The sequence below is a fragment of the Providencia sp. NPDC089933 genome (assembly GCF_049545585.1).
GTDB lineage: Bacteria > Pseudomonadota > Gammaproteobacteria > Enterobacterales > Enterobacteriaceae > Providencia > Providencia huashanensis.
Map to the genome: position 1 here is coordinate 145,005 of NZ_JBMWDT010000003.1, position 57,671 is coordinate 202,675.

54 protein-coding genes, 1 tRNA gene and 1 other RNA gene are annotated in these 57,671 nt (G+C 39.9%); 27 read left to right on the top strand and 29 right to left on the bottom strand.

The annotated features are described in order from the left end of the window. Window positions 1-486 precede the first annotated feature (486 nt). Window positions 487-942 (bottom strand): homoprotocatechuate degradation operon regulator HpaR, encoded by a 456-nt coding sequence (hpaR, locus tag ACPEH5_RS06135; protein ID WP_042846846.1) that lies wholly within the window; start codon window positions 940-942, stop codon window positions 487-489. 428 nt (window positions 943-1,370) lie between these two features. Between hpaR and ACPEH5_RS06140 the strand changes: the two genes are divergently transcribed. The 17 genes from ACPEH5_RS06140 to ACPEH5_RS06220 all read left to right on the top strand — a co-directional run bounded on the left by ACPEH5_RS06140 (window position 1,371) and on the right by ACPEH5_RS06220 (window position 18,293). Continuing rightward, the gene (locus ACPEH5_RS06140; RefSeq protein WP_042846847.1) at window positions 1,371-2,000 is read left to right on the top strand and encodes a fumarylacetoacetate hydrolase family protein; all 630 of its coding nucleotides are present in this window, start codon (window positions 1,371-1,373) and stop codon (window positions 1,998-2,000) included. Continuing rightward, window positions 2,000-2,779, top strand: coding sequence for a fumarylacetoacetate hydrolase family protein (locus tag ACPEH5_RS06145; RefSeq protein ID WP_042846848.1), 780 nt, complete (start codon window positions 2,000-2,002; stop codon window positions 2,777-2,779). The genes ACPEH5_RS06140 and ACPEH5_RS06145 overlap by 1 nt, the downstream gene beginning before the upstream one ends. Then, window positions 2,779-4,245: a 5-carboxymethyl-2-hydroxymuconate semialdehyde dehydrogenase gene (gene hpaE / locus ACPEH5_RS06150; protein WP_042846849.1), complete on the top strand. Its 1,467-nt coding sequence runs from the start codon at window positions 2,779-2,781 to the stop codon at window positions 4,243-4,245. Before ACPEH5_RS06145 ends, hpaE begins: the two co-directional genes overlap by 1 nt. A 223-nt stretch (window positions 4,246-4,468) precedes the next feature. Continuing rightward, the gene (hpaD, locus tag ACPEH5_RS06155; RefSeq protein ID WP_042846850.1) at window positions 4,469-5,350 is read left to right on the top strand and encodes a 3,4-dihydroxyphenylacetate 2,3-dioxygenase; all 882 of its coding nucleotides are present in this window, start codon (window positions 4,469-4,471) and stop codon (window positions 5,348-5,350) included. A gap of 9 nt (window positions 5,351-5,359) precedes the next feature. Continuing rightward, on the top strand, window positions 5,360-5,743 hold the full coding sequence (locus ACPEH5_RS06160; protein ID WP_042846851.1) for a 5-carboxymethyl-2-hydroxymuconate Delta-isomerase: 384 nt from the start codon (window positions 5,360-5,362) through the stop codon (window positions 5,741-5,743). A 40-nt stretch (window positions 5,744-5,783) separates the two neighbouring features. Next, window positions 5,784-7,010, top strand: coding sequence for a Bcr/CflA family multidrug efflux MFS transporter (locus ACPEH5_RS06165; protein ID WP_080750906.1), 1,227 nt, complete (start codon window positions 5,784-5,786; stop codon window positions 7,008-7,010). Then, window positions 7,007-8,470, top strand: a complete 1,464-nt coding sequence (locus ACPEH5_RS06170; protein ID WP_281110686.1) for an NAD-dependent succinate-semialdehyde dehydrogenase — start codon at window positions 7,007-7,009, stop codon at window positions 8,468-8,470. Before ACPEH5_RS06165 ends, ACPEH5_RS06170 begins: the two co-directional genes overlap by 4 nt. 192 nt (window positions 8,471-8,662) lie before the next feature. Beyond that, window positions 8,663-9,466 (top strand): 2-oxo-hept-4-ene-1,7-dioate hydratase, encoded by an 804-nt coding sequence (hpaH, locus tag ACPEH5_RS06175; RefSeq protein WP_129466846.1) that lies wholly within the window; start codon window positions 8,663-8,665, stop codon window positions 9,464-9,466. A gap of 9 nt (window positions 9,467-9,475) precedes the next feature. Then, entirely contained in the window at window positions 9,476-10,282 is an 807-nt protein-coding gene (hpaI, locus tag ACPEH5_RS06180) for a 4-hydroxy-2-oxoheptanedioate aldolase (protein WP_129466847.1), read from the top strand. Window positions 10,283-10,445: 163 nt separating this feature from the next. Further along, a complete protein-coding gene (gene hpaX / locus ACPEH5_RS06185) occupies window positions 10,446-11,813 on the top strand; it encodes a 4-hydroxyphenylacetate permease (RefSeq protein ID WP_042846855.1) in 1,368 nt (455 codons plus the stop codon). A gap of 180 nt (window positions 11,814-11,993) precedes the next feature. Continuing rightward, window positions 11,994-12,884, top strand: coding sequence for a 4-hydroxyphenylacetate catabolism regulatory protein HpaA (gene hpaA, locus ACPEH5_RS06190; RefSeq protein ID WP_042846856.1), 891 nt, complete (start codon window positions 11,994-11,996; stop codon window positions 12,882-12,884). Window positions 12,885-13,397: 513 nt separating this feature from the next. Further along, entirely contained in the window at window positions 13,398-14,960 is a 1,563-nt protein-coding gene (gene hpaB, locus ACPEH5_RS06195; RefSeq protein WP_042846857.1) for a 4-hydroxyphenylacetate 3-monooxygenase, oxygenase component, read from the top strand. Window positions 14,961-14,979: 19 nt separating this feature from the next. Next, on the top strand, window positions 14,980-15,498 hold the full coding sequence (hpaC, locus tag ACPEH5_RS06200) for a 4-hydroxyphenylacetate 3-monooxygenase, reductase component (RefSeq protein WP_042846858.1): 519 nt from the start codon (window positions 14,980-14,982) through the stop codon (window positions 15,496-15,498). 227 nt (window positions 15,499-15,725) lie between these two features. Continuing rightward, the gene (locus ACPEH5_RS06205; RefSeq protein ID WP_129466848.1) at window positions 15,726-16,283 is read left to right on the top strand and encodes a LemA family protein; all 558 of its coding nucleotides are present in this window, start codon (window positions 15,726-15,728) and stop codon (window positions 16,281-16,283) included. A 30-nt stretch (window positions 16,284-16,313) separates the two neighbouring features. Continuing rightward, complete coding sequence (locus tag ACPEH5_RS06210) at window positions 16,314-17,354, top strand: hypothetical protein (protein ID WP_198861429.1); 1,041 nt, start codon at window positions 16,314-16,316, stop codon at window positions 17,352-17,354. A 1-nt stretch (window position 17,355) separates the two neighbouring features. Further along, a complete protein-coding gene (locus tag ACPEH5_RS06215; protein ID WP_281110687.1) occupies window positions 17,356-17,898 on the top strand; it encodes a LemA family protein in 543 nt (180 codons plus the stop codon). Then, window positions 17,895-18,293, top strand: coding sequence for a hypothetical protein (locus tag ACPEH5_RS06220; protein WP_281110688.1), 399 nt, complete (start codon window positions 17,895-17,897; stop codon window positions 18,291-18,293). The genes ACPEH5_RS06215 and ACPEH5_RS06220 overlap by 4 nt, the downstream gene beginning before the upstream one ends. 20 nt (window positions 18,294-18,313) lie before the next feature. Here ACPEH5_RS06220 and ACPEH5_RS06225 read toward each other — a convergent pair whose 3' ends face one another. Genes ACPEH5_RS06225 through ACPEH5_RS06235 form a run of 3 tightly spaced genes read right to left on the bottom strand, consistent with a single transcriptional unit; the run spans window position 18,314 to window position 20,648 of the window. Continuing rightward, window positions 18,314-19,498 (bottom strand): cyanate transporter, encoded by a 1,185-nt coding sequence (locus ACPEH5_RS06225; protein ID WP_042846865.1) that lies wholly within the window; start codon window positions 19,496-19,498, stop codon window positions 18,314-18,316. Next, the gene (locus ACPEH5_RS06230; protein ID WP_048608315.1) at window positions 19,498-19,962 is read right to left on the bottom strand and encodes a nucleoside deaminase; all 465 of its coding nucleotides are present in this window, start codon (window positions 19,960-19,962) and stop codon (window positions 19,498-19,500) included. Before ACPEH5_RS06230 ends, ACPEH5_RS06225 begins: the two co-directional genes overlap by 1 nt. Further along, on the bottom strand, window positions 19,962-20,648 hold the full coding sequence (locus ACPEH5_RS06235) for an ankyrin repeat domain-containing protein (RefSeq protein WP_131680455.1): 687 nt from the start codon (window positions 20,646-20,648) through the stop codon (window positions 19,962-19,964). Before ACPEH5_RS06235 ends, ACPEH5_RS06230 begins: the two co-directional genes overlap by 1 nt. 83 nt (window positions 20,649-20,731) lie before the next feature. Here ACPEH5_RS06235 and ACPEH5_RS06240 point away from each other — a divergent pair, with 83 nt between their 5' ends. Next, the gene (locus ACPEH5_RS06240) at window positions 20,732-21,586 is read left to right on the top strand and encodes a LysR family transcriptional regulator (RefSeq protein ID WP_048608316.1); all 855 of its coding nucleotides are present in this window, start codon (window positions 20,732-20,734) and stop codon (window positions 21,584-21,586) included. 2 nt (window positions 21,587-21,588) lie between these two features. Beyond that, window positions 21,589-21,957 (top strand): DUF4440 domain-containing protein, encoded by a 369-nt coding sequence (locus ACPEH5_RS06245; protein ID WP_131680454.1) that lies wholly within the window; start codon window positions 21,589-21,591, stop codon window positions 21,955-21,957. 51 nt (window positions 21,958-22,008) lie between these two features. On the opposite strand, the gene ACPEH5_RS06250 is transcribed toward ACPEH5_RS06245, so the two are convergent. Together ACPEH5_RS06250 and ACPEH5_RS06255 are read right to left on the bottom strand one after the other, a co-directional pair. After that, complete coding sequence (locus tag ACPEH5_RS06250) at window positions 22,009-22,974, bottom strand: agmatinase (RefSeq protein ID WP_048608319.1); 966 nt, start codon at window positions 22,972-22,974, stop codon at window positions 22,009-22,011. 38 nt (window positions 22,975-23,012) lie between these two features. Next, on the bottom strand, window positions 23,013-24,233 hold the full coding sequence (locus ACPEH5_RS06255) for a sodium/glutamate symporter (protein ID WP_048608321.1): 1,221 nt from the start codon (window positions 24,231-24,233) through the stop codon (window positions 23,013-23,015). Between the two features lie 281 nt (window positions 24,234-24,514). Between ACPEH5_RS06255 and ACPEH5_RS06260 the strand changes: the two genes are divergently transcribed. Continuing rightward, entirely contained in the window at window positions 24,515-25,390 is an 876-nt protein-coding gene (locus tag ACPEH5_RS06260; RefSeq protein ID WP_129466851.1) for a LysR family transcriptional regulator, read from the top strand. 64 nt (window positions 25,391-25,454) lie between these two features. On the opposite strand, the gene fbaA is transcribed toward ACPEH5_RS06260, so the two are convergent. From fbaA to dnaQ, 12 genes are all read right to left on the bottom strand, one after another. Continuing rightward, the gene (fbaA, locus tag ACPEH5_RS06265) at window positions 25,455-26,531 is read right to left on the bottom strand and encodes a class II fructose-bisphosphate aldolase (protein ID WP_042846877.1); all 1,077 of its coding nucleotides are present in this window, start codon (window positions 26,529-26,531) and stop codon (window positions 25,455-25,457) included. Window positions 26,532-26,591: 60 nt separating this feature from the next. Beyond that, window positions 26,592-27,755, bottom strand: a complete 1,164-nt coding sequence (gene pgk / locus ACPEH5_RS06270; protein ID WP_048608323.1) for a phosphoglycerate kinase — start codon at window positions 27,753-27,755, stop codon at window positions 26,592-26,594. A 96-nt stretch (window positions 27,756-27,851) separates the two neighbouring features. Further along, complete coding sequence (gene epd, locus ACPEH5_RS06275) at window positions 27,852-28,880, bottom strand: erythrose-4-phosphate dehydrogenase (protein ID WP_042846879.1); 1,029 nt, start codon at window positions 28,878-28,880, stop codon at window positions 27,852-27,854. A gap of 491 nt (window positions 28,881-29,371) precedes the next feature. Then, window positions 29,372-31,366 (bottom strand): transketolase, encoded by a 1,995-nt coding sequence (tkt, locus tag ACPEH5_RS06280; protein ID WP_042846880.1) that lies wholly within the window; start codon window positions 31,364-31,366, stop codon window positions 29,372-29,374. Window positions 31,367-31,969: 603 nt separating this feature from the next. Beyond that, window positions 31,970-32,659: a fimbrial protein gene (locus tag ACPEH5_RS06285; RefSeq protein WP_131680453.1), complete on the bottom strand. Its 690-nt coding sequence runs from the start codon at window positions 32,657-32,659 to the stop codon at window positions 31,970-31,972. A gap of 34 nt (window positions 32,660-32,693) precedes the next feature. Beyond that, window positions 32,694-34,310, bottom strand: coding sequence for a fimbrial protein (locus ACPEH5_RS06290; protein ID WP_226619090.1), 1,617 nt, complete (start codon window positions 34,308-34,310; stop codon window positions 32,694-32,696). A gap of 7 nt (window positions 34,311-34,317) precedes the next feature. Next, window positions 34,318-36,816, bottom strand: coding sequence for a TcfC E-set like domain-containing protein (locus ACPEH5_RS06295; protein ID WP_166685883.1), 2,499 nt, complete (start codon window positions 36,814-36,816; stop codon window positions 34,318-34,320). Window positions 36,817-36,834: 18 nt separating this feature from the next. Further along, window positions 36,835-37,518, bottom strand: a complete 684-nt coding sequence (locus tag ACPEH5_RS06300) for a hypothetical protein (protein ID WP_048608337.1) — start codon at window positions 37,516-37,518, stop codon at window positions 36,835-36,837. A gap of 91 nt (window positions 37,519-37,609) precedes the next feature. Next, window positions 37,610-38,215, bottom strand: a complete 606-nt coding sequence (ecpA, locus tag ACPEH5_RS06305; protein ID WP_042846883.1) for a common pilus major fimbrillin subunit EcpA — start codon at window positions 38,213-38,215, stop codon at window positions 37,610-37,612. A gap of 131 nt (window positions 38,216-38,346) precedes the next feature. Continuing rightward, window positions 38,347-38,667 (bottom strand): helix-turn-helix domain-containing protein, encoded by a 321-nt coding sequence (locus ACPEH5_RS06310; protein WP_042846884.1) that lies wholly within the window; start codon window positions 38,665-38,667, stop codon window positions 38,347-38,349. A 1,017-nt stretch (window positions 38,668-39,684) separates the two neighbouring features. Then, window positions 39,685-39,761: transfer RNA gene (locus ACPEH5_RS06315), tRNA-Asp, on the bottom strand. 152 nt (window positions 39,762-39,913) lie between these two features. After that, entirely contained in the window at window positions 39,914-40,675 is a 762-nt protein-coding gene (gene dnaQ, locus ACPEH5_RS06320) for a DNA polymerase III subunit epsilon (protein ID WP_042846885.1), read from the bottom strand. A 54-nt stretch (window positions 40,676-40,729) separates the two neighbouring features. Here dnaQ and rnhA point away from each other — a divergent pair, with 54 nt between their 5' ends. Further along, the gene (rnhA, locus tag ACPEH5_RS06325; RefSeq protein ID WP_042846886.1) at window positions 40,730-41,200 is read left to right on the top strand and encodes a ribonuclease HI; all 471 of its coding nucleotides are present in this window, start codon (window positions 40,730-40,732) and stop codon (window positions 41,198-41,200) included. Here the strand turns inward: rnhA and ACPEH5_RS06330 are convergent. Continuing rightward, window positions 41,197-41,931, bottom strand: coding sequence for a class I SAM-dependent methyltransferase (locus ACPEH5_RS06330; protein WP_042846887.1), 735 nt, complete (start codon window positions 41,929-41,931; stop codon window positions 41,197-41,199). The genes rnhA and ACPEH5_RS06330 overlap by 4 nt on opposite strands. 33 nt (window positions 41,932-41,964) lie before the next feature. Here ACPEH5_RS06330 and gloB point away from each other — a divergent pair, with 33 nt between their 5' ends. From gloB to ACPEH5_RS06350, 4 genes are all read left to right on the top strand, one after another. Next, the gene (gene gloB / locus ACPEH5_RS06335) at window positions 41,965-42,717 is read left to right on the top strand and encodes a hydroxyacylglutathione hydrolase (RefSeq protein ID WP_042846888.1); all 753 of its coding nucleotides are present in this window, start codon (window positions 41,965-41,967) and stop codon (window positions 42,715-42,717) included. An 81-nt stretch (window positions 42,718-42,798) separates the two neighbouring features. Next, the gene (gene mltD / locus ACPEH5_RS06340; RefSeq protein ID WP_166685881.1) at window positions 42,799-44,169 is read left to right on the top strand and encodes a murein transglycosylase D; all 1,371 of its coding nucleotides are present in this window, start codon (window positions 42,799-42,801) and stop codon (window positions 44,167-44,169) included. Window positions 44,170-44,698: 529 nt separating this feature from the next. Beyond that, entirely contained in the window at window positions 44,699-45,067 is a 369-nt protein-coding gene (gene tomB / locus ACPEH5_RS06345) for an Hha toxicity modulator TomB (RefSeq protein WP_042846890.1), read from the top strand. A gap of 74 nt (window positions 45,068-45,141) precedes the next feature. After that, window positions 45,142-45,345 carry an HHA domain-containing protein gene (locus tag ACPEH5_RS06350; RefSeq protein ID WP_042846891.1) on the top strand — a complete coding sequence of 68 codons (204 nt, stop codon included), beginning with the start codon at window positions 45,142-45,144 and terminating at the stop codon, window positions 45,343-45,345. A gap of 343 nt (window positions 45,346-45,688) precedes the next feature. Here the strand turns inward: ACPEH5_RS06350 and ffs are convergent. Together ffs and ACPEH5_RS06360 are read right to left on the bottom strand one after the other, a co-directional pair. After that, window positions 45,689-45,785: signal recognition particle sRNA small type (gene ffs, locus ACPEH5_RS06355), an RNA gene on the bottom strand. 143 nt (window positions 45,786-45,928) lie between these two features. Beyond that, on the bottom strand, window positions 45,929-46,387 hold the full coding sequence (locus ACPEH5_RS06360) for a YbaY family lipoprotein (RefSeq protein WP_042846892.1): 459 nt from the start codon (window positions 46,385-46,387) through the stop codon (window positions 45,929-45,931). A gap of 239 nt (window positions 46,388-46,626) precedes the next feature. On the opposite strand from ACPEH5_RS06360, the gene tesB reads away from it, so the two are divergent. After that, a complete protein-coding gene (tesB, locus tag ACPEH5_RS06365) occupies window positions 46,627-47,493 on the top strand; it encodes an acyl-CoA thioesterase II (protein ID WP_129466854.1) in 867 nt (288 codons plus the stop codon). Window positions 47,494-47,633: 140 nt separating this feature from the next. Here tesB and amtB read toward each other — a convergent pair whose 3' ends face one another. From amtB to ACPEH5_RS06390, 5 genes are all read right to left on the bottom strand, one after another. Further along, window positions 47,634-48,941, bottom strand: coding sequence for an ammonium transporter AmtB (amtB, locus tag ACPEH5_RS06370; RefSeq protein WP_306804624.1), 1,308 nt, complete (start codon window positions 48,939-48,941; stop codon window positions 47,634-47,636). Further along, window positions 48,928-49,266, bottom strand: coding sequence for a P-II family nitrogen regulator (locus ACPEH5_RS06375; RefSeq protein ID WP_042846895.1), 339 nt, complete (start codon window positions 49,264-49,266; stop codon window positions 48,928-48,930). The genes amtB and ACPEH5_RS06375 overlap by 14 nt, the downstream gene beginning before the upstream one ends. Before the next feature lie 172 nt (window positions 49,267-49,438). Further along, window positions 49,439-51,223 carry a SmdB family multidrug efflux ABC transporter permease/ATP-binding protein gene (locus ACPEH5_RS06380; RefSeq protein WP_042846896.1) on the bottom strand — a complete coding sequence of 595 codons (1,785 nt, stop codon included), beginning with the start codon at window positions 51,221-51,223 and terminating at the stop codon, window positions 49,439-49,441. Further along, a complete protein-coding gene (locus ACPEH5_RS06385) occupies window positions 51,220-52,965 on the bottom strand; it encodes a SmdA family multidrug ABC transporter permease/ATP-binding protein (RefSeq protein WP_071547717.1) in 1,746 nt (581 codons plus the stop codon). Before ACPEH5_RS06385 ends, ACPEH5_RS06380 begins: the two co-directional genes overlap by 4 nt. A gap of 75 nt (window positions 52,966-53,040) precedes the next feature. Continuing rightward, complete coding sequence (locus ACPEH5_RS06390) at window positions 53,041-53,502, bottom strand: Lrp/AsnC family transcriptional regulator (protein ID WP_042846899.1); 462 nt, start codon at window positions 53,500-53,502, stop codon at window positions 53,041-53,043. A gap of 278 nt (window positions 53,503-53,780) precedes the next feature. On the opposite strand from ACPEH5_RS06390, the gene queC reads away from it, so the two are divergent. After that, complete coding sequence (gene queC / locus ACPEH5_RS06395; protein WP_042846900.1) at window positions 53,781-54,482, top strand: 7-cyano-7-deazaguanine synthase QueC; 702 nt, start codon at window positions 53,781-53,783, stop codon at window positions 54,480-54,482. Window positions 54,483-54,523: 41 nt separating this feature from the next. On the opposite strand, the gene ACPEH5_RS06400 is transcribed toward queC, so the two are convergent. From ACPEH5_RS06400 to ppiD, 3 genes are all read right to left on the bottom strand, one after another. Then, window positions 54,524-54,952 carry an acyl-CoA thioesterase gene (locus tag ACPEH5_RS06400; RefSeq protein ID WP_129466855.1) on the bottom strand — a complete coding sequence of 143 codons (429 nt, stop codon included), beginning with the start codon at window positions 54,950-54,952 and terminating at the stop codon, window positions 54,524-54,526. A 195-nt stretch (window positions 54,953-55,147) separates the two neighbouring features. Further along, the gene (locus ACPEH5_RS06405; protein WP_042846902.1) at window positions 55,148-55,519 is read right to left on the bottom strand and encodes a ComEA family DNA-binding protein; all 372 of its coding nucleotides are present in this window, start codon (window positions 55,517-55,519) and stop codon (window positions 55,148-55,150) included. 144 nt (window positions 55,520-55,663) lie between these two features. After that, the gene (gene ppiD, locus ACPEH5_RS06410) at window positions 55,664-57,535 is read right to left on the bottom strand and encodes a peptidylprolyl isomerase (RefSeq protein WP_042846904.1); all 1,872 of its coding nucleotides are present in this window, start codon (window positions 57,533-57,535) and stop codon (window positions 55,664-55,666) included. Window positions 57,536-57,671 lie beyond the last annotated feature (136 nt).

Consider the following 57,671-nt stretch of genomic DNA (forward strand, 5'->3'; position numbering starts at 1 on the left):
ACAATTGAGGATAGTTTGGGGAGAATATATCAGTATGTGACCCAAATAGCCGAAAGAAGCCAACACAGCTAGAGCTCAAAATATAACGAATACAAATTAATTTTCTAAATAGTTCGAACTCTAGCAAGGCGGCAATTGAGGATAGTTTGGGGAGCATACATTAGTATGTGACCCAAATAGCCGAAAGAAGCCAACACAGCTAGAGCTCGAAATATAACGAATACAAATTAATTTTCTAAATAGTTCGAACTCTAGCAAGGCGGCGATTGAGGATAGTTTGGGGAGAATATATCAGTATGTGACCCAAATAGCCGAAAGAAGCCAACACAGCTAGAGCTCGAAATATAACGAGTACAAATTAATTTTCTAAATAGTTCGAACTCTAGCAAGGCGGCGATTGAGGATAGTTTGGGGAGCATACATTAGTATGTGACCCAAATAGCCGAAAGAAGCCAACACAGCTAGAGCTCGAAATATGACGAAAATTTAGGCGCTCTTTCTCTTATCAGCAGAAATATTACTATAATCTGGGCTCTCTAATGCAATTAGCTCATCTAATAGCTCGGTTAAACGTTGCATTTTTTCCTGAGAAAAGGCCTGCTCTATTTTTTGATAACCCTCTTCCACTTCTTGACGCGCTTTGTCATATAACTCTTGCCCTGCGGGCGTCAAAGAGACATACAATTTACGTTGGTCATTCAACGGTTTTAAGCGGAAAATTAAGCCCTCACGTTCCATACGGGTTAAGATCCCCGTTAAACTTGGACGAAGAATACAGGTTTGGACTGATAATTCATGAAAATCAATTGAACGTTTATCAGCTAAAACCCGAATGATACGCCATTGCTGTTCAGTCAAATTATACGACTTCAATATTGGCCGAAAGAACCCCATTGCGGTTTCCCTTGCCTGCAACAATGCAATTGTCAATGATTCATGCATAAGCTTAAAACTCACCACTCAATTAAAGTTATTTAATCCAATTTAGGTGCTTCACGGTGACTACCATTTTGCTGTATTGGACGTTATTTTGTTCAATCGCACACTGTCTATACTGACTTTTACACGACCAATTTACTTATTACCAAGAGTAGCACGGTCAAATAACAATCTCAAAGAAAAACCCTAAAATATTAATGAGTAAATAATTTAAAAAACAACATACAAGTTAAATATTTGTAAACCATAAAAAATAGCAAAAATAATAAACCATACAATAACAATGGGTTGCATCATTGCCATCTGATTATGTTAATACGATCACAATTAAAATTAACATTTCCATAAACCTATTGCTAATTTTAAAATTATACTTTATTAATATATTAATAATTACTCGAAAGTTAAATTCTTTTCATAAGGAGTTGTCAATGAAAGGCACTGTTTTTGCCGTTGCCCTCAACCACCAAAGCCAGCTTAATCACTGGCTAGAGGCATTCCAGCAAGCCCCTTATAAAACCCCACCTAAAACACCAGTGTGGTTTATTAAGCCGCGTAATACGCGTATTAACTCAGGTGAGCCAATCATCCATCCTATTGGAGAAGAAGTTCAAAGTGGTGCAACGCTAGCGCTAGTCATTGGTAAAGAAGCACGTAAAGTGAGTAAAACCGATGCACATCAGTTTATTGCAGGGTTTGCACTAGCAAACGAAGTGAGCTTGCCAGAAGACACCTTCTATCGTCCTGCCATTAAAGCTAAGTGTCGCGACACCTTTTGCCCAATAGGTGAAATGGCGACAACTTCGCTAAATGCTCCTGTCGATATCATCACTCAAGTAAATGGTAAGGAAGTGGATCGTTGGTCAACAAAAGATCTGATCCGCGATGCTAGCGAGTTAGTGGCAGCACTAAGCGACTTTGCCACCCTAAAACAAGGGGACGTGATCCTAATAGGCACACCACAACAACGTGTCACTATCAAACCGGGTGACGAAGTGGTCATCCTAGCAGAAGGCTTCCCTAGCCTGAAAAACACCGTTGTGGCAGCAGGAGGAAAATAATGTCTACTATCACTAAACGCGCAAAAGTTCTGTTTAAAGGCACTGAATATTCCGTCACTGTTGGCGACAACGAAGAAATAACCTTACCAAACGGGGATGTTATTGCTGGTGATTCTTCCGATATCGTGTGGTTACCTCCTGCACAAGGGACTTTATTTGCCCTAGGCTTGAATTATGCGGATCACGCAACAGAATTAGAGTTTAAGCCACCTGAAGAGCCGCTAATTTTTATTAAAGCTGAAAATAGCTTAACGGGCCACCGCCAAGTCTCAGTCCGTCCAGATAATGTTGAATATATGCATTATGAGTCTGAATTAGTGGTCGTAATTGGTAAAGCTGCCCATAAAGTATCGAAAGAAGACGCGATGGATTATGTCGCAGGTTACACCGTGTGTAATGACTATGCGATCCGCGACTATCTTGAAAACTATTATCGTCCAAATTTACGTGTTAAAAGCCGCGATACCTTAACACCAATTGGTCCTTGGATCGTCGATAAAAGCGCAGTTAAAGACCCTCACAACCTAGCTTTATATACCTATGTTAATGGTGAACTTCGCCAAAAAGGGACAACTGCTGACCTAATTTTCGATATTCCATTTTTAATTGCTTACCTCAGTGACTTTATGACACTGCAACCGGGGGACATGATTGCCACAGGGACACCAAAAGGGCTGTCTGATGTGGTACCGGGCGACGAAGTCATTGTTGAAGTTGAAGGTGTTGGCAGACTAGTCAATACCATTATCAGCGAAAAAGAATATGAGGAACGAGTGTAATGACTAAGATTAACCATTGGATCAACGGAAAAAACGTTGCTAGCAAAGACTATTTTCAAACCACCAACCCAGCAACTGGCGAAGTATTGGCTGAAGTCGCGGCTGGTGGGCAAGATGAAATCAATCAAGCCGTTGCTGCTGCAAAAGATGCCTTTCCTAAATGGGCCAATACCCCGATGAAAGAGCGCGCTCGCTTAATGCGTCGCCTTGGTGAACTCATTGATGAAAACGTCCCTCAAATAGCGGAAATGGAAACCCAAGATACTGGTTTACCTATTCATCAAACTAAAAATGTGTTGATCCCTCGTGCCTCACATAACTTTGAATTCTTTGCCGAAATTTGCCAGCAAATGAATGGTCGTACCTACCCAGTTGACGACAAAATGATGAACTATACCTTAGTTCAACCTGTTGGTGTTTGCGCACTGATTTCCCCATGGAACGTCCCATTTATGACGGCAACATGGAAAACAGCCCCTTGTTTAGCGCTGGGTAATACCGCTGTGTTGAAAATGTCTGAATTATCACCATTGTCCGCTAACCGCCTTGGGGAGCTGGCACTTGAAGCAGGTATCCCTGCGGGTGTTCTTAACGTGGTTCAAGGTTACGGTAGTACTGCCGGTGACGCGTTAGTTAAACACCATGATGTACGCGCGGTTTCCTTCACAGGGGGTACCGCCACTGGCCGCACCATCATGCAAAATGCAGGCTTGAAAAAATACTCAATGGAATTAGGCGGAAAATCCCCGGTTCTGATTTTTGAAGATGCAGACATTGAACGCGCATTAGATGCCGCACTGTTCACTATTTTCTCAATAAATGGCGAACGTTGTACCGCAGGTTCTCGGATCTTCATTCAAGAAAGCATTTACCCTGAGTTTGTAAAACGCTTTGCTGAACGTGCAAACCGCCTCATCGTCGGCGACCCGAACGATCCAAAAACACAAGTCGGTGCATTAATCAGCGAACAACATTGGAACAAAGTATCTGGTTACATTCGCTTAGGTATGGAAGAAGGTGCAACCCTATTAGCTGGTGGCCCAGATAAACCAACTGACTTACCTGCACACCTAAGAAACGGTAACTTCTTACGCCCAACTGTTCTGGCCGATGTTGATAACAGCATGCGTGTCGCACAGGAAGAAATTTTTGGTCCAGTTGCTTGCTTAATTCCGTTTAAGTCAGAAGAAGACGGTTTACGCATGGCAAATGATATCGAATACGGTTTAGCTTCCTATATTTGGACACAAGATGTGAGCAAAATCTTACGTTTATCTCGTAATATCGAAGCCGGTATGGTGTTTGTTAATACCCAAAACGTACGTGACCTACGTCAGCCATTTGGTGGTGTTAAAGCATCCGGTGTTGGCCGTGAAGGTGGCGAGTATAGCTTCGAAGTCTTCGCGGAAATGAAGAACGTCTGTATCTCCTACGGAGACCATAACATCCCTCGCTGGGGTGTGTAATAAAAAGCAAAATTATTCAGTAGCAAGCTACACCATTCTTTATTCTAAGTAATTTTGAATCAATGATAATTAATTTGGCTACTTATCCTAAATAATTCGTATTGTAGCTAGGCGGCAAGTGAAGTTATCCCTAGGAGCATACTGAAGTATGTGACTAGGGTAACTTTATGAAGCCAACAACGCTACGGCGCGAAGTATGACGGATAAGCGAAGGAGGAAGGAAATGGGTAAGTTGGCACTCGCCGCAAAAATAACACACGTCCCATCCATGTACCTATCAGAACTACCGGGTAAAAATCATGGATGCCGCCAAGCCGCTATCGATGGTCATAAAGAAATTAGCCGTCGTTGTCGCGAATTAGGCGTTGATACCATCATTGTTTTTGACACGCACTGGCTGGTCAATAGTGCTTACCACATCAACTGCGCCGATCATTTTAAAGGTATATATACCAGTAATGAACTCCCTCATTTTATTCGTGATATGGAATATGAATATGATGGAAACTCAGTCCTAGGCCAAATGATCGGCGAAGAAGCGCGCAAATTAGGTGTTCGAGCTCAAGCTCATGAAATTCCAAGCTTAACTCTCGAATATGCGACTTTAGTTCCTATGCGCTATATGAATAGCGACCGCCACTTTAAAGTGATTTCTATCTCCGCATTCTGTACTTCTCACAGCTTTGAAGACAGCCGGAAATTAGGCGAAGCCGTACTGACCGCGATCGAAAAATACGATGGCACCGTGGCTGTATTGGCTAGTGGTTCTTTATCACACCGTTTTATTGATGACCAAAAAGCCGAAGATGGTATGAATAGTTACACCCGCGAATTTGATGAGCAAATGGACAAACGTGTTGTGAAACTATGGCGTGAAGGTCGTTTCCAAGAGTTTTGCAAAATGCTGCCTGAATATGCTGATTATTGCTATGGTGAAGGGCATATGCACGATACGGTAATGCTATTAGGCATGCTGGGTTGGGATAAATACGCGGAAAAAGTGGAAGTGTTAACGGATTTATTCGCCAGCTCGGGGACAGGGCAAATTAACGCCGTATTCCCTCTTCCAAGTTATATTACTGAAAAACAAACCGCTACTGTATAAGGAATTGTTATGCCTCATTTTTATGCAGAATGCACAGAAAACATTCGTGATGAAGCCGAGCTCCCAGCGTTATTCGCTAAAGTGAATGATGCCCTTGCTGAGACGGGGATTTTCCCACTAGCTGGAATTCGTAGTCGCGCTATTTGGCTAGATACTTGGCAGATGGCCGATGGTAAGCACGACTATGCGTTTGTCCATATGACGTTAAAAATTGGTGCTGGTCGTTCCCTTGAAGATAAGCAAAAAACAGGGGAAATGATTTTCGACCTCATCAAAAACCATTTTGCTGATTTAATGGCAAAACGCTACTTAGCACTATCTTTCACCATGGAAGAGCTAGACCCTGTATTAAATTACAAACAAAACAATGTGCACGCCCTATTTAAAGGGTGAGGGTTTAGGCAGTAACTAATCGTTGTATTGAGAGGGCAAGATGGTTAAAAGTTTCGATAAACACATACCGCACTACCTAATCCCATTATTGGGGTCATTAGTGGCATTCGGCCCATTGTCTATCGATATGTATCTTCCTGCCCTACCTCAGATGGGGGTTGCTCTTCAAGCCTCTCAGGGGCAAATGCAGTACACACTAGGCGCTTTTTTTGCTGGCTTTTGTGTCGGGATGCTGTTTTACGGGCCACTGAGCGATTTGCTGGGCCGCCGTAAAATGTTGTTAAGTGGCTTGGCAATCTTTACCGTAGCAAGCTTATTATGTGCTCAAGCCTCTGATGCCAATACGTTAATTATTTTCAGGGCGCTACAAGCTTTTGGCAGCGGTGCTGCAATCGTGATGGCGAGGGCAATTGCTAGGGATGTGTATCCCGCAAATGAATTACCTAAAGTGTTGTCATTAATGACACTCGTCACCATGATTGCTCCATTACTTGCCCCATTACTAGGTGGTTTTCTACTTATCCACTTTCAGTGGCAAGCTATTTTTTATTTGTTGGCGCTGATTGGCCTATCTTCCGTGGCGGCAATTTTTTTCTTGCTCCCTGAAACATTACGCCACCAGCGGGGCACTGAGAATATTATTTGCGTTGCTTTTAAAAACTACGCTCAGGTGCTCAGCGACAAAGAAGCACTGAGTATTATCGGTACCATGGCGTTCTCTTTCGCAGGGATGTTCGCCTTTATTAGTGGCTCACCATTTGTTTACATCAGCTATTTTGGTGTTTCTGAACAGCATTATGGCCTGTTATTCGGCTGCAACATCTTGGGGATGATTGTCATGCTGTTACTCAATGTTAAGTTGCTAAAAACCTATAGTTTGACGCGTATATTGACCATGCAAAGCGGTTTTCAACTTGCGTTTGGCTTATTGTTGTTACTTTTTTATCAACAAAGCCTCTCCATAATTGTTATTCTGGTGGTACTGTTCCTATCGATGGTAAATGCTATCGGCACTAACAGTTTGTCACTGTTACTGCAACATCGCGGAAAAATTGCAGGTAGCGCCAGTGCACTCGCAATTTCAATTCAATTTGCATTGGCTGCTCTGGCTAGTGTTGCAGTTTCTGTATTACAGGATGAATCCCCATTTGCTATGACACTCGTTATGGCTATCTGTGCTGGGTTAAGTTTCACAAGCCAATATTTATCGGCTAAAAATCCCCACTCACAGGTGCAATCAGTGTCTTCGGAGAAAAACGAAAAATGAGCATAAATACCAATTCTACATTATTCCGCCAACAGGCTTATATCAACGGTCAATGGGTTGACGCACAAAACAACAACGTGTTTGAAGTGACAAACCCTGCGAATAACCACGTTATCGCCAAAGTGAGTAATGTAGGGGCGTTAGAAACCCAGCAAGCTATTGAAGCCGCTGAAAAAGCCCTCCCAGCATGGAGAGCTAAAACAGCGAAAGAACGTAGCCAGATTTTAAATAAATGGTTCCATTTGATGATGGAAAACCAAACAGAATTAGCGAAATTGCTCAGTGCAGAACAAGGCAAGTCGATAACCGAATCGATGGGAGAAATTGCCTACGGAGCCAGTTTTATTGAATGGTTTGCTGAAGAAGGTAAACGCATTTACGGTGAAACTATTCCGTCACCACTCCCAGGTCGCCGCCTTGTAACAATAAAACAACCTGTCGGTGTGGTTGCGGCAATTACGCCTTGGAACTTCCCTAATGCGATGATCACCCGCAAAGTCGGTCCAGCTCTAGCAGCCGGTTGTACTATGGTACTAAAACCCGCCGCAGAAACACCACTCTCTGCGCTTGCACTCGCGGCATTAGGTGAACAAGCAGGTATCCCTGCTGGCGTATTTAACATCGTCCCAGGCACAGATGCCCAAGCCATTGGCGGGGTAATGACCTCCAGCCCTATTGTCCGTAAATTGACTTTCACAGGTTCTACCCGTGTTGGCAAATTATTGATGGAACAATGCGCTAATACTGTGAAAAAAATGTCCCTTGAGTTAGGTGGTAATGCGCCATTTATTGTCTTTGATGATGCGGATTTAGACGCAGCAGTACAAGGGGCTTTAGCCGCAAAATTCCGTAACAGCGGGCAAACCTGTGTATGCGCTAACCGCATCTTAGTTCAAGAAGGTGTCTATGATGAATTCGCCGCTCGCTTAGCAAAAGCTGTAAATGAACTAAAAATTGGCCCATCAACCCAAGCAGATTCACAGCAAGGCCCGCTGATTAACCAAGCCGCTGTCGATAAAGTGACAGAGCACATTGCTGATGCTGTTTCTCATGGTGCGAAAGTGATTGCAGGTGGTAAACCAGCGTCGTTGGGTGGTTTGTTCTTTGAACCTACAGTGATCACCGGTGTAACCGAATCCATGAAAGTCGCTAAAGAGGAAACATTCGGTCCACTCGCGCCTTTATTCAAATTCCGTGATGAGCAAGAAGCCATTGCACTAGCGAATGACACTGAGTTCGGCTTGGCATCCTATTTCTATTCAAAAGATATCGGTCGAATCTACCGTGTTGCTGAGGCTTTAGAAAGCGGAATGGTCGGTATTAATGAAGGCATTATTTCAAATGAAGTGGCCCCATTTGGTGGCATTAAGCAGTCTGGTCTGGGGCGTGAAGGCTCACGCTACGGAATTGAAGATTATCTGGAAGTGAAATACCTCTGTTTCGGTGGTCTTTCTAATTAGAAAGACACATTAGCTGGCGGTATTCGCTTTTAAAATCTTAGCTCTAAATAATTCGAGTTAGAACAAGGCGGCAAATGAGACTAATCCCTTAGGAGCATACCCGTGTGACTAGGGGATAGGCGCAAGCCTATCGTGAAGCTAACGCAGTTATAGCTCGAAGTATGACGAGCTGAGGTGCAAAAGGAGAATAAGATGTTACAAAAAGATGTCATATTGCAAATAGCCCAACGCCTTAATCAGGCTGAAAAATCACGTGAGCAGATCCGCCAGATTTCGTTGGATCACCCAGAGATGACGATTGACGATGCTTATGCCATCCAAAAAGAATGGGTTGGTTTGAAAATTGCTGAAGGACGTATACTCAAAGGCCATAAAATTGGGCTAACCTCCAAAGCAATGCAAGCAAGCTCACAAATAGATGAACCTGATTATGGCGCGCTACTTGACGATATGTTTTTTGATGACGGTTGTGATATTCCCACTGACCGCTTTATTGTCCCTCGTATTGAAGTAGAGCTTGCTTTTGTTCTCGCAAAACCCTTACACGGCCCCAACTGCACCATCTTTGATGTCTATAACGCAACTGATTATGTGATCCCTGCTCTTGAGCTAATTGACGCACGTTGCCATAACATAGACCCAGACACTAACCGTCCCCGTAAAGTATTCGACACAATTTCGGATAATGCGGCTAATGGTGCAGTGATTTTAGGCGGCAGACCTATCAAACCACGCGACTTAGATATGCGTTGGATTAGCGCACTGTTATATCGCAATGGCGTGATTGAAGAGTCTGGTGTCGCTGCCGCAGTTCTCAATCATCCCGCTAACGGTGTTGCTTGGTTAGCCAATAAATTAGCGCCGCATAATGTCCAACTTGAACCGGGCCAAATCATTCTTGGTGGTTCATTTACCCGACCTGTTCCTGCACGTAAAGGCGATGTGTTCCACGTCGACTACGGCAATATGGGTTCTATTAGCTGCCGTTTTGTATAAGGAAATACTATGGATCTGTTAGAAAATAAATTTAAAAAAGCCTTAAAAAGTGGTCAACCGCAAATTGGGTTATGGCTTGGGTTATGTAGCCCATACAGTGCTGAACTTGTTGCTGGTGCTGGCTTCGATTGGCTATTGATTGACGGTGAACATGCACCGAATAATGTACAAACTATATTATCTCAATTACAAGCAATAGCCCCTTATCCATCACAGCCAGTCGTCCGCCCACCGTGGAATGACCCGGTGATCATCAAACAATTGCTGGATATTGGTGCTCAGACACTTTTATTACCTATGGTGCAAAATGCTGAACAAGCAAAACAAGCCGTCCGTGCGACTCGCTATCCACCAGCGGGAATACGCGGTGTTGGTAGTGCATTAGCGCGTGCGTCACGCTGGAACCGTATCCCCGATTATTTAACTCGTGCAAATGATGAAATGTGCGTAATCGTGCAAGTAGAAACTCGTGAAGCAATGAATAACCTGCCTGAAATTTTAAACGTTGAAGGAGTGGATGGCGTATTTATTGGCCCAGCAGATCTCAGTGCCGATATGGGTTTTTCTGGTAACCCTAATCACCCAGAAGTTAAAGCCGCAATAGAAAAAGCTATTGTACAAATTCGTGAAGCCGGTATCGCCCCTGGGATCTTAATGGCGGCACCAGACGTTGCCGAACACTACCTGAAACTCGGTGCCCTGTTTGTGGCAGTAGGTGTGGATACCACATTACTTGCTCGTACCGCTGAAGCGCTGGCAGCTAAATTTGGCAAAACCGTCTCAGAGGTCACTCCAAGTACACCAAGCGTTTATTAACAATAAGTATCGCTAAATAGGTCAATTTTAACCCTACAGACAATTACCCTATTTAGCTAAATAAAAAAGCAATATCACAATATAGGGCAGACAGCACCATGACTGCCTACTAGTCCCTTGTACCTATAAAATCTTCAAAAGAAAGAATTGAGGGCCCTACAATATGAGTAATCAACAACTTGCAAGCACTAACCCTGCTGAGCAACATAAAAATTTAACTGAGCCACAGCAACGGGTAATTAATAAACTATTCAAACGGCTGATAGTATTCTTATTCGTACTATTTGTGTTTTCATTCTTAGACCGGATTAATATCGGCTTTGCCGGCCTAACTATGGGAAAAGATATCGGCCTCACTTCCACCATGTTTGGCTTAGCGGCAACCTTATTTTATGTCACTTATGTTATTTTTGGTATTCCAAGCAATATCATGCTCAGTATTGTGGGGGCTCGCCGTTGGATAGCCACCATCATGGTGCTTTGGGGAATTGCCTCAACCGCAACCATGTTTGCGACCGGGCCAACCAGTTTATACATCTTACGGATGTTAGTGGGGATAGCAGAAGCAGGTTTCCTACCGGGCATTTTAGTGTATTTAACCTACTGGTTCCCCGCTTATTTCCGCGCTCGTGCTAATGCCTTATTTATGATAGCCATGCCAGTTACCATGGCATTTGGTTCACTCGCATCTGGCTATATCCTTGGTTTAGATGGCGTTTTAAACTTAAAAGGCTGGCAGTGGTTGTTCCTACTAGAAGGTTTCCCATCAGTGATCCTTGGGGTACTCGTTTGGTTCTATCTGGATGATTCTCCGAAAAAAGCCAAATGGCTGACCCAAGAAGATAAAGACACGCTTCAAGAAATGATGGACCAAGACCAACTGGAATTAGTGCAACCCCATGGCTCAAAAAGCCATACAGCAATGCAAAATACCAGTTTATGGAAAGAAATATTCACCCCTGTTGTCTTGATGTATACCGTCGCTTATTTCTGTTTAACCAATACATTAAGCGCAATTAACATCTGGACACCTCAGATCATGCAAAGCTTCAATGAAGGCAGTAGTAATGCCATGATCGGCCTGTTAACTGCAATCCCACAATTTTGTACCATCTTAGGGATGATCTACTGGAGTCGGCGGTCAGACCGTTTGCAAGAACGGAAAATGCATACTGCCTTACCGTATTTATTCGCCGCCGCAGGCTGGGTACTTGCTGCCATGACGAGTCACCCAATTATCCAATTGATTGGTATTATCATGGCCTCAACAGGTTCTTTCACTGCCATGGCCGTATTCTGGACGACCCCTGATCAATCCATTAGTTTACGTGCTCGAGCTATCGGTATTGCGGTTATCAATGCAACGGGTAATATAGGCTCAGCCGTCAGTCCACTATTGATAGGTTGGCTAAAAGACCAAACAGGTAGCTTTAATTCAGGCCTCTATTTTGTGGCAGGTTTGCTGGTCGTCGGTGCACTATTAGTTATCGCTATCCCAATGAAGAACTCAAGACCAAGAGCAACACCTTAATATTTTGATGATTTGAATGATTTGAATGTTTTAATAATTTATGCTGCAAATAATTATTAAAGGGTGTTACCCAAAATAATTTGGTTTGCAGCTAGGCGGCAAGCAAGTTAACCCTTAAGAACATACTGCGGTATGTGACTAGGGTTGGCTTGTGAGGCCAACAACGCTGCGAGCCGAAGAATGAAGGGTAACTCAACTTTAATTACGAATATCGACATCAGTACAGACTACGACGAAACCCAAGGTAACGATGACGTTCACTACCAAACCTTTGGTAACATGGCGGCTTTCTTTGGCCGTGATATGCAAGCCCATCGCCATGACGGTTTTTTCCAATTACACTATTTGGTTACTGGTCATATCACCCTACAACTTGATGAATCTCGTTATTCGGTTCAGGCACCTTTATTTATTCTAACGCCCCCATCTGTCGCCCATGCCTTCTTTACCCAAGAAGACACTGATGGGCACGTACTAACTGTACGGCAAGATTTAATTAGCCCACTATTGGGTTCGCTTTACCCTGCTAACCCTGACTTAGTCAATATTCCAGCAATTTGTTTATCTGTTGCAGACAAACCCGAAGATATTGACACCTTCAATCATTATTGGGCGCTAATGGCTCGTGAATCGGCAAATAACGCTGTAGGGAAAGATCAGGTTTTATCCTCTTTAGCACAGGCTTTTTTTGCTTTTCTACTAAGGTCAATCCCTCTTGATGAGCACCCGACCACAGGTGTTCGAGGGGAGCATCGTTTATTCCAACGCTTTAATCAACTCATTGACTTACATTATCATGAGCACCTAGCAGTACCTGAGTATGCAAAAAAACTCGGGGTCACTGAATCTCGATTGAAAGATATGTGCCGCCGTTTCGCGAATAGGCCGCCTAAACGGCTCATTTTTGATAGGATATTAAGGGAAGCAAAACGTATGCTGCTATTTTCTGATAGCCCAGTCTCTGAAATTGCCTACCAGCTTGGTTTTAAAGACCCCGCTTATTTTGCCCGCTTTTTTAACCGATTAGTGGGTTGTTCCCCAAGTTTATGGCGCGAACAAAATATCCACTAGTACGGGTAGTTTTATCACAAAAATAACACATGTATTGCATATTAAGAATGCAATACATTTTCATGCTTCCTGATAGCCTATCTTTTCCCACCACCACACTTTTATTTTACATTTTAAAAACATTTTGATGTTTTATTGATTTTGTTTCAACATTATCAACAATGTCAAACTGATTAACAAAAAGTGAATGTCAAGATTAAAAAACAACCACCAAAAACCAAAATAACAAATATATATTAATATATAAATAAAGTATATTTGATTGATACACATTGTTTTTATATTTAATCTGATAATTACATTAACATCAAAACATCGAAGTGATCACAATTCTTTCATAAAAAACCATTTCCAACGAAAAGTACCCGTTAACCTTTAAAAAGTCTCTTTAAAACTTACTCAGAAAGCGATTCAATTAATAAACACAAAAGAAACATAAAATTAACATAATTTAGCTTGCAACCTTTGTACCCCTATCATTGCAAGCCCTCATTGTGAGATAACGAGGTAGACATGAAACCAGAAGATTTTCGTTCAGATGCTAAACGCCCTTTTAATAGCCAGGAATATCTAAAAAGCCTACAAGATGGCCGTGAAATCTATATTTATGGCGAGCGTGTGAAAGATGTCACCACTCACCCTGCTTTTCGTAACTCCGCCGCTTCTATAGGACAATTATATGATGCGCTTCATGATAAAACGACTCATGACCAACTTTGCTGGAACACCGACACCGGTAATGGGGGATACACACATAAGTTCTTTCGTTTCGCCACAAGCGCAGATGAATTGCGCCAACAGCGCGATGCAATCGCAGATTGGTCACGCCAGAGCTATGGATGGATGGGACGCACTCCAGACTATAAGGCGGCATTCGCCAGTTGTTTAGGTGCTAACCCAGAATATTACGGCCAATTTGCTGATAACGCCCGTAACTGGTATAAACGCATTCAAGAAAGTGGGCTTTACTTTAACCATGCTATTGTTAATCCACCTATCGACCGCCATAAACCCGCAGATGAAGTAAAAGATGTTTATATAAAACTAGAAAAAGAAACTGATGCAGGTATTATCGTCAGCGGTGCAAAAGTCGTTGCAACTAACTCTGCGTTAACGCACTACAATTTTATTGGTTTTGGCTCTGCGCAAGTCATGGGTGACAACCCTGATTTCGCACTGATGTTTGTCGCCCCTATGGATGCTGATGGCGTGAAACTGATTTCACGTGCATCTTATGAATTAGTCGCAGGAGCTACTGGCGCACCATTTGATTACCCATTATCAAGCCGTTTCGATGAAAATGACGCAATCCTCGTGATGGATCATGTGTTAATTCCATGGGAAAACGTGTTGATCTACCGCGACTTTGATCGCGCTCGTAACTGGGCAGTACAAGGTGGTTTCGCTCGCCTGTTCCCGTTACAAGCTTGTGTACGTTTAGCGGTGAAACTCGATTTCATCACCGGTCTTCTGCAAAAAAGCTTGGAGTGTACTGGTGTTATCGACTTCCGTGGTGTACAAGCAGACTTAGGTGAAGTGGTTGCATGGCGCAATTTGTTCTGGTCATTAACTGATGCAATGACCTCTGAAGCAAAAGCTTGGGAAGGCGGTGCATTCTTACCTGATACTCAAGCAATTCAAACGTATCGTGTTATGGCACCAATGGCCTACACCAAAATCAAAAATATAATAGAAAGTAACGTCACCAGCGGCCTGATTTATCTACCATCTAGCGTTCGTGACATGAATAACCCAGAGATTGATAAGTATTTAGCAAAATATGTTCGTGGCTCCAACGGTATGGATCATGTTGAACGTATTAAGATCTTAAAACTTATGTGGGATGCAATCGGCAGTGAATTTGGTGGCCGTCATGAGCTGTATGAAATTAACTATGCTGGTAGCCAAGATGAAATTCGCCTGCAATGTCTGCGTCATTCATACGGTTCTGGCAATATGAAAGCCATGACAGATATGGTTGATCGTTGTTTATCCGATTACGATCAGCACGGATGGAAACGTCCACACCTGCATAACAACAATGATATTAATCAGTTAGATTCGCTGCTAAAATAATCGGCAGCAGGAGGTCAAAATGTCTTTAGAAAATGAACATCGCCTGCGTTTCAGAGATGCGATGGCAAGTCTTGGTGCAGCAGTTAACATAGTCACCACGGATGGTACTGAAGGTCGCTGTGGGATCACCGCAACCGCAGTCTGTTCAGTTACAGATACGCCACCAACTTTGATGGTATGTGTCAACCGCAATAGCGCCATGAATGCGGTATTTCAAAAGAATGGCCGCCTGTGTGTAAACGTACTAAGCCATGATCAAGAAGAACTCGCCTGCCACTTCGCAGGTATGAAAGGTTCAACCATGGAAGAGCGTTTTAGTTGGAATGTGTGGGACAACGGTATTTTACAACAACCTTTACTGAAAAATGCCCTTGCCAACCTCGAAGGTGAAATTACGCAAGTCCAAGATATTGGTACTCACTCAGTGTATATGGTTGAAATGAAACAAATCATTGTCAATGACACAGGGCATGGTCTGGTTTACTTTAAACGCAAGTTCCACCCTGTTATGCACCAAATACTTGAACCAACAGCGTAAGTAGCGATACAACTTGAAATATAACGAGTATATCTGACTGAAATAGCCTCTAATTTAAGAGGCTATTTTGTTATATATACTAAACTGTTACAGAAATACTTTACGATATTCCTTTTCTTTTTATATTACATTCCCTTTCACTCTTTTCTGATTGCATAATTAATAAGACTCTTATACGTTTAGCTAAAATCAAATTAAATAAAAACCGCTGACTAAAAGGCATTAATATGACCATCACTCTTATCATTGTAGCTGTTTTATTATTATTGGCTGTTGGCTGGGGGATATCTATTTATAACCGCTTAATCAATGCGCGTAACCAAGTGAATAACCAATTTGCTAATATCGACGTGGTTTTAAAGCAGCGTGCCGATCAAATTCCACAACTGGTCACTATTACAGAAAAAGCAATGGAACATGAAAAAAGCCTTTTTATCTCATTAAGTGACGCACGCCAAAGCTACTTTAGTGCCCAAAATATGGCGGACAAGATCACCGCTTCAAATGAAATGAACCGCGCACTGGGTAACCTTATAGCTATCGCAGAAAATTACCCTACCCTCATTTCTGGTGAGCAATTCACACAATTACAATTAGCCCTAAGCGATGTTGAAAATAAAATAGCCCAACGCCGTGAAAGTTTTAACGATGCAACAACAGAGTATAATACTGCAATACAAATGTTCCCTGACAACCTGATTGCTAATGCCTTTCGTTTTACACAATTACCATTACTTGATATTTCTGAAGATGATAAAAAATATCATGGTATCCAGTTTAAATAATATCAACGTAAAGGGTATTAGTCTGTGAATATGTATTTTTTACTCGGGGCAGCGATTGGTGCTTTAATTTTATTTATCGATAATAAGTTTTCGATAAATAAAAGAGTAAATTGGGGGATCATCCCTTTTATCAGCATTGCCTGCGGTATGTGGTACTCGCTATCACCTACTCAAGGGGATTACGGCAGTATCATTTATTATATTGTGATATTGACCATTTCCTTTTTTATTATTCGTCATATCGTCAAAGCCAGTAAAGCCGGCTTTCAGCGGTATCAGCGATTACAAAATGAAGGTTCATCAAAGTTTAGCGCTTTTCTTAAAGTACTCGTGGGGACTTTACTAGCAAGTTGCTTATTTGTAGGCTTTTTTATCGACATGCGAGTGTTTTTCATCGCATTTGTCTTAGCCTTCGTATTTAAGTTTATTGAAAATACACCAACCAAGCGCTTCTTAAAATTTCAAAAAAACCTCGCGACATCCAAAATACGCTCAATAGCTATAGGGCTTGTCGAAGTTGAAGGTGAAATAACCACAGGTACTGAAATTAAAAGCCAGTTAGGTAATAAAACCTGCTATGGCTCCTTTTATTTTGAGTATTCCATATCGAAAGATAAAGATGGTAAAAAAAGTTATACATTACAAAATAGTAAAAGCCGTATGGAGAGTTTTATCCTGACCGATGATACAGGGTCAGTAAAGGTAGAATGTGACCCCGATTACTTTGTTTATCCAGGGCTACAAGCGCATATGGATATTGAGCAAGGCAACCGTCGTTATACTGAATATTTGCTTGAACCAAAAACCCGTTATTTACTGATTGGCACCGCTGACGCGAATGAAAAAGGTGAGCCCGTTATTATCCGCAAAGCTCCTCATATGCTATTAGGTGTTTCTCCAGCTGACTATGTTGTACGTTGGAATAAAACCGGGCCATTACGTCGGAATTTATCCATTACCGCCATTATTGCACTGTTATTGATTGGGGTTATTTTGGTTACCCCGATAAATTACCGTAATGGGCAATTAAATCTGTATTTTGACAAAATATCATTATTCGGTGATAACTAGCATGGAAACGCTTATTTTCTTCATTATTATTGTTATCATTGGCTATATAATCATTCGCTATCTAATTAATATTTATAACAATATTGTCTTTTTGAAAAATAATTGCCTCAAAGCATTTGCCAATATTGATGTGCTATTAATGAAACAAATTGAGTTAATACCAGCGCTGACTCAAGTGGCAGATAAAGCTATCGCGTATGAAAAACAGCTTATTAATGAAATAGTTGAAAGCCGACAGCGCTATTTATCCAATACGGCCATTGAAATCAAAATTGATACTGCAAACCAACTATCGCCAAAAATAAAGCCATTAATTGCTACCGCAGAAAACTATCCCGCGCTTATCAGTAAGGCGGTACTATTGGAATTACAAACACAAGCAAAGCATATTGAAGAGCAAATTGCCGACAGACGTGAATTTTTCAACCAAACGGTCACACTCTACAATACCGATATTCACATCTTTCCAAACCTAATTTTTGCAGCGTTATTTCGCTTTAAAGCTATTCCTCTGCTATACGGTAAACAGGAGCCTTCACAATGATCAGCATTCCTTTTTCTTGGTTTGGTTTTACTGATTGGCTTCTTGAGCAAGAAGCTGGGTTAGTCATTATGTTTGCCACGTTCGGCACATTGTTTTTATCTATTGCCACCCTTGTCGTACTAAATATACTCAGGTTAAAAAAACTCTCACTCTATATTTCAGGGGCTTTATTTTGCTCAGTTTTTATTAGCATGATTGTGATGATCCCACTATTACTGCTTTTCAGTATTGAAGACTCAATCAAGTTACAACTTATCTGGGTCATTATTGTTGCCAGTTGCCTAATTTCATTTTTAAGTAACCGACATTATTTGGAGATCTATTTTAATTCCATTGAAAATAAAATTGAAAAAGAAACCAAAAAACAAAAATCCAAACGGAAAAACAAAAAATAGAGGACAAATAAAAGTCCTTTTTATGGTTTCAATGCAAAAATCTTACTGTAATTTTTAGGGTTTAAACGTAAATAAAGCAACAATGTCACTAATACAAATGCAATATGCATTGCCCACACCCATGTAAAATTATGGCTGACTTGGTGTAACCAAGCTGCACATAGCGGGCCAAATGCGGCAATAATAAAGCCCCCCGCTTGCATTAAAGACGTAAGAGCTCCAGCACTAACAGGGTGCGATATATGGTCTAATGCAGTGATAATACTCAGTGCAAAACACCCACCAAGCCCTAGGCCGAGCAAAGCAACCCATAACAACGGGAAAGCATTCGCGAATAACATTAACCCTAAAAATCCAATTGCTTGGCTACTAAGCGTTACCATTAGCCAAAATCGCCGATCAATATTATGTGAAGCCAGTACAGGGATCATCAATGCAGATAACGCTTGAAACACCGTTAATATGGCAACAAAAGAACCGCTTTGTGCAGCACTGATCCCTTGTTGTTGGAAAAATGGCGCCAACCAAGTCACCACAGTGCCATAGCCTGCGTTGATAAGCCCAAACCCAGCCATTAACAACCAAGCTCTGGGTTTACGTAAAAAGCGCCATAAAGAAACCTGCTCGGCTTTTGGCGTACGAGCCGTACGAATGTTCAGAAAAACAGCAACCAAAGCCAACAGCGCAGGGAATGCAAGCCAAGCTAAAGCCGTTTGCCAATGCCCCGTTGCATTTTCTAATAGTGGCGTTAATTGCGCCCCGATCGCACCACCAGCCATTAAGGTTGCAGAATACAGCCCTGTCATCATCGCCATTTTTTGTGGGAAGTTAGCTTTGATAAGCCCCGGAAATACCGACTGAATGTACGCCGCCCCTACACCACATAAAAAGGCCGTGAACAGTAAAGAGGTGCCATCCTCTACAAAATAGCGCCCTAATGAGCCAACGAGCAGCAATAACATCGCTGCACTAATCCCTAACCGTTCTCCTAACTGTTGATTTAAGATAGGTACAATTAATGCGCCAATGCCCATCAACAACATAGGTAATAAAGTGAGCAAAGAAATACTTTGATAGCTCATCCCTGTCGTTTGCATAATACTATCAATAACGGGCCCTGGGCCGGTCATGAATGGCCGTAAATTGACCCCCACTAACACAATAGTGAGTATCAAGGCAAAAGAGGATGAGGCTGTTTTACCCATTATTTCTGTTGTTCCGACCATAACTGATACAGTGAAGAACAAGCGTCATTATCAGGTTTCAACTGTTCAAAACGCAAACCGGATTGGTGTTCAGGTTCAACCCGCAAAGCCTTGGCAATCCCTTCTGTTGAAAGCCCAAAGGGCTCTGCATCTTGGTTTGAATAAGCGTACACAACCCGGCTAACCCCTGCCATTCGCATAGCGGCAAGGCACATAGGACAAGGTTGCCCACTGGCATAGACCACACAATCTTCCAGTTTAACGCGGTTCAATGTTTTCCCTGCTTGTCGCAAAGCCATCAATTCAGCGTGTGCTGTTGGGTCACTTAATTCAAGCATTTGGTTCACACCAGTCGCCACCACTTGCCCGTCACACACCACGACAGCACCAAATGGGCGACCACCAGCCCGTACATTTTCTGCCGCTAAAGTGATAGCTTGCTGTAAAAATTGCCTATCTGACATTATTTAGCTCCTGATTTTTCAAGAATTTCAATAAGGTTACGATACCCTTTACTTTTTGCCAGCGTCAACGGCGATGCACCCGTACTATCCGCTAAATTGACATCCGCGCCACCGTTAATCAATAGTGTCACAATCTGCGCGTACTTATCACTACCATCACCCAAAATAATAGCTTCAATTAGAGCAGTCCATCCTAGGCGATTAACATGGTTAACATCCACACCAGCGTCAATCAACGTCTTAACTGTCTGCACATGCCCCCGCTCTGCCGCTGGGATCAGCGCCGTACCACCATAACGGTTGGTACTCGTTAAATCAGCCCCATTTTGTAAGGTTAATAACAAAATCTCCTGCAAGCCGCGGGCACCTGCATATAAATAAGGGGAATCTTGCATTGCATCCCGTGCATTCACATTTGCACCTTGTTCAATCAGGTAACGAGCAACTGCAATTTGGTTTTTATGTGTTGCTGCCATCAATGGTGTACGCTGACGCAGATCTCGCTGTTCAATATCAGCCCCCTGTTCGACCAAAGATTGCAACTGATGAAGGTCGCCTTGCTCCGCAAGTGCGACAAGTGGACTCTGTTGTGGATTTGCCATCCCTTTCACCATAAATATCAAAGAAATAGCCAAAATACCCAGTAAAGAAACCAACCACTTAATAGATAAAAAAGTTATTTTCATGATTTATCTCCTATAAGCCCTTTAATCTACTCAAAAAATATGCTATTTAAAAATTAAATAACTTAATGATAGGTATTAAAAAAATGAATCCACTACTCAACTTTGTATTATTAAAAACCTTTGTAACGGTTGCTGAAACAGGGAATTTTACTGTTGCTTCACAGCACCTAAATTCGACTCAGTCAACATTAAGTCAACAAATACAACGTTTAGAGGCACTTGTGGAGCACCCTTTATTTATACGTGGGCATCGAATACTCACACTCACAGAAACAGGGGAGATCCTACTTAGCTACGCTAAAAATATTTTAGCCCTAAATGATACTTTCTTTATGAAAATAACAGGTAATGCCGTCATCCAAACTATTCGGCTAGGTTTCCCTGAAGATTTAGCATCAGGGCAAGTCACTCCCACTTTAGCTGCTTTTATGCAGGCAAACCCGAATGTGCGCTTAGAAGTCACTAGTGGATTAAGCCGCCAATTACACCAACGTTACCAACATGGTGAACTGGATTTGATCATTGTTAAGCAAAAAAAAGGCGAGTTTAAAAGCGACTATCACTGGCCAGAGCCTTTATGTTGGTTAACCAGCAGCCAAGCAAAACGGTTAAATATTGACTCCGTGCCACTGGTGGTTTTCCCTGAAAATGGCCTATACCGCAATGATATGTTTAAACTATTGGATAGTGAACAACGCCCTTGGCACATTACCTATACCTGTTCCAGCCTTGCTGGTATCCAGAGCGCTATTGCTGATGGGTTAGGCGTTAGTTTATTACCTCTACGTGCGAAACTCCCGCAACATCGGGTTTTAACAGAAGAAGAAGGTTTTCCTGTTGCTCAAGAAATGGAAATCGCCATGCATTTTCACACTAATACCTCCGATATAATTAATCAATTAGCCGAAAAACTGGCTCAACAATTAGGGGAGCGCTAGCTATGGATGCATTATTTAATAAATTAATTGATGTAGAAAAAAAGCTACATCTTTCAGCTAACCGGCAGAATATTAATTTCCTTCGTGAGGTGCTACATGAGGATTTTTTTGAATTTGGACGCTCAGGGGGGACGACAAATAAGACCAATACTTTATCCGTACTTGTTGATGAACAGCCTAAAACAATTTATTCAGAAGATTATCATTGCACGTTATTGAGTGATAATACGCTGCTAATGACCTATACCAGTTTTGAGCGACAACAAAATATTAAAATAAAGTTAACCCATCGCTCATCTATTTGGCTGAAAAACTCAAAAAACCAATGGCAATTAAGGTTTCATCAAGGGACGCCGACGGGCGGTCAATAAAGTGGGAAAATATCTCCCACTTTATGATGAGTACGATATTAGTTCGTTGAGTTATTTCTTATCAAAATACCCTGCTCGAATCGATGCGCCAATTAAATTCACGACAAAACGCCCCGCGGTCACCCCTGTTAATTTCGAGGGTATATCCTTAGCTGGGGTGATTTCGACGATATCCATCCCCACAACTCGGCCTTTTTTCACTAAGCCGTGAATTAAGCTACGCGCTTGTAAGTAAGTCACTCCGCCCGGTGCAGGGCCATCAACCCCCGGCATAATGCTTGGGTCGATACCATCAGCATCAATACTGATATAGTAATTTGAGTTATCTGGAATACGGTCTAAAATTGCCTGCATCCCTACTTCATGCAATTCGTAGGCAGGAATAACATGGGCTCCATGGTCTTTGGCAGCTTGGTAATCTGCGGGACGACCACTTCCTTGAGCACGCAAACCAATTTGGAATATTTCACCAATATGTTTCATTTCAGATGCGCGACGAATAGGGCTCGACAGGCCAGTATCTACCCCATTAACCTCTTCGCGCCAATCTAAATGAGCATCAATATGAACCAAAGTAACAGGGCCTACCTCGTCAAAACCTTGCAAAATAGGCGTGGTAATTCCATGGTCTCCACCTAAAACAATCGGTAGTGCATTTGCTCTTAATAATTGCCGAATAGCTTGTGCTGCTCGTTGGTGATGCTCTCCCAATGGTTTTGATAAGTCAGGGATGACATCACCGCAGTCGACAAATTTGATGTCTTCCCGCCCTTGTAATAATGGCCCGTCAATATCAAAATCATAATGATCTGGGTGTCTCACAATCCTATCACTCATATCACGTAGATATTGTGGAGCCCTCGACTGATCATTGGTAAAAGCATGGGCACTGTAAGCTGAGCTAAATGGCATCCCTAGTATGGCAATATCCGCTTCAATATTGGTCAAGTCAGTCACAAGCTCTGAATATAAAAATGTTTTATGACCAACATGAGGAGGTGTCGTTAATTTTTTCATATAACATAATCCTTATTAAATTTATTTTTATTTCTTAATTAGCTGCCAAATGTATTGGCTAAAAAGACAAATAATGGAACTCCGACAATATCTGTTAATACCGTTCCGGCAATAGGGATAATGATGAAGGCTTTTCGCGAAAACAGCCCATATTTATTACAAATTGCATCCATTACGACTAACCCATTTGGTGTCGCACCTAACCCATGACCAATAAACCCTGCAGACATGACAGCAGCATCATAATTTCGCCCTAATGCACGATAAACAATAAATATAGCAACGAGCACTGTTGCAATAACCTGAGTGATTAATATTATGGTTAATGGCAATGCTAATTCGTAAAGTTCCCAAAGCTTTAATTTCATCATCGCCATAACTAAAAACATTTCTAACGATATTGTTGAAATTAATACCACTGTACTACGCGATATTTTGATAATTGGTTTTCTTTCATTAAATGAATGGAAAATAACACCAACAAATAAACTAAAAATATGTCCTGGAATAGTAAACCCTGTAGCTTCACTGATCCATTTAGCTGTTGGCATACCAATAGCAAGTATTGATAAAATAACGGCCCCTGTGACGATACACTGCTGAGGCGTGACCTTATCTTCCTTACTTTCCTTTTCAGTTAAGTCATCCAAATCAATATGATCGGTTTCAATTTTTAAGTTATTTCTTTTTATCAACCAGTTTCCTACTGGCCCACCTAATATTGAGCCGGCGATCAGCCCAAATGTTGAAGCGGCGAGTCCGACATTCAGTGCTTGGTCGTAACCAAAAGATTCGATAAGAGGAGCCAGAGAAGCCGCCATACCGTGGCCACCTTGCATGGAGGCTTGGCCCGCCATCATCGCAATTAATGGTTCGATATCTAAAACATAAGATAAGCCAAGGCTAACACCATTTTGGGCGAACGCTAGCCCCCAACAAATAACCATATACAATAATAATATCTTACCGCCACTAACAAGTAATTTAACCCCCGTCATCAAACCGATAGTGACGAAAAACACATACATAGATAAATCATATAATGTATTATCAAAACTTAGTTCTACAATATTAAATTGGTATGCTAACCACATAATGACGGAAAATATAAACCCGCCAATAACAGGGCTAGGAATCGAATACTTCATAAAAAATGGAAACTTTTTTATAATTACATTGCTCGCAATTAATAATAAGGCCCCTAATGCTGTAAATGTAATCATATCCAGTTTTATTGTTAACATTTCATCTGTGACCATAAATTAGAATCCTTTTGTATTTATATATATTTGGATTAATTATTATTTTGTGGCGCCACTTTGGTAATAATTTATTAACAACTACAACTTTAAGATATACATATCTGCTAAGAATAAAAGTGATATTTTTGATCCTATGGTTTCATAAAATGAAACCTTTTCTGAAATAAAAAATAATTTTAAAAATTAAAATAAAAACATATCAATTATGTTATTTGTGTCTCAATAGAAAGTAAGTTAAATTAACAATTAGTGATTGATTTCACGTAATAGGTATAAATATGCATAATAAAAAATTAACTGAAAAAGATTTAAAATCATTGCGGGTTTTTATTTCCGTTGCTGAGGCAGGGGGCTTTTCTATCGCAGAGAAAAAACTCAGTATGTCTAAAGCCTCAATAAGCCGTCACATCCGTGAAATTGAAGATAAATTAGGAGTACAGCTCTGTGAAAGGGGCCCCGCAGGCTTTAAACTCACAGAATCGGGTTTGTTAGTGATTGAAAAAGCTAACATGGCCTTGACAGCTTTGGATAATATTAAGACAGAAGTAGATGAGTTACATGGAGTTTTATCTGGGACACTTGTGATTGGTGTTATCGAACATATCTTGATTGACCCACTTTGCCACCTTTCATCCACCATTTCTCAATTCACCCAAGCGGCTCCCAACGTTAAATTAGAGCTGATTATACTCAACCATAACCAATTAAACCGAGCACTTAGTGATAGAACTATTCATATTGGTATTAGGGGGCAATATCATGAAAATAGCCGTTTTAATTACCAATTTTTATTTATTGAAAAACATAAGCTGTATATTTCGGCTAAAAGCGCTCCAAATAAGCACAATCTAGCATTAGTCTACCGCCCTCACCCATTCACAGAAAGTATTCTAGCTTCAGGTGAATTTAATAAAGGCCCTGAAGCTGCGGGGCTTGAAGCTGTCGCAACCTTTATTGCATCAGGTCACTATGTCGGAATATTGCCTGAAAATTACGCATCTCAAATTAATTTTCGCCATTCCCTTATAGAAGTGGAACACTCTCCCGTTTTTCATAACCGAATTTGTGCTATCACTGAAGCCAGCAAACCCCTCACACAAAGTGAGTCATTATTTTTAAAATTACTCTCACATTCAGGTGAACAACTTGATTAAACAAATAAAAAACCCCCAATAAGTCACCTTACCGGGGGTTTATTAAAAATTAAATCAGTATTAATTATAGAACATCAATACAGTTTAATTCTTTAAATGCCTGCTCTAAACGAACAACCATTGAATCTTGTGCTTTACGCAGCCATACACGTGGGTCATAGTATTTTTTGTTAGGTTTATCAGCACCCTCAGGGTTACCTAACTGACCTTGTAAATAGCCTTCGTTCTTTTTGTAGTACTGTAAGATACCATCCCAAGTAGCCCATTGGGTATCAGTATCGATGTTCATTTTGATCACACCGTAGCCTACAGCTTCTTTGATTTCTTCAGCGCTTGAACCTGAACCGCCATGGAATACGAAATCTAAACTGTTGTGTGGCAGGTTATATTTCTCAGAAACATAGTCTTGTGAATTACGCAGAATTTTTGGCGTTAACTGTACGTTACCTGGTTTATAAACACCATGGACGTTACCAAATGAAGCCGCAATAGTGAAACGAGGGCTAATTGCGCTCAGTTTCTCATAGGCGTATGCAACATCTTCTGGTTGAGTATACAGTTCTGAGCTATCCATACCAGTGTTATCAACACCGTCTTCTTCACCGCCAGTACAGCCTAATTCGATTTCCAGAGTCATATCGATTTTAGCCATACGCGCTAAGTATTTAGAACAGATTTCAATGTTTTCTTCTAAAGATTCTTCTGATAAGTCAATCATATGGGAAGAAAACAGTGGTTTTCCTGTTTTCGCATAGTGTTTTTCACCTGCATCCAGTAAACCGTCAATCCATGGCAGTAATTTACGTGCGCAGTGGTCAGTATGCAGAATAACTGGGACACCGTAATGTTCTGCCATTTGATGTACGTGATAAGCACCTGAGATTGCACCTAAAATTGCTGCTTGTTGCCCTTCTGCTTTCAGGCCTTTACCTGCGATAAATGCAGCACCACCATTTGAAAACTGAACGATAACTGGTGCACGTACTTTTGCTGCTGCTTCAAGTACCGCATTAATTGAATCAGTACCAACACAGTTCACTGCTGGCAATGCAAAGTTATTTTCTTTGGCAACTGCGAAAACTTTCTGTACATCATCACCCGTGATAACACCCGGTTTAACAAAATCAAAAATTTTAGACATGTGAAAAGGTCCTGTGGTGAACAGGCAGCCTACGCTGCCTGTTGTGTATGAAAAAATTAATTACGATTTAGCTCGTTCTTCTAGCATCACAACGGCAGGGAGTTTCTTACCTTCAACGAACTCAAGGAAAGCACCACCGCCCGTAGAGATATATGAAATTTTGTCAGCGATACCGAATAAATCGATAGCTGCTAAGGTGTCACCACCTCCTGCGATAGAGAATGCGTCGCTATCTGCGATTGCTCTCGCCACAATTTCAGTTCCTTTGCGGAAATTAGGGAACTCAAACACGCCAACAGGGCCATTCCATAAAATGGTTTTTGCATTTTTGAGGATTTCGGCCAAACGCTCTGCTGACTTATCACCTAAATCCAGAATTTGCTCGTCATCTTTAATTTCAGTGCTTGATTTTAATGTTGCTTCTGCGGTTTCTGAAAACTCGGTTGCAACACGGACATCAGTCGGCACTGGAATTTGGCAGTTAGCCAGTAATTTTTTCGCTTCTGGGATTAAATCATCTTCATACAAAGAGCGACCAACATTGTTCCCTTCAGCTGCGATGAAGGTATTTGCAATCCCCCCACCTACAATCAGTTGGTCAGCAATTTTAGACAGAGAATCTAATACTGTCAGTTTAGTGGATACTTTAGAGCCACCCACAATCGCCACCATTGGACGTGCAGGGTTATCCAACGCTTTACCCAGCGCTTCCAGTTCATTGCTTAACAGTGGACCCGCACAAGCAACTGGAGAGAATTTTGCAACGCCATGAGTTGACGCTTGCGCACGGTGAGCCGTACCAAATGCATCCATGACATATACATCACATAGTGCTGCATATTGTTTTGATAGCGTTTCATCGTCTTTTTTCTCGCCTTTATTAAAGCGAACGTTTTCCAGAACAACTAATTCGCCATCTGCGATTTCGACGCCGTTTAAGTAGTCTTTAACTAAACGAACAGGGTAATCAATTTTGTCGGCCAGATAGTCAACAACAGGTTGCAGTGAAAACTCTTCGTTGTACTCGCCTTCGGTCGGGCGACCAAGGTGAGAAGTGACCATGACTTTAGCGCCTTGTTTAAGAGCAGCTTCAATGGTTGGTAATGAAGCACGAATACGTGCATCAGAAGTAACTTTGCCATCTTTTACAGGGACGTTTAAGTCAGAACGGATGAAAACACGTTTACCCGCTAAGTCTAAATCGGTCATCTTAATTACAGACATGGTGAATCCTCTTGTTGATTCTCTATAAAGTTGCTATTAACTACTGCGCGGAAGCTATCTAGGATAGTGTCCGTTGTCTGTCAGTAGCCAATTAGTTTAAACCTGTTCGCCGAAACCGACGGCTGCCATCGCTAGTGTAGTATCTAGCATCCGGTTAGCAAACCCCCATTCGTTATCACACCAAACCAGGGTTTTAATTAAATGTTTTCCGCTAACTCGCGTTTGCGTACCATCAATGATAGCACTGTGCGGGTCATGATTAAAATCCATCGACACGAGCGGTAATTCTGTGTAGTCCACTATACCACGAAAATGCCCTTGTGCAGCGCTTCGCAATAGTTGGTTCACTTTTTCGACGCAAACATCGTCATGTACGGTAACACTCAAATCAATCGCTGTCACATTGGTCGTGGGTACACGGACGGAAATCGCTTCAAAGTGATCTTTAAATTTAGGGAAAATACGGGTAATCCCCGCAGCTAATTTGGTGTCAACTGGAATAATCGACTGGCTTGCCGCACGTGTTCTGCGTAAATCTTTATGATAAGCATCGATAACGGGTTGGTCATTCATGGAGGCGTGGATAGTGGTCACAGTGCCCGATTCAATGCCAAAGCTGTCATCCAGTAATTTGATAATCGGGATAATGCAATTTGTCGTACAAGACGCGTTAGAAACAATGTTATCGCTTGCCGTTAAGCTTTCATGATTAACCCCATACACGATCGTGGCATCAAGGTCATCCGTACCGGGGTGTGAAAATAATACTTTTTTTGCCCCTGCGGTTAAATGTTGCAAGCCATCATCCCGCGAGCCATAAACCCCACTACAATCAAGAACGATATCAATGCCTAATTCTTTCCAAGGTAGCTCACCAATATCGGCTTGGTGAAATAAGCGAATGTTGTCATCACCAACCTGTAAAAGTTCACCGCTAAGCCTTACATCCCACGCAAACCGCCCATGACTAGAGTCATACTTTAGCAAGTGCGCAACCCCTTCCGGTTCAGCGAGTTCATTAATTGCGATAACTTGAACTTCGGCTCGGCGGCTAGTTTCATATAACGCCCGTAATACACTGCGACCGATTCGGCCAAAGCCATTAATTGCTACCCTGATAGCCATTGCGTACCTTGTATATAAGCAAAATCATACGGTTGCTAAAGACTGCTGACGCATGTGAGTTTATTTTCAACTTACCCCGTAAACAGACTTTAGTCATGATATTTAAACCTGTGATTTGAAGTCATTAGCTGCTAACTATTTAGTATAAAACATAAGCACTTACTACATTCAAACCTGAAGTGAGTCACTAAAATAACCAGAGAACTTCAGCAGGCCATAAGGATAACTGACTCACATTAACTCTACTGCTCATTTTAACAGTCAAACATCAAAAATGTGCTACAACCGACATTTTTTGAAAAAATTTTCATTCTACGCCACTCAACTGAAACGCTTCAGCTTATCTAGAGTTAGATTAAGGGATATATTTACAGAACGCAATAGAAAAGCAGATATTCATGCACAAAAAAACAACGCCCAACTCATCGTCAGGCGTTGTTAAGTCACATAACCGGAATTAGCCGTAAACCCCTGCTAATTCCTTAACATTTTTATTTCAATAAAGACTTAGCCGCTTCAACCGCTTTTTCTACGGTAATGCCAAACTCTTTGAATAGCTCTTCAGCCGGTGCAGACTCACCAAAAGAATGCATACCGATGATGGCGCCATTTAAGCCTGTATATTTGAACCAGTAATCGGCAATACCAGCTTCAATAGCAACACGTGCGCTAACATTTGCAGGTAATACCGCTTCACGGTAAGCCGCATCTTGTTTATCGAATGCATCGGTAGAAGGCATGGATACAACACGAACTTTACGGCCTTCTGCTGACAGTTGTTCTGCCGCTTTAACCGCTAATTCCACTTCAGAACCTGTCGCAATAAAGATTAGCTCAGGAGTGCCCGCGCAATCTTTCAGGATGTAAGCACCTTTCTCGATATTCGCTAGTTGCTCAGCAGTACGTGGCTGTTGCTCTAAATTCTGACGAGAGAAAATCAGTGCGCTTGGGCCATCTTTACGCTCAATGGCATATTTCCATGCAACCGCAGATTCAACTTGGTCACAAGGACGCCATGTGCTGAGGTTTGGAGTAACGCGCAGGCTAGCTAACTGTTCAACTGGTTGGTGAGTTGGACCGTCTTCCCCCAGACCAATAGAATCATGTGTATAAACGAAGATGCTGCGAATTTTCATTAACGCGGCCATACGAACAGCATTACGTGCGTATTCAACAAACATCAGGAATGTTGCACCGTAAGGGATGAAACCACCATGTAATGCAATACCATTCATGATAGCTGACATACCAAATTCGCGTACACCGTAATGAATGTAGTTACCTGCAAGGTCAACATTCAATGCTTTCGAACCTGACCACATGGTCAAGTTACTTGGCGCTAAGTCCGCAGACCCACCCATAAATTCAGGTAATACTTTACCAAACGCTTCTAAAGCATTTTGTGATGCTTTACGGCTTGCAATGTTCGCTGGGTTTTGTTGTAGGTTTTCAACAAACTGTTTCGCTTCAACATCAAAGTTTGCTGGTAATTCACCGTTCATACGACGAGTAAACTCAGCCGCTAACTCAGGGAACTGAGCGGTATACGCTGCGAATTTTTTATCCCATGCGCTTTGTTTTTCTTTACCTGCAACACGCGCGTCCCAAGCTTCATAAATATCTTTAGGGATTTCGAATGGGCCGTAGTTCCAACCTAATGCTTCACGTGTTGCTGCAATTTCTGCATCACCCAAAGGTGCACCATGGACAGACTCAGAACCCGCTTTATTTGGCGAACCAAAACCAATAATGGTTTTGCACATAATCAGCGTTGGTTTGTCTGTTTGGTTTTTCGCTTCATTAACAGCCGCATTGATTTGCGCTGCATCGTGACCATCAATATCACGGATCACATGCCAGCCATAAGATTCGAAACGTGCTGCTGTATCATCAGTAAACCAACCTTCAACTTCACCATCAATCGAGATGCCGTTGTCGTCATAAAAAGCGATCAGTTTATTTAATTTGAGAGTACCCGCTAAAGAACAGGCTTCATGAGAGATACCTTCCATCATACAGCCATCACCCATGAAAACATAAGTATGGTGATCAACAATATCATGGCTAGGACGGTTGAATTGCGCTGCTAATGTGCGCTCTGCGATAGCAAAACCGACTGCATTTGCAATGCCTTGCCCTAAAGGACCTGTCGTAGTTTCAACACCTGGAGTATAACCATATTCAGGGTGACCCGGTGTTTTAGAATGTAATTGGCGGAAGTTTTTTAACTCTTCAATAGGTAAATCATAACCTGCAAGATGCAACAAGCTATAAATTAACATAGAGCCATGACCATTGGATAATACAAAGCGGTCACGGTTCGCCCAGTGTGGGTCTGCTGGGTTATGATTCATATGGTCACGCCACAGCACTTCAGCAATATCAGCCATGCCCATTGGCGCGCCAGGATGCCCTGATTTTGCTTTTTGAACCGCATCCATACTTAGAAAGCGGATAGCATTAGCAAGGGTTTTACGAGTCGTCATCAGTATACTCCAGGTAGGATAAAAACGTACTTAAACCAATTTTTACAACGCGATATAAATACTTCTACTTCTATTAACACCTACACACCAACCATTCAGTTTATCAATGCATAACAACTTTTTCAGTCTTTTAACTGATACCATTAGCCACAAGAGCTTACACATGACAACTTGAATATTATGAGCAGAGTGATTGAAAGTAACGTAATTCCATTCATACCGCAATATTTGCTATGTTCATGGCAGCAGATCGAAAAAAATTAAACTGCTGCAAAGCTGAATCCATTCCATTGCGCAAAATATCCCTTAGGGCTTACATTTTTGCGCAATTGACTAGTCTTATTAAACCTGAGTTCACGGTCTGGGATCAAGGTGATTTATCCATCTTAAGCATTTAGCTGCCACAATAGTGATAATAGGCAAAGTTTTAGGCAAAAAAAGTATGAAAAACTACCGACTGCTTCCGAGTGTAAACCTAAGCAAGGTTGGCTCCAAAAGGGGTTATATTTCAAATCATAAGAAAAAAGCCAGAGACTGGCTAATCTCTGGCTTATCATTGGCCCATACTGAAAAATAGCCCGCTTGATGAGTGGCTTTCTTACTCTACTTAGCCCCTTCGCAGTTACCAATTGAATAATATTTATTAAAAATAACGATATACTTACGGCTTTTCTTTTTCATACTACTATCACGAAACTCTTGCTGAGGTAGTAGATACAGCATTAATGGCACCTCATTTTCATCAACCTCACAGCTTTGATGAATCAATACACGAAAATAAGTATTTCCTGTATTTTTCAATACGCCGCTATCACTATTTATTTCATATTTAAAATCAATATTTTTAGGCCTTACCACAAAGTAAGTTTCCAAACTGACTGTTGGATAAAATAAAGATTGTCGGTTTTGCCTGTTATCACTTTGAACATCAAGGGCTGTTTCACTAATCACAATCTTATAATAACGTTCTTTATTATCTTCTTGACCACGATAAAAAATTTTAAAATATTCCTGTTCTCCTGGTAGTAGGACTTTTTTCAATGGAGTGAAAATAATTTCCCCATCCTTAATCGCGTTTCCTTGTTCTTTTTCGTTTGGTTTATCAATTTGATAAGCACTAAAAGTATATAAATTTACCTTTTTCGTATCATTAACATACGGTTTTGAAAAAAAACTATTATTAGGTTCTAATGAAGAAATATCCGAACTCAAATAAAGCGCATATGCCTTTCCACAAAATAAAAGCAATAGTAACAACAAGCTACTGAATAATTGTTTTCTACGTACTTTCATTATTATATTAGCGGACAGGAGCATCGACTTAATATTACAAATGTACATCTGGTCCAGTCCAAGTTGCTTTTACAACCACAGTTCCACTTGCCGATACCGTTCCTAGCCAATCAATACCATCTAACGTAAACAAAGAGTTTGAATCATTCATTGGGAACCGTAAATCTAAGTTGGTACGATAAAAAGAGCCTAAATCTTGATTGGGAATATCCCATGGAGTTTCCGTCCATAATGCATTATCCATAGAGACTTCCGTGCCATCGCAACTTGAACGATAAGACTCCTCAACTCCCGATGCGTTCTTAAACGAAAGGTAAGCTGGAAAAGGGACATGGAACTTATCATCATCCGAACTAAATAAGCAGTAAGCTTGCCCACTCACATTAACCGTAGGCCCCTCTACTCTAGCGGTAATTGAGTCGGCCTGCCTTGGACCACTTGTTGTTACAATATAATTAAACTCAATTGCAGGTTCATTGGCTCCAACTTTACCTGTTTTTGACGGATTTGGAATAAAATCAGAAGGAACAATACTGATACTATAGTCACGAGGCTTAATCACTAACTGATTTGAGGGGGTAAATTCATAATATCCCGATTGTGGCGCTGCAGCTGGGTTAGTAAATGAAAAAGTAAAGAAATCCTGGCTATTAGTAAAATCGACGTTGTTCGTAATTAACTGCTTAAAAAACGTATTGGAAAAAAAGATAGATACGGAATCATTCGAAGTTTTGAAATAAGTGCTTGCTGCGTAAGTAGAATTATAATTCCGCCAAATATTTGACCCATCATCAGGACCAATTTTTATTGATGCACCCGCTGGCGTAAATGGAATTAACGTTGAGTTAACTTTTAAACTCAATAAGATATTTGCAAAAATATCCCCTGATGTCTCATGCTTAACAACTTGGCATATCAAGCCATTCACATTAGCAACAATGCCAATCCGGCAAAATTGAGCCCCTGGCCCCAAACTTGGATTACCATTGCTATCAATATAAACCTCTTGCATCGCACCTGTTGAGCTCAACTTTATATGCCCTGACTTCGTCATCGTAAATTCATGGGAAGCAATAATCTTTCCACCGACTCCTTGGCAAGTCTCGCCCTTAGAAGGGTCATAATCAATATTTGTCATGCAGGCACGATAACTATATGTCTCAACCGCACCAACAGGGAGTTTCTGAAAATATTGGTAAGTCGACTCACTAAATATACCACGAGCATAAATGCCTTCACCTAAGGTGTCAGATTGCACTATCTTATATGCACCGTTTTTTCCAATATATTGAGCTGGCCAATAACCGCTATCACGATGACAGTAATTACGCATACAGCGGTTACCAATAAACGGGCTGTCGATGGGGGAGTTTTCAAACCAAATATCTACATTTTGGTTTGCTCTAATGGCAGTATTGGTATACCCCATATAACCTAAGCTCTCCTGTGATTTAGCTGAATAACGGGAAAACTTATTCGCTCCTGTAAATCGAGGGTCTAATGATCTGGGAGTAACGAAGTATTCATCATCTACTCCATTTTCAATAAAAACATAAGAGTTACTGAGAGCTACCGCTATGACTGAGGAACTATAAAAGCCACTAAGCAATGCTAACACCGGAAGTAATGTATACATTATTTTATTTATCATAAAATTCTCATTGTCTTAATGCGACGGTTTTCTGTGGATCACAGGTTACATCACCTAACCATAACGCCCCTCTGGCTCCCTCTAAATTCAAATCAGCTTCGCAAATTGTTTGCTCATCTTCTTGTAAAAGAGAAATAACGGGGTAACGAATATCGACATCCATCGAAAATTCGCCATTATGATCTGTTTTTGTTCGGCCAATATGATTGCGGATTGATGCATATTTTATAAACTCACCATCAGGGGATTTAAGGCGACCAAATACCGTGACTAATTGCCTGACCTCTGGTTTATAAAAAGCGATATTTCCAGGGTATAAAGTGACAGATTTATTTCGTCCAGAAACAATATCAAAACTATCTTTAGACTTAGCGTCATTCATTAATTGAATGTCATAATCAGAATAAGGTGATAATGGGATAAATGTGTTCGTACCACTAATTGGATAACTTTGCCCATTAACACGAGCTGTCATACTCCCCGCGCCATGTATATCCGAATGGATAATAACACCCGACTTCCCTTGTTGACCGCTCGGCATAACTGTTCCATTGCTATATGCAACAGCACCTCTTGAGGTAAAATTACCATTTATTCTATTGCTGTCAGGTCGGTTAATAGTCACCATGCCCGAGTTATATTTAGTTTCATAAGAGGCGTAACCCATGGTTGAGAAATCAGACTCCCCATTATTTTTATCTCTAACCAACTTAGAAACTGAGCCGCCTATATTCGTAATTGCCGAATTTTCAAAATTTTTATTAGCATAAATATTTGCTTTCATGTTGCCATTACTTGATGAAAGCCCAGTGCTTAACCATGTTGATAAAGGTAATGAAAAATCAAGGCTAATAAATTTTTCATTCATACTTTTTTGGTCATCATAGTGGTAACGCTGTACGCCTGTTCTTAAGCCAACCGTACCATAGCGGCCTGAAAATAGCGTATTTGCATACTCATAGTTGATAGAATCACCGCCAATACGTTTATCTGTTGTACGACTAATGGTAAATGACCCTGCTCGCTCAAAGACTTTATCAATATTTAATGTTGCACCGTAAGAGTAGCTATTTGAGTCATAGATAGGTAATTCGCCTTTTACTACCGCTTTTTCTTTTGATGCCCAAATAGAACCGTAACCATCAGGAATACTTGACGATAGGGTAGCAATATTCCGATGACTACCATGATTCTCAAACATCCCCTGCCAAGACAATGAGATATACTGATTTAAAGAAAGGTTAATGCTACTTTCATTAATCAAAAAATCATCATAGCCGTAATTAGACATCTGAATGTTAACCCCAGATAAGACAGGGAAACTTTTTGCTGCAGAAACCCCGAATAAATAACTTTGCTTGAGCGGCTCACGTTGAGTGTATTTCCCTCTCACATAACGCTTCTTATCAAAATCAACATATCCCCCGTAAATCTCCCAGTTGAGTTTGTCAAAATTGACACCTCTTCCCCCGAAAGATTTATTAATAGTTTGATGTTGAGTTGTCACAATCTTGCCATCCACAACCGTTTCAATAGTAACGTCATAGATACCAAATGGTAGAATACTGGTGTCTACTTCAAAGCTTCCCATTGGGAAATTTTGAATGTTTAATAATTTTCCATCGCGATATATACGAGCTTCACCAGGACTATTCAAAAAGACGTAAATAGGGGTTAACGAATATTTTGAATTGACCACGACACTCGAAGCATTATTACCAACTGAAACCGCATAAATTTTGCTGCTATTTAACGTTGTTAAACTAGCGATAGACTGTAAGTTCCATGTACTCATTAACCCAAGAGCGAAGCGTAACCCATTAAAATCACGCTCATACATTGCTCGATAGAGCTCAGTATTAGAGTTTGACTTTCCAATACTGTACGCCGAAGCATTAATATTGATATGATGCTCTGCGATCGCAAATAGGGTATCTAAATTAAAATAACTACTAGATGAATTTTTACCTTTTTTTATCTGACTCTGAAAAATACCGAAGTCATAATTAACAACGGAAGAGAAAGCATCAACAGACGAATTTCCAAGAGAAAATTGGCGTATTTTTTCCTGAGGAGCAAATGCATCACTATCCACATCTAAAGATAGATTAAATGAGGATACATCGAGTTGTAACCATGCATTTTTATCAACTTCAATATTATTTGTCTCATTGAAGAATGACTCTTTCTTACTTTCTAATTTTTCAATTAATAATTGGTTTAATTTTGGTCCTTGACTAGCATCAACTAAATGAATGTTCGCAAGCTTAATCTTTCCTTGTTCTACAACTATAATAGCATCTGCTATCTTATCTTCACTTTGATTCTTCTCTATATCGCTATTTAGACGTAAAAATACAGGGACAGACATACCTTCTTCCAACGCAATAACAAAAGCAGGAGGAATAATATACCCTCCAACTTTAATACGCTTTATGTCCCTAGCATAAATAGCATTTGAAAAAATAAAGCTTATTATTGATAACGTAATAATACTTTTATGCATAATTAAGCCCTAACCCTGCTATTTGACAACAATGAAATTCCCTTTGTGCCAAATACCAATACTTGTTTTTTTATTATTTACATTGACTAATTGAAGTTTCACTGCCAAGTTTGGCATCAAGTAATAACGCTCTCGACATATACCTTCAATTCCAAAAGTTATTTTTTCTGTTAAGCAAGGGCCAGATGCAACAACACGGAAAGAAGTATTTCCTAAATTAGCAACTTGGTACTTTTCATATTGATATCGAAAGTTTTCCACCCTAGGAGCGACAACAAGTATCGTGCTTATCGTCGCTGATGTTGTTGCAGAGGCTGATTTTGAACTTTTCGTTATTCCGCTTTCACTTATTGGGTCATCTTTCCAATTTAATCGGTAGTAACGTTCTTGATCATCTTTAGGACCATTATAAATAATTTTAAATATGTCTCTTGCTTTGCCCGGAAGAATAATATTCGCTGGTGTTGACAATATCTCATTAGGGTCATTAACGGGAATAACTTTTCCATTCTCTAAAGGAGAATCTATTTTTTCAATGCTTAAATTTACCAACCTTGCTGCATCGACCGTATTTTCAATTTCCTTTGACAAGGTGTTTTCTTCAGAAGAAATAATTTCTGTTATATTCCCAACATTAACAGCCAAACTATTTTTCAGTGGAATAATTGATAATAAAATGAGCGCAAGAATTGTTTTTTTCATAATAAAACTCAAATAAAAGACGATAAAGATACTATTTCCTTATATTATCTTTATCGTAATAAAGGATTTGTTATTTAATTAATGAAATAACTTATGGTGTAACAAAAGTTCCTTCCCAATTTGCAGTAAATTGAACTTTTACATCACCATCCCAAACGCCATCAGCAAGATCTTTAAATTCAGCTGCCGCACCTGCAGATTCTGCACTTGCAATAACGAATGTAAATTCACCACGGTCTGTTGCGCGGTCAGAACCATTATAAACACCATCAGCAGCTAAATTATCTAAACCAGACGTTAAACCACCAGCAACATCAATTAAAGTTGTCTCCGTTGCCGTATCTAAGTCAGTTCCATTCCATTTAACACCCACTTTTAATGTGGAGTTATCAGTAGTTCTTGATAATGTATTAGCAATCACTTTTGAGGTTAATTTAAAATCTGTAGCACCTGACTGCCCTTGAATAGCAACATCAAATGCCCCATTTTGCTGATTAAAACTTTGTTGGCCTTCGGCATAATTAAATGTCAGGCTTTTTAACGGAGTAACAACTAACATACTTGTTGTATCTTTAATTGCGGTTGCTTGCCATGTTGCGGTCGCTTGTGCAGTGCGCGTATCCGCATTCGCAACAGTAGCAAAAGAAGCAGCAATAATCCCAGATAATAGTACAGACGATATTCTTTTATTAAACATTGTTATTCTCTCTAATTAAAATTAAATACATACCAAATAAAAATTACATAGTATAAAAAACACTTTTAGTTGTGTTTTTTATAAAATATAATCTTGACCACTAAAAATGTAATTAAAAAATATTTTTATTATTATTTTTTATTTAAAAAATTATCCATTAAGTAATTACTTAACAAGTAATTTTTTTTATTAGATTCTTCCTTAGCCATTTTTATATCAAAGTCATGTTCATTTTGAACAAACATTATTAGTTCAACCCAATTTTTATCGAGTATATTCAAAAGTTGACTTAGTTGATCTATGGTCAAAGATGTTTTTCCAGTTTCATAGCGTGAAATTTGTTGCTGGCTGACATGCATTAACTTTGCTAGTTGCTTTCCCGTTAGATTTTTTTCTTTTCTGGACTTTCGTAAAAAAACCCCCGCATAATAACTTAAGTTATTTACTTCCATAAGCATTTCCAAAATTTTCCCGATGACAAAATTCAAGTAAAATCATTCAATAAATGATAATCATTAATATATTTATATTTAATAGGATAAATTATTTGATAATAATTCTCTGACTATTAATTTATGCTTAATAATATAAATTGATTAAAAAACGTGTAAAAATGTTTAAACCTATCAATGTTAGTAAATCAATAGATTAACTCTATTTAGGTGTTTTTTATGAACCACATTTCAGTTTTATCACCAGATAAAACACGTAGTCAGAGTAGAAAAATGATAAGTAACTATGTGATAAGTAAATTATTTTTTGATGTGAAAATATTGTTTTTTATATTAGTAAAATAAGTTGCAAAAATTATTTTAATTAAAACATAATATATTTAATGGACATTTAAATTAATACTATTTTTCATTTTGTTACAATTTGGCATGTAATGTATAAATAAATTATTACAATAACACATAATATGAGTATTAAGGATTTATCTCTACGAAGAGATCATTATTTAGCGTTAAGATCGAGTATGATATATTTATTGATGTAAATCAAAAATGTATTCAGTTAATTTTACTCTTTTGAAGAATTTAAAAAATAAAATAATAACTAGAATAACAATCGTAACCGAAACAATTCATCAATGATATAAAAAGTACACCCCCTCAATTCGCCAAATACAGCATAAAAATCGACCTATTTTAGCCCATTAAATTAATAACCAAATAAAATAGTTTCAGTAAAAAAATTGATTAACCTACCACAAAATAGGTAACCATTTGCTAAAAAACAGCTCTTATTAATAAACTGATTGTTATCTATTTAGTCATTCAGCCTTTCAATGATACAGCGCAGTTCATAGTGACAGCTCTCCATCCGATTGAACAAAGGTCTAAAATTAAACTTTTTTAGTCTAATATACAGATGGTTAAGCAACTGATAATGAAATAAAACTATTTTGACAAGATGAGATGATGAGACAAAAAAAAAGCCCCGAGTTAAAAACTCAGGGCTTTAATATTTGGCGGAACGGACGGGACTCGAACCCGCGACCCCCTGCGTGACAGGCAGGTATTCTAACCAACTGAACTACCGCTCCGGATGTTCCCTTCTGGGAACGCCAAGCATATTACGAATACTTTGCAGCCCCGTCAATACTTTTTCTTGGGAAATCGCGCAGTTGAGCAGTTTTTAGCCTTAAATAGCACACTTAATTTGCATGCCATCATTTGTACCAATACATTCTATATATCAATGTAAATTTTCAGCCTCATCAGAAGACTGCCGCCAAAGACAAGGTTTTCCCCCTTTCTTATCGACAATGTCTAATCGCGCTTCGTGGGCAATGACCTCTTCATCGGAAGCATAGAGTACTTTCAAGCCTGTTGTCGGTCGTTCAATTCTTTGTATTTCATTGGCTTGCTCATTATCGGCAGACTCAGACTCCATCGAAAATGACAACGATGTTTGCCCACCCGTCATTGCTAAATAGACGTCAGATAAAATCTCCGCATCGAGCAATGCCCCGTGTAAAGTACGCTTAGTGTTATCAATTAGATAACGATCGCACAATGCATCTAAGTTGTTTCTCTTTCCGGGGAAAAGGCGACGAGCTAAAACCAAGCTGTCCGTGATCGTACAAAAGTCAGCCGTTGGTGGAATACCTTTATTGAGCTTACGAAATTCATGATCCATAAACCCGATATCGAAGGGGGCATTATGAATGACTAATTCAGCGCCACGAATAAATTCAATAAATTCATCCGCAATATCTGCAAAAACGGGCTTATCTTGCAAAAACTCATCGCTGATCCCATGCACTTCAAATGCTTCAGGGTCCACTAAGCGATCGGGTTTAATGTACACATGAAAATTACGCCCTGTGAGTCGGCGGTTAATCACTTCAACTGCACCAATCTCAATTATATTGTGCCCTTCATAATGAACACCGAGTTTATTCATACCGGTTGTTTCAGTATCAAGAACAATTTGTCTGGTTATCACCGTGCTCATAATGTTTTTTTGTGTCAAACTAGAAAGGAACGAATAATATAGAGTGTAACAGAAATGACAAAGCAGGTAGAAATTTTCACGGACGGTTCCTGTTTGGGTAACCCTGGCCCGGGGGGATATGGTGTTGTTCTACGTTATCAACAGCATGAAAAAACGTTGAGTGATGGGTATTTTTTAACCACAAATAACCGGATGGAACTACTTGCGGCTATTGTCGCCCTAGAATCACTGAAACGGCCTTGTGATATCATATTAACCACTGACAGCCAGTACGTCCGCCAAGGGATCACCCAATGGATCCACGGTTGGAAACGCAGACAATGGCGTAAAGCGGATAAGTCTCCCGTTGTCAATGTAGACTTATGGAAGCGCCTCGATGAAGCTATCCAACGTCACACTATCGACTGGCGCTGGGTTAAAGGACACGCAGGTCACCCAGAAAACGAAAAATGCGATGAGCTTGCTCGCGCGGCGGCGTCATCTCCAACCAAAGAAGATACCGGCTACCAACCTGCACAAGATTAACGATTATGGTTAACTTTAGTGCGTTCACTCAGCTCTTTTGCCGCACCTAAAGCCGTGCCTATTTTAACTTTCGGCTGCTTAAATTTTAACGGCGTTGGCGTGAGCGGATAAGTCCGTTTTCGCGCCACAATAACACTTAGTACCCCTATACCACCGCCATGTTTATTAATCCGTCTGTGTGAATTCATCCAAGGGATAACATGACAATTACGATGATATAAAACTTCATAGTTTAATAAACTTAGCCAATCAAATACCCTTAAAGCAGGAAAAAACCGGCTACAATAAGGTTGCCGTTTACGTAGAACAGGTACTAACTTTGCTAACCCTGCTAAGCTAAAGGGGTTAAACCCTGAAATAACTAGCCACCCATCATCAATTAATACACGGTCGACCTCCCTTAGAAGCCAATGTGGGTCGCTATCATAGGCTAAACAATGAGCCATTAAGCATGCATCAATTGATTTCTCAGTAAAGGGCAACGCCCCCGGTTGAGCAATAAGATTAAACCGCGGGTCATTATTCCCAACATTGAACTGATGAGAAATTAGGCACTCTTGGGTCTGGATTTCAGTACTTAAATGGCCTAACTTAAGGAGATGAAAACCAAATATCTTTGGCCACCAAGGCCTTAATTGGTTTTCTATAGACTGCCGATATTGCTCTCCAAAAGGAATATCACACCAACTAACGGGCATTTGGAGCTTTTTATCAATACGTGCAGGCTTCATGAAATTCCCCTATTAACAAGTATCGAGGTCGTTATGGAGTTAATTCGAGTCCCAGCTTTAAATGATAACTACATTTGGGTTTTAGCTGATAACCAGCAGTGTATCATTGTTGACCCTGCGGAGGCAGAGCCTGTGCTCGAAATAATTACCGCACAACATTTAACGCCAGTCGCTATCCTCTTAACTCACCACCATAATGACCATACCGGTGGTGTAAAAGGCATTTTAAACAAATTTACATCGCTACCTGTTTTTGGACCTAAAGAAACTGAAAATAAAGGTGCAACAGAATTAGTCGAAGAAGGTGATACTGTCATTATTAACCAATTTAAATTCCAAGTAATTGCTTTATCTGGGCATACCCTTGGGCATATTGGTTTTTACCAAGCGCCTTATTTGTTTTGCGGTGATACTTTATTTTCAGCTGGTTGTGGGCGTATTTTTGAAGGTACACCAGAACAAATGTGGCAATCTATTCAAAAAATTGCAGCGCTCCCAGACGAAACATTAATATGCTGCGCCCATGAATATACCTTGTCGAACCTTAAATTTGCTCACCATATCTGGCCTGAAAATGAAGCGATTACACAATATTTACAAAAAATAACGCAAATGCGTGACAAACATCAAGCAACAGTTCCTACCCTATTGAAAGATGAGAAGAAAATAAATATTTTCTTGCAATGCGACAATCAACAATTACAAAAAAAACTCGAAATTAATATGCAAAATCCCCCTTTGAGAGCAGTTTTTACCCTTTTACGTCAATTAAAAGATCAATTTTAAAGTTTAATGATTGTCATCATGGGGTGGGATAAGTATTATTGTTCGACTTTTAAACATTGCAACGAAGAACAATAGAATAAAATGAAGAAAATCGCGACACTTATCGCCATTGTTCTGCTGGCAGGATGCCAAACCGCCCCAAAAAATGTTAAGCAGAACAAACCTTCAGCCAATCACACAATTGAAACTGTTGCCTCTCACAACCAAGCAGCAAGTAGACAACTTCCAAAGGTAGATTATGACCTTTGGGGTTACATCAGTGATGAGCTAAAAATGGATATACCTGATAACCCACAAATCAGGGAAATGGCTAACAGTTACCTAAACAAACAACGTTTTGTCTACGATGTGGCATTAAGAGCAGAGCCCTATATGTACCTCATCGTAGACGAAATTAACGAACGTAACTTGCCGATGGAATTAGCATTAATTCCGATTATTGAAAGTTCTTTCAACCCTAAAGCAACTTCACCAGCAAAAGCCGCAGGCCTGTGGCAAATCGTTCCAATTACAGCGCGTTCTTATGGGCTAAAACAAACCCAATGGGTTGATGAACGTAGAGATGTTGTTTCATCAACTAAAGCTGCATTTGATTTACTTGAAAACCTAAATATCATGTTTGGCCATGATTGGGAGCTCACGTTAGCTGCGTATAATTGTGGTGAAGGTTGTGTGCTAAATGCTATTAAAAAGAATGAGGCTGCTGGTTTGCCGACTGATTTCTGGTCCCTTTCTTTGCCAAAAGAAACTAAACAATACGTACCCAAAATTCTAGCTCTCAGCCAAGTGCTGAAAACACCAGAAAAGTACCAAGTTAACCTGCCAACCAGTAATAAAAATAGGGCGTTAACTCAAATTGATGTAGGCCAGCAAATTACACTATCCCAAGCCGCTGAGCTAGCAGGGCTTACTGTAGAATCAGTGAAAACCTATAATTCAGGCTATACTCGAGGCATCACATCGCCAACAGGCCCACATTATATTATGTTACCAACAGCAAAAGCGGAGCAATTTAAAACATCGTTATCTGATCAAGACGTTTTAGAAACCATCCGCCTTGCCGCAATACAAAATCAACAAATTAAAACGGCACAACCGACGGCAATTTCAACAGCTCGCCAAAACCGAGCAAAAATTACGACTTATAAAGTACGTAAAGGGGAATCAGTCGCCAGTATTGCTAAAAAGTTTAATACCACAGCCAAAAATATTCAGAAGCTAAATGGGTTAAAAACGGCGAGTGTGATAATGCCAGGGCAAACATTAAAAGTTTCTAGCCCAATATCGGCAGCGAACAATCGTAAAACGAAAACCTATAAAGTCAGAAAAGGCGATTCCTATTATAGTATTGCAAAACGCCATGGTATCAAGCTCAATGATTTAATGACTTGGAACGCAGGCGTAAAAATGGCTGATTTAAAACCAGGGGTAACCTTAAACCTTTACCTCTAAGTTACCTCCATGAAAAACCTCCCCAATTTTGGTCGAGGTTTTTTCTTATTTAATTATCTTATTTCATTGGTAAAATTAAACTATTTAAATACTCTGAATGGAGTAATACTTTTTATAACATCTTTTGTGTAAACATTTCATATTAGCCGTACTAAAATAACCAAATGGTTAAACGTAATTTAAACATTTTATAAAATTGAGTTTAAGTCGAGCATTTATAGCTCTATTTTAGTCACTTACTAATAAAAATGAAAAAAGTAGTTGATTGGTGGTGACTTATGTAATAATAATGCTATTATTATATCGCGGCTAAACTAGTCCAAGCTGCCAGTCCGTGTTCGAATGTCACTTATGTATAATATTAATAATCTTCGAAAACTTAACGAACTAGCAATAACTTTATATTTTTCAATATATTACTGCTTTATATATGTATATTGAACATAGGTGCTTTTAATTAGTTAACGTGACATTATTATTGATATAACAATACACATAGCAAAAGTCAGATTCGCCCGCGGAGGTGATTATGGATGAATACTCACCCAAAAGACATGATATAGCAGAACTAAAATACTTATGTAACAGTCTCAATAGAGACGCTATCTTAAGTTTGCAAAAAACCAACACACATTGGATTAACGATCTAAGCTCTGCACAAAGTGCAGCTCTAAATGAACTCATTGAACATATCGCAGCTTTTGTCTGGCGATTTAAGATCAAATATCCAAAAGAAAATCTCGTTATATCATTAATTGAAGAGTACCTCGATGAGACTTATGACTTATTTGGTAGCCCAGTCATCACATTAAGTGAAATTATAGATTGGGAAACTATGAATCAAAATCTAGTTTCAGTGCTGGATGATGACCTAAAATGTCTGACCAGCAAAACATAAAATCATTATTTATCTTTAATCAAACAATAACATCGTATGTTACTAAGTTATATTCCATATAAAGAAAGGGCGTTATGACCAAATCTGATTATCTGATGCGTTTGAGAAAATGCACAACAATTGAAACACTTGAGCGTGTCATTGAAAAAAACAAGTATGAACTATCTGATGATGAACTAGAGTTATTCTACTCAGCGGCAGATCATCGTCTTGCTGAACTCACTATGAATAAGCTCTACGATAAAATTCCACCTTCTGTATGGAAGTTTGTTAGATAATACTGTATTAACACGCGCAGATAGTGAATGGTTATAGCCGGTAAATCCACTTATCGGCTGAACTTAATACAATTTTATTTTTAGCACTAATATAGTGCTAGTAGGTTTTTTATTTCTAATTTCCCTGCCTTCTGTTTTTTATCACCATTATAATTAACAATTAATGCGATATTTTTAACTTTATTCTATTTTAATATTAGATATTATTTTAAAGAATAAAAATAAACTTCATATTTATAAATACAATTAAATACAGAACACAAAACTAGCCAATTAATTTGATATAAAAATAAGGGGATTTTTTCTAGTTTAGATGAAAGCAGTGGGATAAATTGGGTGGGAGCCCTGCCAGCGACATCCCGGCACACACGACCCCTGCTATGGCTGCTTCCTTCCGGACCTGACCAAGTTAACAAGTTAGCGTTGCGGGAGAACCAACAGAGCCCCCATTGATTGCTTCTTTCAAAGCAGGGGCATTATGCTTGATAGTCACTAAAATAGCAAGAAAGCCACAGCCAAGTGCTGGTTTATTACACAAGAACCAACATAAGAGATAGAATACTGAAAATTAGCTGCCATCAAATTAGTTCGCTGGTACCATCAGCAACTCTACATCTTTAGTTATACCATTATTGATAACTTCAGCATCAGAATCAGCAATGTATAATAGCTTCCCGTCAGCTTTAATCGTCGCATTGACGGTCAGGGTACCCTCTTGTCTAACTTCATTTTTGAGATAAGTTAGCTCAAATGGAATTGTCGGTCGATTATTCAATGAATTGTAATATTTCTGCGATAATATCAATGCAGGCAGATCTACAACAGATGTATCTGCAAGAGTTACCGTGACAATCGCACTTTCTGGTAAAACAGAATCTTGCAAAATCACCACTCGCCCTTCAATTTTCCCTGAATCAACCGTTTGGTTATTGTGGCTACTTTTAGCATTAAGTGTTTTTGCGCTTGGCTTTGTGCTATTCCCTTCACAGCCAATCAACGTCAAAACGACCAATAAGCTAACTATATGGCGAAAGAAACTCATAGATATTACCTGTAAGCCTATGTTTTATTTAAAACATTTATGGTAGAGAAATAAACACATCATTTTTAGATATGGGAATAGGGTGAAGTATAACCAATATAAATAAAATAATAAATTAATATTTCAAAATGTAACATTAAGTGAATTAAAATTTTCTACGCACAATCATCCTACCTATTTAAAGTAAATAATGGGAAAATACCAATATCTAATTATGTCCAAGTGAACCGAAGATAACTATGAGCCCAGAATTAAAGAACTTAATTAGCCTAATTGAGCTTGAAAAGATTGAAGAAGGTATTTTTCGAGGACAAAGTGAAGACCTTGGTTTACCACAAGTTTTTGGCGGACAAGTTGTCGGACAAGCTATGTATGCTGCGAAGCAAACCATACCAGAAGATAGAGCTATTAACTCTTTCCATAGCTATTTTCTACGCCCTGGTGATAGCTCGCGCCCTATTATCTACGATGTTGAGATACTGCGTGATGGTGGAAGCTTCAGCGCCCGACGTGTCAGTGCTATCCAAAATGGAAAACCAATCTTCTTTATGACTGCCTCATTCCAGTCTGAGGAAACAGGCTATAATCATCAAAACCTAATGCCAGACGTTCCACCACCAGAAAAATTAATTTCTCAAGACGATATTATAAAGCGCTTAGCGGATCAACTCCCCGAATCAGTTAAGAAATACGCCCTTCGCCCAACGCCTTTTGAGTTCCGTCCAGTGGAATTTTATAGCCCATTTGATGCACCACCTCAGGAGCCATTTCGCTATATTTGGTTTAAAGCCAAAGGGCAACTGCCCGACTTACCCTCACTACATAGCTATTTACTTGGCTATGCTTCTGACTATAACTTTTTACCTGCCGCTTTACAGCCACACGGTCGAGGGTTTATGGAACGCGACTTACAAGTAGCGACTATCGACCACTCAATGTGGTTTCATCGCCCATTTAAGATTGATGATTGGTTGTTATATGCCGTAGAAAGCCCTTCGGCATCAGGTGGGAGAGGTTTTGTAAAAGGCCAAATCTATAGTCCCCAAGGGGAGCTAGTCGCAACAGCGGTTCAAGAAGGTGTGATACGTCACAGGCAACCTCGTTAATCCGCAGTAAAAAAGTAAGTGAATACTTACAGACTAAAAAAGAAAAGGTAATGGCAGCAAACAATAAACTGCCATTATCAATTCGAATAGAACACAGTATTTATCCTGTTTTCAGCATTATCATATCGTGCCGTACTTGTTTAATTGTAAGCACTTTCACCATGAGAAGTTATATCTAAACCTTCCCTTTCTTTCTCTACTGTAATTCTTAGACCGAATGTTTTAGCTGCTATCTTAAAAGCAATAAAGGCAACAATCGCAGTCCAAACCACACAGACTAAAATGCTAACAGCTTGAATACCAACTTGTTTCATCATAGTAATTCCTTCTGCATAACCACTTCCGCCTAATGTGCTGGCAGTAAATACCCCTGTCAACAAGCACCCTAAGATACCGCAGACCCCATGAACACCAAAAACATCACAAACATCATCTACTTTTAACCAACGTTTAAGAATGACCACGCCCCATAAGCCGGCGATCCCAGAAAGCAAACCGATGATTAGCGCCCCACCAACCCCGACAGTTCCTGCGGCAGGAGTCACACCAACCAACCCCGCTAAGCAACCAGAGCAAGCACCTAACAATGAGGGCTTATCCCTAAAAATCCACTCGGCAAATGTCCAAGACAGGATTGCTCCAGCCGCTGCCGCAATCGTATTGATAAATGCCAGAGCAGCAATACCATCTGCACTTCCCGCCGACCCTGCATTGAAGCCAAACCACCCAACAAATAAAATAGATGTCCCCATAAATACCATCGGTAAGTTATGAGGTTTAATTGCTTCCTTTCCTAATCCTGTTCGATGCCCAAGTAAGTAAGCACCAACTAAACCTGCAACAGCGGCATTAATGTGTACAACAGTGCCCCCTGCAAAATCAAGCGCACCATCTTGAGAAAGAATACCGCCTCCCCAGACCATGTGAGCCATAGGTAAGTAAGCAAATGTAGTCCAAATAACGGTAAAAATGAGAATGGCAGAAAATTTAATGCGTTCTCCTAATGCGCCAACAACTAATGCAACAGTTAAACATGCAAATGCACCTTGAAACGCCACATGCACAAACTGGGGAATTGAACCGGATAAACTTTCTACTGAAATGTTTTTAAGTAACACTTGGTTAAAACCACCAAAAAAAGCATTTCCTTCACTAAAAGCCAAACTATAACCATAAACAATCCAAATAACAGATACCAATGCAAAGATCACCGTTGTTTGCGCCATTAAAGAAAGCACATTTTTACTTCTTAATAACCCGCCATAAAACAGTGCAATACCCGGTACAATCATAAAAATAACCAATGCAGTAGCTATCATCATAAAAGCATTATCGGCTTTATCGACTTCTTTTGGCGAAGCAAACACACTCATTGGAAAACCCATTAATACCCATATATATACGACTAGGAACCATTTACGCATCGTCATTCTCCTACAGTGCTTCATCTTGTTTTTCACCCGTACGGATCCGTACAGCTTGCTCTAGAGGCAAAACAAATATTTTTCCGTCCCCTACCTGTCCGGTACAAGCAACACCCTCAATGGTCTCAATGACCTGCTCTAACTGTTCATCTAACACCGCTATTTCCATTCGTACTTTGGGCAAAAAATCAACAGTATATTCAGCTCCTCTATATAACTCTGCGTGCCCTTTTTGCCGCCCAAACCCCCTAACTTCAGTAATGGTAAGCCCTTGAATACCAACATCAGATAGCGCTTCTCGAACCTCATCTAATTTAAATGGCTTAATAATTGCGATGATGTATTTCATATTTACTCCTATAAGTCATACCAATAACCCACTCAATTTAGCGAGCAGTACTGACGTCAGAGCAAAACTTATGCCAAAATGTTTTTTTGCTTAAAAATCAAAAAGAAAAGACAAAATAAAAAACCACTCGGCTGAGTGGTTTTAAGGTGTGCATTATAATGGTGCAGAATAATTAACTGGTTACAACTTCCTTTTCAGCATCACTGAGGGCATTCAACGACTCCCCAACTTGTTGTAACTGGTACATTTGATAATAACGCCCTTTTTGTTGTAAAAGTTGTAGATGTTGACCTTGCTCAACAATTGCACCACGATGTAACACAACAACTTGGTCGGCATCAACTATCGTTGATAAACGATGGGCAATCACCACCAGTGTTGTATGTTGACGGATCACTCGAAGCGCTTTTTGTATCGCTTGCTCTGTCCCTGAATCTATATTTGCAGTTGCTTCATCTAGGATTAAAATTTTCGGGGTCACCACCAGCACCCTAGCCATCGCTAATAACTGCCTTTGACCTACAGATAAGGTATTTCCTTGTTCACCTAATACTGTGTCTAACCCCTCAGGTAAAGTGCGAACTAACTCTGCAAGTTGAACAATTTCAAGAACATCCCAGACTTTCTCTTGATTAATATCACGCCCAAGCGCCACATTGTCAAAAAATGAAGCTGCAAGTACGACAGGGTCTTGCTGTACCATCGCAATACCATTTCTTAATACATGGTGAGACAATGAATTTAAATCTCGCCCATCTAATAGGATCTCACCTTTTTGCCATGGGTAATAACCCATAATTAAATTAGCAATAGTACTTTTACCACTTCCTGTGTGACCAACTAAAGCTATAAAATTATTATCAGGTACGTGTAAGTTGATATCTTGCAACACTATTTTGTCATTACGATAGGCAAAAGATAGGTGGTTAATGGTAATTGAGCCACCTTGCAATGGGACAAGGCTTTCGCCATAACCCTGTTGTGGGCTATCCATTAATTCAAAAACTCGCTCACCTGATACAACCGCTTGCTGTAGCATGGATTGTTGAGAGGTTAATTCAATTAATGGTTCGTTTAATCGCCCCAAATAATTAATAAATGCATATAAAACACCAACACCAATCGTCGTTGTTCCTTCAAACCCAAACAGTAGTAACAACCCACACAATACTGATGCAGAAAATAAACTCAGTAATGGTCTTAGTAACAAACCATCTAATTTTAAAGCTTTCATCCGTGCAAAATAGTGGTCTTGGTTGACCTCTTGCATTTTTGCCCCGAACCTTGCTTGCTGTAGAAACTGCTGAATAACGGTCATTCCATTAATCACTTCATTAAAACCGTTGTTAATATCAGCAAGGTAAGACCTAACACGACGTACTATCGGTGTGCTCAACCTCTGATAAACAATCATCACCACAAATACAGCAGGGAAAATCATCACAGCAATAGATGCCATTCTCCATTCTAATGAAAACATCGCAACTAACATGGCACAAATCAGTGCTAAACTGCGAAAAACCGTTGGCACGACCATGACAAACAGGTCTTTAATCACCTCGGTATCATTAGTCACTCGTGAAATTAGCTGGCCAACAGGCTGTTTATCAAATGCACTTAGTGGCTGTCGCAAGGCAGCATTCATCACATCAGTTCGTAATGTTTGCACAACCCCCACTGATGCTTTGTTAAATAAAATAATCTGATAATAATGTAATAACGCAGCAATAACTTGAAGCAATATAAAGCCAATAGCCATATATAACGTCAATGGCATAATGATTTGCTTTTTCGCGACCATATTATCAATAAAATAACTGATCAATAGCGGCCCACTGACTTCTGCAATCGCGGCTAACCATAGCATAGCAATGGCAATTCCCATTGTACCCCGGTATGCTTTGCCATAAGATAATAAGCGCTTCAATGCTGGCCAAAGTGGTTTTTTCTGGCTCATAAATCACCATCCAAAGCAGCTTCAATTTGTTGATAATGATACATATCTTTATACCAACCAGTCTGGCTAATTAACGCCTCATGCCTACCTTGAATAACCATAGCTCCTTGGGATAACACTATAATATTGTCGGCTTCAACCAATGCAGATAAGCGATGAGCACTAATAATTAAGGTTCGCCCTTGTCGCCAGCGGCTTAAATTTTGCAAAATAGTAAACTCTGTTTGCCCATCTACTGCTGAAAGCGCATCATCCAATATAAGTATTTCTGCATTTTGTAAGATAGCCCGTGCTATTGAGATCCGTTGCTTTTGCCCTCCAGAAAGCATCACTCCACGCTCACCGACTTGGGTTAAGTACCCCTCAGGCAGACGTAAAATATCATCATGTACACAAGCAATCCGAGCCGCCTGCTCTATTTCTTCTTGGCTAGCTTCTGGTCTTCCTAGAGCAATATTCCCTGCGACAGTTTCTGAAAATAAAAATGGAGATTGGTTTACTACCGATAGCCTTGCGCGCCATTCATCTAGTAATACTTCAGACAAGGGCTGCCCTTGATAACAAATAGCCCCTTCAGTGATATCAAACTGACGTTGTAATAATGCCAGCAATGTTGATTTCCCCGCCCCCGTTGGCCCACAGATACCTAAAAACTGCCCTGGTTGCAGGTTAAACTGAATATCATGTAATGCGACTCGCGTTGTTTCTGGGTAACTAAACCTTATTATGTTCACATCCAACGGCCCTTTTTCAGGCTGTAATGAATGGGAACCATCTTGAATAACGAGAGGCTCATTTAATAAACTTAAGATACGGCTGTAAGCCGCACTTCCTCGTTCGACAATGTTAAACATCCAAGCAAGGGCTAACATTGGCCAAATCATCAACCCTAAATACATCACGAAACTAGTTAACTCACCTAAAGTCAAAGTGCCATTTAGCACCATCCAACTTCCGCCACCAATAGCGAGCAAATTTGCCATGCCTATCGCTAAAAAAATTGTTGGATCAAAACGAGCATCGACTTTCGCAACATGCATATTACGACGCCCCGCTTCCGTTGCCACTTGTTCAAATTGATTCGACTGATGATCTTCAAGGCCAAACGCTTTGATCATACGAATACTGGTTAAGCTCTCTTGTGCGTGATTGTTCAAAGATGAAAACGCACCTTGAGCGTGCTTGAAACGATGATGGAGCTGATCGCCGTAACGCTTAATAACCATTGCCATGATCGGCATCGGAATAAGCGCAAGCAATGTGAGCTGCCAACTAATTTCAACGCTCATCATGATTAATACTGCACACCCCATAACCAATGAGTCTACTAGCGTTAAAACACCCTCTCCAGCAGCAAATACCACACGATCCACATCATTTGTTGTACGAGCGATTAGATCCCCAGTTCGATATTTAAGATAAAACTGTTGATTTTGTAAGCTTAATTGTCGATAAAATTTTTGGCGCAATTGAACTGCCAGCTTATAAGATGCCCCAAATAGCCATAGTCGCCAAACGTACCTCAGGCCATAAACAACCAATGCAATAAGCAGCATTAATAAGATATATGTCACCAACTGTTTTTTAGGCATAGTATCTTTACTTATGCCATCAACCACGACACCCACGATGCGCGGCGGAACCAGTTGTAGAATTGCAATAATAATTAAAAAGCAAACTGCGCCAAAATAGCGCTTCCATTCGCTCAAAAAATACCAACTTAGTTGTGAAAATAATCGCACGTATTACTGCCTTGGATAATGTTAATTTATTTATACATAACTGAAACGCTCGTGTCGTTTACCAACAAAATTGCGCTAATCGGGGATTGGCAGCACCGTAGTATATTTAATTTTTTCCATCGCAAAGCTGGACGTTACATCAATTAAGCCATGTACCCCATTAACCAGTTTTTTGTAAAACAAATCGTAGGATTTCATATCGTGAACTTCTACCTGCATAAGATAGTCATATTCACCAGCCATGCGATAAAACATTAGCACTTCAGGAAGTTGGCTCACGAAAGACACAAACTGTTCATACCATTCACTATTATGGTGCTGTGTTTTAATTGTTACGATGACAGTTAAACCTAACCCAAGTTTCTCACCATCTAATAACGTTACTCTACCCCGAATATAACCATCATCTTCGAGTCGTTTTAGTCTTTTCCAGCATGGTGTAGAGGTTAAATTGACAGCTTCTGCCAGGGTATTTAAAGATAGACTACTGTCATTTTGTAATAAAAAAAGCAGTTTTTTGTCTATTTTATCTAACATAATTGCCCTCATGGCTTAGGTGGAAATGCTCTTTTATCTTTCTATTATTTGAATTACCAATATTAAGCAAAATCTCATCATTTAAAAACAATAAAAATGTTACCAATTGACATTATTATAGAAGAATTTTACCCAGATAACCAAATAAGAGTACAAATAGCACGCTAATCAATGGAAATTTATAAAAATAGAACTGTTAATTAAATTACAGTGTCGCTAACATGAAAGCAGAGAATTAATACTCTTTTTAAGCAACGTGATATCACCAAGGAGTCCCTATGAAACGTGCAGTGGTGGTCTTTAGCGGAGGGCAAGACTCAACAACCTGCCTCATTCAGGCCTTACAAAACTATGACGAAGTGCATTGTGTTACCTTTGATTACGGGCAGCGTCATCGCTTTGAAATCGAAGTTGCACAAAAGTTAAGTGTATCACTTGGTGCCAATGCTCATAAGGTTTTAGATGTGACCTTACTCAATGAGTTAGCGATCAGTAGTTTAACTCGGGATAATATCCCTGTGCCTGATTTTACAGAAAGCGAATCGAGCAGTCTGCCAAGTACTTTTGTACCCGGTCGTAATATTTTATTTCTCACATTAGCGGCAATATATGCTTACCAAGTACAAGCTGAAGCCGTCATTACTGGTGTTTGTGAAACTGACTTTTCCGGTTACCCTGATTGCCGAGATGAGTTTGTCAAAGCCCTTAACCACGCGGTTGACCTTGGGCTCGCTAAAAATATACGTTTTGAAACCCCATTAATGTGGCTGAATAAAGCCCAAACATGGGCTCTTGCCGACAGTTATGGCCACCTTGAGACCATTAGGAAGCAAACACTCACTTGCTATAATGGGATTCAAGGTGACGGATGTGGTGAATGTGCTGCATGCCACCTACGAAGCAAAGGCTTACATGAATATTTAGATGACAAAGAAGCTGTCATGCTCTCTCTAAAACAGCAGCAACAAAAAACAAACTAAACCGAACAGAGATACGCCTGCCTAACCACTTTTTAGGTAGGCTAGTTCTGAATGAAATCATCAGTCCCTGATTTGAACGATGCTAGTTTTTCACGTAACTCATCATCTATAACAATGGCTTTATTAGTTATATTATCGATAAAAACAAACGTAACATAAGCGTCAGATACCACTTCTGCTCCCCCCGCGTTATTACGGATAATTTGCTGATAGCACACCGCACTCTTAGAGCCTATTTTATCCATACGCGTTACAACAGTAAGCTCATCACCTAACAGCACTCCTTGGATATAATTTACGTTAATATTCACCGCAGCCATAGTTAGATTATTTTTTATCGCCCAATTAATGAAATTACGCTTATTCATCCATTCCCAACGGTCTGCTTCGTAAAATTCCAAATAACGTGCATTATTAACATGTTGGAAAACATCAATATGGTAACCATGGATCTTGACATGTGTTGTCATTCTAACTACTCCGACCAGTTTAATTTTAGATAACATAAAAATAACAAATGTACGGAAAATATGCTGAATGAATACCAGAAATAAGATCTAGCTCCCAAATTATTTACAATAAATTAATATTACAGCTCAATTACCCACCATTAAAATGGTATCCCCATACAATTGAATGAACCACAATGTATGGGGAATATTCAACTACAGTACAATTTTATCTTTATTTTTCTCTAAAAATGCAGGCCCTATCCCCTGAACTTCTAGAATATTTTCAATTGAATTAAAAGCCCCATACTTTTGCCTATATTCAACAATTGCTTTCGCTTTTTGCTTGCCGATGCCACTCAGCTTTTGTGCTAGCTCATCTACACTTGCTGAATTAATATTGACTTTGTCTGATTGCTCTGAAGATATGAGTTGTGAGTTTTCATTTGACGCTTTTTTTTGCACAAGTGCTGTTGTGGTTTTTTCCGCTTCAATCTTTTTCGCTAAAGAAAAAGAAGTAAAAGCCCCTAATAGAGAAAGAAGAAGTACGGTATTAGCCCCATGTTTCATCACTGTATTCCATAACATAATGATTCTCCTGTGTGTGTTGAGGAGTAACAATGACAAAGAAAAACAATGAAAGCTTTCAGAGGGTTATTTAAATGCGAAAGGCCACCCAAAGGTGACCTTTCATTTATAATGTTGCAAATTAAATTGCGAAGCTTCTCGCAATTATTCCATATTCAACACTTCAATTTTTGCATTTTCACGTAAGTTAAGCATCAGAGCTTCGTTAACCGCAGAGCTCATCGCCCCTTGGTATTCACGTGACAGCTGTTTTAACTCATCTTCCGTTGGTTGGCCTAAAGTGACTTTATCTAACTGAATAATCACATAATTATCAGATTCATCACGTGCAATGGCATAGTTTGGTTTACCTTCAGCCGGTTCAGCCATTTCCATTGATGCATTGATAATCGCAGTCTGTGGCATCAAACGTGAAACTGTTTGAACATCCGTAAATTTAATGCCTGCTGCATTCAGAGCTTCTTCGCCTTTACCTGCTTTCAGCTCAGCCAGTAGTTTCTCACTCGTTGCTTTAAGTTCTGCTTCTGCTTTTTGACGTTTAACTAAAGCTTCTATTTCAGGCTTAACAGTGTCAAAAGGTTCAATGTTTTCAGGCTTATACTCTGTAACACGTACAACAAATGCACGGTCACCTTCTACGTTAATAACGTCTGAGTTAATACCTTTAGAACCATTTTTATCAACTAAGCGATCACTAAATACCTCGTTAATCACTTTCGGGAAGTTAAGTGCCGCCGGAGGATTATTGCGGTCAAACCAATCCGTTGTGATTGATTTCAAACCTGAAACAGATTCAACTGAAACTAATGATTCCATATCATTTGTTGCTGCTTCACTAACCTTTTGTTGTAAGTCATAGAACTGTTTGATGTTTTTATCTTGCAGTAAACTGTTTTTGATACTTTCTTTAACTTGTTCAAAAGGCTTAGTTAATTCTGGTTTAATATCATCTAAGCGGAAAATAATATAGTTATTTTGTGACTTGATTGGGGCAGAAAGTTGGCCTTTCTCAGTTAATTTTGCATCAGCAATCTCACTTGGTGTTGATGATGCTTCCATCCAACCAATAAGACCTTTTTGTTTAGCGCTGAATATATCCGTCGACTTTTCAGCTACAATGGCAGCAAAATCAGCCCCTGCTTTTAGTTCATTTAGGATATCATTTGCTTCTTTTTCTGAAGCTACTTGGATCATACTATATTGTTTTTGCTCAGCCTGAGTATAGTTTTTCAGGTTTTGCTCATAATATGCTTTCACATCTTCATCAGATACTGTTGCTGCTGGCATAGATGCCGCATCCATTTCAACATAGCTTACTTTCACTTTTTCAGGTGAAATAAAGCTATCTTGGTTAGCATCGTAATAAGCTTTTAATTCATCGTCTGAAACGGTTTGTTTACCTTGAACATCAGCTAAAGGTAACGTTGCCGTACGAATTTCACGTTCTTGCATATACAGTTGTGCATATGCTTTAACCTCAGATGGCAAAGCAAAATCTGTACCGGTAAAGGTTTTACCTAACTGTGCGCGTGTAAGGTCTTGGCGAATTTGTGCTGCAAAGCTATCTGCATTGATATTGTAACGCTGTAAAATCTCACGGTACTTTTCGCTATCAAATCGACCATCTGTTTGGAAAATTTGCATTGAGAATATAGATTGCTCAATTTGCTGATCGCTTGCTGACAGGTTTAGTTCATTAGCATATTGATTAATCAATTCATTGTTAATCAAGTTATCAAGTGCTTGGCGGCGCAGCAAATTCATGCTTTCTTCGTTACTAGCTACTTCTGAGAATTTATCTCCCAGATATTCTTGCAATGACTGACGTTCCTGCTGAAAGGCCTGCTGCAACTGTTCCCTGCTAATTGGCTGACCGTTAACTTCGGCTGCATTATTTGCACTATTGCCTCCGATGCCGCCCATCATAACGCCACCTAACACAAATGAAAGGATTATCAGCGCTAGTATTATTTTGAGCAAAGGACTATTTGCCTTTGTGCGTAAATTTTCCATCATAAAAAGGCTTAACTCCGCTTTGTTGAATTCAATTTCCTGATAATACGCTAATCTTAACTCAGAAAGAAAAAAAAGCGCACCATTTACATGGTGCGCTTATATATTAGCTGATTAAAGACATTCCGTCAGTTTGAGT

Coding starts and splice junctions, on each gene's coding strand:
- hpaB (WP_042846857.1), top strand. CDS start 13,398: ATGAAACCAGAAGATTTTCGTTCAGATGCTAAACGCCCTTTTAATAGC.
- ACPEH5_RS06240 (WP_048608316.1), top strand. CDS start 20,732: ATGAATCCACTACTCAACTTTGTATTATTAAAAACCTTTGTAACGGTT.
- ACPEH5_RS06380 (WP_042846896.1), bottom strand. CDS start 51,223: ATGAGCCAGAAAAAACCACTTTGGCCAGCATTGAAGCGCTTATTATCT.
- ecpA (WP_042846883.1), bottom strand. CDS start 38,215: ATGTTTAATAAAAGAATATCGTCTGTACTATTATCTGGGATTATTGCT.
- pgk (WP_048608323.1), bottom strand. CDS start 27,755: ATGTCTGTAATTAAGATGACCGATTTAGACTTAGCGGGTAAACGTGTT.
- hpaC (WP_042846858.1), top strand. CDS start 14,980: ATGTCTTTAGAAAATGAACATCGCCTGCGTTTCAGAGATGCGATGGCA.
- ACPEH5_RS06400 (WP_129466855.1), bottom strand. CDS start 54,952: ATGACAACACATGTCAAGATCCATGGTTACCATATTGATGTTTTCCAA.
- ppiD (WP_042846904.1), bottom strand. CDS start 57,535: ATGATGGAAAATTTACGCACAAAGGCAAATAGTCCTTTGCTCAAAATA.
- hpaX (WP_042846855.1), top strand. CDS start 10,446: ATGAGTAATCAACAACTTGCAAGCACTAACCCTGCTGAGCAACATAAA.
- dnaQ (WP_042846885.1), bottom strand. CDS start 40,675: ATGAGCACGGTGATAACCAGACAAATTGTTCTTGATACTGAAACAACC.
- ACPEH5_RS06215 (WP_281110687.1), top strand. CDS start 17,356: ATGGAAACGCTTATTTTCTTCATTATTATTGTTATCATTGGCTATATA.
- ACPEH5_RS06225 (WP_042846865.1), bottom strand. CDS start 19,498: ATGGGTAAAACAGCCTCATCCTCTTTTGCCTTGATACTCACTATTGTG.
- tomB (WP_042846890.1), top strand. CDS start 44,699: ATGGATGAATACTCACCCAAAAGACATGATATAGCAGAACTAAAATAC.
- mltD (WP_166685881.1), top strand. CDS start 42,799: ATGAAGAAAATCGCGACACTTATCGCCATTGTTCTGCTGGCAGGATGC.
- ACPEH5_RS06375 (WP_042846895.1), bottom strand. CDS start 49,266: ATGAAATACATCATCGCAATTATTAAGCCATTTAAATTAGATGAGGTT.
- hpaD (WP_042846850.1), top strand. CDS start 4,469: ATGGGTAAGTTGGCACTCGCCGCAAAAATAACACACGTCCCATCCATG.
- ACPEH5_RS06285 (WP_131680453.1), bottom strand. CDS start 32,659: ATGAAAGTACGTAGAAAACAATTATTCAGTAGCTTGTTGTTACTATTG.
- ACPEH5_RS06360 (WP_042846892.1), bottom strand. CDS start 46,387: ATGAGTTTCTTTCGCCATATAGTTAGCTTATTGGTCGTTTTGACGTTG.
- ACPEH5_RS06220 (WP_281110688.1), top strand. CDS start 17,895: ATGATCAGCATTCCTTTTTCTTGGTTTGGTTTTACTGATTGGCTTCTT.
- ACPEH5_RS06160 (WP_042846851.1), top strand. CDS start 5,360: ATGCCTCATTTTTATGCAGAATGCACAGAAAACATTCGTGATGAAGCC.
- ACPEH5_RS06260 (WP_129466851.1), top strand. CDS start 24,515: ATGCATAATAAAAAATTAACTGAAAAAGATTTAAAATCATTGCGGGTT.
- amtB (WP_306804624.1), bottom strand. CDS start 48,941: ATGAAGCACTGTAGGAGAATGACGATGCGTAAATGGTTCCTAGTCGTA.
- ACPEH5_RS06230 (WP_048608315.1), bottom strand. CDS start 19,962: ATGTCAGATAGGCAATTTTTACAGCAAGCTATCACTTTAGCGGCAGAA.
- hpaH (WP_129466846.1), top strand. CDS start 8,663: ATGTTACAAAAAGATGTCATATTGCAAATAGCCCAACGCCTTAATCAG.
- ACPEH5_RS06145 (WP_042846848.1), top strand. CDS start 2,000: ATGTCTACTATCACTAAACGCGCAAAAGTTCTGTTTAAAGGCACTGAA.
- ACPEH5_RS06165 (WP_080750906.1), top strand. CDS start 5,784: ATGGTTAAAAGTTTCGATAAACACATACCGCACTACCTAATCCCATTA.
- hpaR (WP_042846846.1), bottom strand. CDS start 942: ATGCATGAATCATTGACAATTGCATTGTTGCAGGCAAGGGAAACCGCA.
- ACPEH5_RS06295 (WP_166685883.1), bottom strand. CDS start 36,816: ATGCATAAAAGTATTATTACGTTATCAATAATAAGCTTTATTTTTTCA.
- ACPEH5_RS06210 (WP_198861429.1), top strand. CDS start 16,314: ATGTATTTTTTACTCGGGGCAGCGATTGGTGCTTTAATTTTATTTATC.
- epd (WP_042846879.1), bottom strand. CDS start 28,880: ATGGCTATCAGGGTAGCAATTAATGGCTTTGGCCGAATCGGTCGCAGT.
- tkt (WP_042846880.1), bottom strand. CDS start 31,366: ATGACGACTCGTAAAACCCTTGCTAATGCTATCCGCTTTCTAAGTATG.
- queC (WP_042846900.1), top strand. CDS start 53,781: ATGAAACGTGCAGTGGTGGTCTTTAGCGGAGGGCAAGACTCAACAACC.
- hpaA (WP_042846856.1), top strand. CDS start 11,994: ATGAAGGGTAACTCAACTTTAATTACGAATATCGACATCAGTACAGAC.
- ACPEH5_RS06235 (WP_131680455.1), bottom strand. CDS start 20,648: ATGAAAATAACTTTTTTATCTATTAAGTGGTTGGTTTCTTTACTGGGT.
- ACPEH5_RS06245 (WP_131680454.1), top strand. CDS start 21,589: ATGGATGCATTATTTAATAAATTAATTGATGTAGAAAAAAAGCTACAT.
- tesB (WP_129466854.1), top strand. CDS start 46,627: ATGAGCCCAGAATTAAAGAACTTAATTAGCCTAATTGAGCTTGAAAAG.
- ACPEH5_RS06290 (WP_226619090.1), bottom strand. CDS start 34,310: ATGATAAATAAAATAATGTATACATTACTTCCGGTGTTAGCATTGCTT.
- hpaE (WP_042846849.1), top strand. CDS start 2,779: ATGACTAAGATTAACCATTGGATCAACGGAAAAAACGTTGCTAGCAAA.
- ACPEH5_RS06350 (WP_042846891.1), top strand. CDS start 45,142: ATGACCAAATCTGATTATCTGATGCGTTTGAGAAAATGCACAACAATT.
- ACPEH5_RS06310 (WP_042846884.1), bottom strand. CDS start 38,667: ATGGAAGTAAATAACTTAAGTTATTATGCGGGGGTTTTTTTACGAAAG.
- hpaI (WP_129466847.1), top strand. CDS start 9,476: ATGGATCTGTTAGAAAATAAATTTAAAAAAGCCTTAAAAAGTGGTCAA.
- ACPEH5_RS06390 (WP_042846899.1), bottom strand. CDS start 53,502: ATGTTAGATAAAATAGACAAAAAACTGCTTTTTTTATTACAAAATGAC.
- ACPEH5_RS06205 (WP_129466848.1), top strand. CDS start 15,726: ATGACCATCACTCTTATCATTGTAGCTGTTTTATTATTATTGGCTGTT.
- ACPEH5_RS06330 (WP_042846887.1), bottom strand. CDS start 41,931: ATGAAGCCTGCACGTATTGATAAAAAGCTCCAAATGCCCGTTAGTTGG.
- ACPEH5_RS06250 (WP_048608319.1), bottom strand. CDS start 22,974: ATGAAAAAATTAACGACACCTCCTCATGTTGGTCATAAAACATTTTTA.
- rnhA (WP_042846886.1), top strand. CDS start 40,730: ATGACAAAGCAGGTAGAAATTTTCACGGACGGTTCCTGTTTGGGTAAC.
- ACPEH5_RS06405 (WP_042846902.1), bottom strand. CDS start 55,519: ATGTTATGGAATACAGTGATGAAACATGGGGCTAATACCGTACTTCTT.
- fbaA (WP_042846877.1), bottom strand. CDS start 26,531: ATGTCTAAAATTTTTGATTTTGTTAAACCGGGTGTTATCACGGGTGAT.
- ACPEH5_RS06300 (WP_048608337.1), bottom strand. CDS start 37,518: ATGAAAAAAACAATTCTTGCGCTCATTTTATTATCAATTATTCCACTG.
- ACPEH5_RS06170 (WP_281110686.1), top strand. CDS start 7,007: ATGAGCATAAATACCAATTCTACATTATTCCGCCAACAGGCTTATATC.
- gloB (WP_042846888.1), top strand. CDS start 41,965: ATGGAGTTAATTCGAGTCCCAGCTTTAAATGATAACTACATTTGGGTT.
- ACPEH5_RS06255 (WP_048608321.1), bottom strand. CDS start 24,233: ATGGTCACAGATGAAATGTTAACAATAAAACTGGATATGATTACATTT.
- ACPEH5_RS06140 (WP_042846847.1), top strand. CDS start 1,371: ATGAAAGGCACTGTTTTTGCCGTTGCCCTCAACCACCAAAGCCAGCTT.